Here is a 41,681-nt window from a genome sequence, read left to right on the forward strand (position 1 = left end):
CCGAATTCGGAAGCCTTGGCCGACGTCACTTCGACGATCAGCGCCTCGATGTAGACCTGGGCGCGGCGCACGTCGAGCTGGTCGATCACGGCGCGCAGGTTGCGGTAAACGGCTTCGTTACAGGTCAAAATCAGGGTATTGGTCGAAGCGTCCGCCTGGATGAAGCCCGCCGCGCCGCCCGAGGACAGCTGCTGCGGCCCGTTGCTCAGCGCCGCCCCGCCCGTGGTGCCGCTCTGGGTATTGCCGCCCAGGCCCGTGCTGTTCATGCCGCTGTTGCTCTGGCTGATCTGGTTGTTCGTATTCTGGTTGCCGACGCCCTGCTGCGCCGTGGCGGCCGTGCCGTCCGACGTCACCACCGAGCGCAGGGTCTGCGCCAGCTTGGTGGCGTCCGCGTTCTTCAGGTACACCACGTGCACATTGCCCAGCTGCGTGGTGGGCTGGTCCAGCTTGGAAATGAGCGACTTGGCCAGGTTGGCGCGCGCCGCCGACGGCGCGCGCAGCACCAGCGAATTGGTGCGCGGGTCGGCCAGCACCGAGACCTTGCCCGCGTCGGCCGCCGCGCCGGCGCCGCCGCTGCCGCCTTCCATCAGTTTATTCACCATCGAGGCCAGGTCGGAAGCGATGGCATAGCGCACGGGGATCACATCCAGGTCCGTCGAGGCGGGCACGTCGAGCGCGGCGATGATTTTCGCCAGGCGCTTGAGGTTATCCGCGTAATCGGTGATCACCAGCGAGTTGTTGCCCGGGTTGGCGTTGATCGTGTTATTCGGCGAAATCAGCGGCCGCAGCACGGCCAGCAGGTTGGCCGAGGACTCGTAATTCAGGTAAAACACCTGGGTGGCGATCTGGTCGCCCTTCACCTGGCTGCTGCCGTTGCCCACCTGGGTCGGCACGGACTGCAGCTTGGCGTCCGCTTCCGGCACCACCTTCGCGTAGCCGTCGCCGGACACCACCGCGTAGCCCTGCAGGCGCAAGGCCGAGGCCAGCAGCCCGAAGGCCTGCGTCTTGCTGATCGATTTTTCCGACACCAGGGTGATCGTGCCCTTGACGCGGGGATCGATGACGAAATTGATGTTGGTGTAATGGCCCACCGCCTTGATCACCGATTCGATGTCGGCGCCGACGAAATTGAGCGCCGCCTCATCGCCGGGCGCGGCCCAGACGGGCGCCGGCATGCCGGCCACGGAACAGCACAGCAAGGCGGCGGCCGACAGGCGGCGCAGCGAGAAGGGGGAGGTATTTGGGCTCACGGATGGTTTTTTCATTGTCTAAACTCTAAGGCGATGATGTTCTTTTCGCTATTGCTACGGCGCTGTCCCAGCAAATTCAACAAACTCGCCAAGGTCTCTTCATATCCTGCTGCGGCCTGGGCCTGGCCGGAAAACTGCATGCGCCCCTGATTCAGGCTGCCGCTGCCGTCGAGCAGCAGCGGTCCTTTGATCGAGCGCAAGGCCAATGTCGCCTGCTGCCCCTGCCAATCGAAATCGAGTTCATAACTGCCCAGCGGACGCAGCGACGACAGGCGCGAGGCCATGTCCGTCATCTGCAAGGTGGTGCGGCCGACGGCGGAAAACTGCCGCTGCTCCAGGGCCAGCTCCAGCGTGCTCCACGACAGGCGCATGCTGCCCGTCGGCGCCACGGTATTTAACGGCGCACCAAGGCCGCCGAGGCCATCGGCCGGCAGCAGCAGGGCCGCCGGGCTGACCTGCCAGTGCGACCACGAGCCGCGCAGGTTCACCGGCTGCGACAACGCCTGCGGATTCTGCACTTCCACGTCCGCCGCCCCCCACAGCACCGAGGGCGAAATGCGCCAGCTGAAGCGCCCCGGCAGCAGCGGCGTCACGGCGCCGTTCGCGCTGGCCGCCCCGCCGATAAAGGCCGAGCCGCGCCACAGGGTACCCTGCGCGTCGCCCAAGGTCAAACGTCCGCCCGTCTGCTTTTCCACGATACTGGCCACCCAGCCGGCCGGGAAAAACACCAGCAGGGTGACGCAGACGCTGGCGACGATGGCCAGCAGCCATCCGAGCAGGCGCATCATCGCGTCGCGCCCGGGCTCTGGTGCAGGCTCAGGGTGGCGTCCACCTGGCCCGCCTTGTTCTGCGCCGTGATCTTGGCTTCCTGCACGGCGATGCGGCCTTCGCGGCGCAAGCCGTCCAGCCACAGCATGACGCTGGCGAACGGCACGCCGTTCAGCTGCACGCGCGCATACTCTCCCGTCAGCGACAGCGATTGCGGCGCCAGGCCGCGCGCTTTCAGCGACGCATCGAGGCTGTCACGGCTCATGGGCGCCACCTGCACGGGCGCCTGGCGCGCCAGCTCCCCCGCTTCGCGCGCCAGCCCCTGCAGCTGGGCCGCGTTCTGGCGCAGCTCGGGCAAGCTTTTTTGCAAGGCGATGCGGCCCGTCCACGCCGGCTCGAAAAACACGGCGTAGACGAGGGCCAGCCCCGCCACCACGCCGCCGATGGCCAGCAGCTTGCGCTCCTGCTGCGTACGCTCCGCCCAGAACGCCTGCACGGCCTGCTGCCGCCCCGTCCACGCTGCGCGCGCCTTGTTGACTGCTGCACTCATGCTTTTGCTCCCGTGGCCGGCGTGATCTTCCACACGCCCGGCTCCGTTTCATTCAAGGCCAGCTTGCGCGCGGCCAGGCCGTCGCGCACCTGCGCCTGGGCGCTGGCGGTGACCATGTCCGGCTTGAGCCGCACGATCAGGCTGCGTTCGCGGTATTCGAGCGACGCCACCACGCCGCGCCCGGCCAGGCCGCCCAGCGCCTCGCCCAGCGCCGCGCTCATGCTGGTGAAGTCATCCATGCTGGCCTGGCCGCCCTGCAGGCGGGCGGCAGCGATATTGCGGCGCATCTGCTCCGCTTCCAGTCCAGACACGGGCGCCTCGTTCGGATATGCGGCCTTGAAGGTCTGCTGCATCGAGGTGTGCACGGTGGCCGCCTCGCGCTTCAGGCGCATCCATTCGATATTCATGCCGGCCAGGTTGACGATCACCGTCAGCAGCGCCAGGCGCAACGGCCAGCGCCAGCGGCGCCAGTCGGCGGCCGCGCCCGTGGCCGTGCCCAGCGCGGGAGCCAGGTCCAGCGCCGCGCCCCTGGCGCCGGCGATCCAGTGCGCCCAGTGGTCGGGCGCCACCGTCACGCCGTCCATGCCGGCGGCCAGTTGTTGATATTGCGCAAGCTCGGCCTGCGCCACGTACACCGTCAGGGGCACGTCGCCGGCAAACGCGCGCGTCGTCAGCAGCGCCTGCTGCGGCTGGGCCGGCAGCACCAGGCCCAGGCCTTCCTGCGGCGCCTGGCGCAAGGCCAGCTCCAGGCCGTCACCGGCCGCTTGCAAGGACGCCGTCACGCTGCCCGGCTGCAGGGGCAGGCACAGCTGGGATGGCAGCAGCGCCACCTTGCGCGCGCCCTGCGCCAGCAAGGCTTTCACGAGTACCTCGGCCCAGGCGCGCTGCGCCACGGCCACCGTGCGCATGCCGGACGCATCGGCCGCGCCGGCGGCCAGCAGGCAATCCTGGGCGTCGCCGAGGATGTGTTCTTCCACCAGGCCCGGCAAGGCCGCGCGCAGGCGGGCACCGGCCAGCGGCGGGGTTGTCAGGCGCAGCAGGGTCACGTCGGCCGCCGCCAGCAGCAGCACCACCTGCTTCGCGCCGGCGATCAGCTGGCCCAGGCTGCCCACGGGCGAGCTGCCCTGCTGCAGCAGGGCGCCGCCGTCGCCGGCCAGCACGAAGGAGCAGGCGGGCGCGCTATCGGTGGACGCCTTGGCCGGGTGCCGGATATACAAAGTTGTCAAAATGACTCGCTTTCAGGGTTAATTTTCCCGCAGCCAGACCAGGCTGGTGGTGCGTTGCGGATCCGTTTTTCGGTTGACGAGCGCCACGGCATCGAGGGCGGCGCGGTCCAGCCGCACGCGGATAACGGTCAGAAAATACCGGCTCTTCACATCAAGCTCCACGCCTTCGATAATATTATTCTTTAAGTTTGCCAAATCGACAAATTTTTTGCGCGGATTGCTCAGGGTCAGGGCGCTGGCCTCGGACAAGGACATCGTCGTCACGGCCGCCAGCACCTCGGCCGGGGCCGTATTCACGTTGACCGGCGTGAGCTCCGGCAGGACGATGACGAAGTCGCGCAGCTGCTCGATCATCTGCGGCGTGTAGCCGGGCACGGCCAGCAAATCCTCGATCTGGGTGAAGGCCACCGGCTCGCTGCCGCCGCCCGCGGAGCTGGCGGCCGGGGCCTTGCCATCGCTGCCGCTGCTCACCGCGCGCGGTTTCGGCTTTGCCCGCAGCACGGCGTCGGCCGTGGCCTGCGCCAGGCCGCTGTCGAGCCGCAGGTTCGACAGCAAACGCTGGTAGGCCAGCACCTGCTGCGGATTGATGGGGCCCGTGGCGTCCACCAGGTTGGTAATATTGAAACGCGCCTGCGCGTCGAGGGCGCGGCCCGAGACGGTGGCGTCGAATTTTTCCGTGTCGACCTTTTCACGGTCGACGTAGTCATCGAGCCGCGCTTCCTCGATGGGCGTGGCCCACACGCCGTCGAGCGCCGTCAGCGAGGGATTGTCCTGGCGCAACCAGAAGCGGGCGAAATCGACCATGCCGCGCATGGCCCACTGCGTCTGCAGGCGCAGGCGCTGGTTTTCCATCGAGCGCACCTGCACCTGCTGCTGCCAGAACAGGCTGGCGACGACGGTGATGGCCAGCGCCGTCAGCAGCAAGGCCGTGATGACGGCCACGCCGCGCTGGCGCGCAGGGAGCGAAAAGCGCCTCATCCCGGCCCCAGCAAGAAGACTTTGGACAGGCCTGCGTCCTGGCCCGGCATCTGCAAGGTCACTTCCAGGCCCGGCACCTGGGTCGAGATGGTGGCGCCGGCCGTCAGCACGTTCCAGGCGCCGTTGCTCCAGCCGCGCATGACCATGCTGTCCACGCCGCGCATCAGGGCCACGTCGGCGCTGGAGGTATCGGTATCGTCGCGCGCCGCCTGCCACAGGGTGTCGAGCACGGCCAGGTCGCGCGTGCCGTTCGACTCGCGCCGCGTCAGCACGCCGCCACGCAGGCGGTAAGTGACCACTTGCAACTGCTGCGGCTCCTGCTCCGATGCGGCCAGGCGCACCAGGGTCAGGCGGTCATTCTCGGCCGTCAGGTTGACGCGGCCGTTGAGCAGCGTGTTTTTCAGCCCGGCGCCGGCCAGGTGGTCGCAATCGCTCTGCATCTGGGCAAACGCCAGCTGCATGCCGCGCGCCTGCTCCAGCTGGCTCGTCAGCACCTCGCGCGAACGCACGATGCTGTCCAGGCCGCGCCAGCCCAGCACGGCGACCATGGCCAGGATGCCGATCGCCACGAGCAGCTCGATCAGGGTGAAGCCGGCGGCGGAGAACGTGCGGCGCGCCATCAGTCGTTAAAGGAAAGCAAGACCAGGCGCACGATGCGCCGGGCCGGATATTGCACGTCGTACACGTTCACGCGCACTTGGCGGATGCGGGGATTCGGCGTGGCCACCACTTCCTCCTCGCAGATGAGTTTTAAATCGCCCTGCGGACAATCGACCGTGCGCTTGCCCGTCTGCGGAAACGTTTTCGCCAGGCGCAGGCGCACCAGGTGGTTTTCCGCCGACCAGGTGGCCATCATGGCGCTGCGCAAGCCGTCGCTGTTCTGCGTCAGGCTGCCCACGGCGCGCAGCGAGGCGCCCAGCGCCGTGCCGACGATGACGAGGGCGACCAGGACTTCCAGCAAAGTGAAGCCGCGCTGGCGAGGTTGTCGGGTAAAGGCCATCATTGTTCGACCGTGAAGTGGCCGATGCCGTCGGCGCGGATGGCCACGCTGCGCTCGCCGCTGGCCAGGGTCAGCACGAATGGCTTGTCGACCGGTTCGCGGCCGAAGATGATGCGCAGCGGCTGGGCCACGCTGTTCGACGGCTGCACGCTGAGCAGCATGGGCGTGTTGCTGAAGCTGCGTTCGCGCAGCAAATCGTCCTGCGTCACGGGCTGCCACAGCTTTTCATTAAGCACCAGGAAACGGTATTGATTTTCGTCCGCCTCGAACGCCACCTGGCGGCTGCGCACGATGGCTTCGTCGCGCGCCAGCTGCAGCAGCAGGGCGATGCGCTCGGCTTCCTTTTGCAAGGCTTGCTGGCCATTCGGCATGGCGTTGAGCGACACGAGCCCCAGGGTGACGCCGATGATGACCATCACCACCAGCAGCTCGATCAGCGTGAAGCCGCGGCTGTGGGAGGGACGCCCGTGTGTCATGGCGCGCATGAGCATGGCATGGAAAAGCGGAAGGGCTTACTGGTCCCAGGAGCCGATATCGGCATCGTCGCCGCTACCGCCGGGCTGGCCATCGGCGCCCAGCGAAATGATGTCGACTTCGCCTTTGATGCCCGGCGACAGGTACTGGTAAGGATTGCCCCAAGGATCTTTCGGCATCTTTTCCAGGTAGCCGCCCGCTTTCCAGCCATTCGCGGCCGGGCCCGTCGTCGGTTTTTCCACCAGGGCGCGCAAGCCCTGCTCGGTGGTCGGATAGCGCTGGTTGTCCAGGCGGTACAGTTTCAGCGCTTGCATCACGGTGGCGATATCGACTTTCGCCGCCGCCACTTTCGACTCGCCCGTGCGGGCGATCAGCTTGGGCACCACCAGCGACGCGAGGATACCCATGATCACCACCACGACCATGATTTCGATCAAAGTGAAGCCGCGCGCGCGGCGCTGGCGTATCGGACGGTTTGCTGCGTTTTGCATAAGAAAGTGAGAAGAAGGTGAGTAATGAAGGCAGAGTATAAAGCGGAAATATGACAAAGCCTGTCATATAGGGAAAAATTTGTGCGGCAGCTGTCAGGCCGGCAAGACCACTACGCCGCAGACGGCGCAGCCGGGGTCGCGCGCCACGCGCATGCTGCTCCATTCCATGTGCAGCCCGTCGAGCAGCAACAGGCGCCCGGCCAAGGATTCGCCCACGCCCATGATGAGTTTCAGGGCTTCGGCCGCCTGCATGGCGCCGACCACGCCCACCAGCGGCGCGAACACGCCCATGGTCGAGCACGCCTCGTCCGTGAACTGCTGTTCTTGAGGAAACAGGCAGGAATAACATGGCTGGGTGCCCGTGCGCGGGTCGAACACGCTCACCTGCCCGTCGAAGCGGATCACGGCGCCCGACACCAGCGGCACCTTGTGCGCCACGCAGGCGCGGTTGACGGCGTGGCGCGTGGCGAAGTTGTCGGTGCAGTCGAGCACCACCGTGGCTGACAAGACCAGTTCGGCCAGGCGCGCGCCGTCCAGGCGTTCCTGCAAGGCAATGATGGCTATCTCGGGATTGATGCCGGTCAAGGTTTCGCGCGCCGACAGCACTTTCGGCTGGCCCACGCGCTGCGTGGTGTGGGCGATCTGGCGCTGCAGATTGGTCAGATCGACCGTATCGTCATCGACCAGGGTCAGCCTGCCGACGCCGCTGGCGGCCAGGTACATGGCGGCCGGCGAACCGAGCCCGCCCGCGCCGATCACCAGCACGTGTGCGTCCAGCAGGGCTTGCTGGCCTTCGATGCCGATCTGGTCAAGCAGGATATGGCGCGAATAGCGCAGCAGTTGATGGTCGTTCATGGCGGCGACTACGGTTTTTGCACCGGAATCTTCTTGTCATCGGCCTTGATGTCGGAAGCAATTTCCGGCTTGGCGCCGATCTTCTCCACCTTCGGGTCCACCTTGGCCAGCTGCACCGGCAAGCCCTGGAAATGGTTCAAGGCTTGTTGCAGCTGGAAATCGTCCTTGGCGCCGTATTCGAGCGGCTTGCGTTTTTTCGCCGTGGCGATCAGGCGCTGCTCCGCTTCCAGCTGCTCGTGCATGCCTTCCATCGTCGGCTTGGCCGCTTCCGGCTTGCCGTCGTCGCTGCTCAGGTGTTTTTCCAGGTCCGCCTCGCGCACGCGCAGGCTGTTCCAGCCGTCGCCCTCGGCCGTTTCATCGACCAGCAGGTCGGGCACGATGCCGCGCGCCTGGATGGCGCGGCCTTTCGGCGTGTAATAGCGGGCCGTCGTCAGCTTGACGGCCGTGTCGGCCGTGATCTGGCGCAAAGTTTGCACGGAACCCTTGCCGAAGGTTTGCGTGCCGATGACGGTGGCGCGCTGGTAATCCTGCAGGGCGCCGGCGACGATTTCCGAGGCGGAGGCGGAGCCGGCATTGACCAGCACCACGAGCGGCACGGTTTTCAGGGCGGCCGGCAGCTTGGCCAGCGGGTCGGCCTTGGCGCCCGGCGGCGCATAGAATTCGCGGCGGCCATAGAACACCTGCTTCGACTCGGGCAGCTGGCCCTTGGTCGAGACGATGATGGAATTGCCTGGGAGAAATGCCGTCGCCACGCCAATGGCGCCCGGCACGACGCCGCCGGGGTCATTGCGCAAGTCCAGCACCAGGCCCTTGAGCTTGGGGTCCTGCGCATACAGCGCGTTGATCTTTTTGACCATGTCATCGACGGTCGGTTCCTGGAACTGGGCGATGCGCAGCCAGGCATAGCCGGGCGCGACCATCTTGGCCTTGACGCTCTGCACGCGGATTTCCTCGCGCACGATGGGGAAGACCAGCGGGCGGCTTTCGCCCTTGCGCGACATGGTCAGCACCAGCTTGCTGCCGGGCTGGCCGCGCATCTTCTTGATGACTTCTTCCAGCTGCATGCCCTTGAGCGGCAGATTGTCGAGGCGGGTGATGAAGTCGCCGGCCTGGATGCCGGCCTTGGCGGCGGGGCTGTCCTCGATGGGCGAAACGACTTTCACGTAGCCGTCTTCCATGCTCACTTCGATGCCGATGCCGACAAACTTGCCCTGCACGCTTTCGCGCATTTCCTTGAAGGCATTTTTATCGAGGTAGACGGAATGCGGGTCCAGCGAGGACACCATGCCGGATATGGCTTCCGTCAACAGTTTCTTGTCTTCCACCTTCTCGACGTAATCAGACTTGATCAGGCCAAACACGTCCGACAACTGGCGCAGCTCGTCGAGCGGCAGCGGGGCATTCGTGATTTTCTGCGCCACGGCCGGGAACTGCAGCGACATGCCGATGCCGGCCAGGACGCCCAGACCGATCAGGCCGATACTTTTGACTTTGATGCCCATGAGTTCTTCACAATCTACAAATACGCTGGGGAACTTAAAACTTCACCCAGGTGGCTGGATCGAAGGCGCGGCCCTGATGACGCAGTTCAAAGTATAGCCCTGATTCCTCGTTACCGCCGCTGTTGCCCGCGCTGGCGATGGTTTCGCCGCCCTTGACGGCGTCGCCGACCCGTTTCAGCAAGGACTGGTTATTGCCATAAATACTCATGTACTGGCCGCCATGGTCGACGATGATCAGGTTGCCGAAGCCGCGCAGCCAGTCGGAAAACACCACGCGGCCGCCGGCGATGGCGTGAATGTCGCTGCCTTCGCCCGTGCGGATGAACACGCCCTTCCAGCTGGGGCCGTCACCGCGCTTGCTGCCGAAGCGGGCGGCGATCTTGCCCGCCACGGGCGCGCGCAGCTGCCCTTTCAGGCTGGCAAAGGCGCCGGCCGGCGCGGCCGGGCCCAGGCTCGGACGTTCCGGATCCGGTTCCGGCTTGGGTTCGGGCTTGGGCGCCACCTTGGCCACCTGCGGCGGCTCGTCGTCATCGATCGGTTCCAGTTTCACGGGCGGCACCGGCGTCTGCGGCTTGATTTTGCCCGATTTATTCTGTTGCTCTTTGGCAATGCGTTCGCGTTCGGCCTGGGCCTTGGCGCGCGCCGCCAGCAGGCGTTCGCGCTTGTCCGCGGCGGCCTTGGCGTCGGCGGCCGCTTTCGCGGCGGCGCGCTGCTCGGCCAGCAACTGCTGGCGTTTCTTTTCGGCCGCGGCGGCGGCGGCCTGTTCCTCGATCAGTTTGGCCAGCTTGTCGACCAGGTTGCCCATGCGCTGTTCGTCGCGCTCGACATTGCCCGCTTCCTTGCGCTGCGCCACCAGGCGCTGCGACAACGTCGTCAGCAGGGCGGCGCGGCGCGCCTTTTCCTGCACCAGCAGGGCTTTCTGGTCGCGCTCCTCCTGCGCGATTTCTTCCAGCTCATCCTTGGCGTTCTGCACGTCCGCCTGGTTCTTTTCCACTGCCAGCAAGTTGGCGCGCAAGGCGGCGAGCAGGCGCGCCTGCGCCTGCGACACGTAGGCCATCAATTGCAGGTCGCGGTTGATGCGGTTCGGATTGTCGCCCGACAAGAGCAACTTGATGCGGTCTTCATTGCCGGCAACATATTGCTCACGCAGCAACTTTGACAGCTGCGCCTTCTGCTTGTCGACCGTGGCCGTCAGCTGCTGGTGCTCCTGCCCCAGCGCCGTCAGCTTGACGCCCGTCTCGTTCTGCTCCTGCGCCAGGTCGCGCAGGGCGCGGTTGGCGTTGGAAATGGCCTCTTCCGACTCGGCCAGGGTATCGGCCGCGTCGTCCTTGGCGCTTTCCGTGCGGCTGATGTCGCGCTTGAGCGCCGTCAGCTTTTGTTGCAATCCGGCACGTTGCGCTTCCGCGGCCGCCTTCTGCTTGCTGCGTTCGGTGGGTTTGGCGCCCTGGGCAAGGCCGCTGGACAACAGCAACGCCGCGCACAGCATGGCGCCGGCGCGCCACGCCGGCAGGGGTCGTTCAGCAGAGGGGGCGATGACTGTGCCGCGGAAGAAAGACAACAAGTTACTTGGCCTTCCCTTGGTTCGCCACGGCCGCTTGCGCTGCCGCAATTGCTGCCGGGTCGCCCAGGTAGTAGTGACGGATCGGTTTCAGGTCGGCATCCAGTTCATACACGAGCGGCTGGCCGTTCGGGATGTTCAGACCGACGATATCGCTGTCGCTGATGCCGTCAAGCATCTTGATCAGGGCGCGCAGGCTGTTGCCGTGGGCCGAGATGATGATTTTCTTGCCGGCGCGGATGGCCGGGGCGATTTCCTCGTCCCAGGCCGGCATCACGCGCGCCACGGTGTCCTTCAGGCATTCCGTCAGCGGAATCGAGGCTTTCGGCAAGCCGGCGTAGCGCGGATCGTTGTACGAAGCGCGGTCGTCGTTCGCTTCCAGCGGCGGCGGCGGCGTGTCGTAGCTGCGGCGCCACACCAATACTTGCTCGTCGCCATACTTGGCGGCCGTCTCGCCCTTGTCCAGGCCTTGCAGGGCGCCGTAGTGGCGCTCGTTCAGGCGCCAGTCGTTCTTGATCGGCAGATACATCATGTCCATCTCGTCAAGCGCCAGCCACAGGGTGCGAATGGCGCGCTTCAGGACGGAAGTGTAGGCCACGTCGAACGTAAAACCTTCCTGCTTGAGGATCTGGCCGGCGGCCCTGGCTTCATTGACGCCCTTTTCCGTCAGATCGACGTCGGTCCAGCCGGTGAAGCGGTTATCGAGGTTCCAGGTGGACTCGCCGTGACGCATGAAAACGATTTTGTACATAGTTCTATCTTCTCAAGGGGTTCAAATCAAAAAAGCAAAACGTAAAAAGACCTCGTCCAGCTTCTATTTTATAATGCGCGGATTGACTTAAACCATTGGACCCTACGTGAAATTCATTATCGACCACATTTTTCTGTTTGCCATCGTCATTATTTCCGGCGGCGCCCTCCTCTGGCCACTGCTGTCGATGCGCGGCAAGCGCGCGACCGTGCTGGAAGTCACGCAACTGATCAACCGTGGCAAGAGCACCATCGTCGACGTGCGTAGCCCGGAAGAATTCGCCAAGGGCCATTTGCCTGACGCCAAAAATATTCCGCTGCCGGAACTGGCAAAACGCATGGGCGAGCTGGAAAAATTCAAAACGCGCACCATTGTAGTGGTTTGCCAGAAAGGTTCGCGCTCGGCAACGGCCGTCGGCCTGCTGGCCAACGCAGGTTTCGCTGAAGCAACCAGCCTGGAAGGCGGCATCGACGAGTGGAACAAGCAGGGCTTGCCCCTGAAAACGCTGTCGCTGGCCAAGTAAGCGCCTGACCCATTTTAAGGAAAAATCATGACTGTCCCCGTAATTGTGTATAGCACCGCCGTGTGCCCGTATTGCGTGCGCGCCGAGCGCCTGCTGGAAGCGAAGGGCGTCGCCGTGCAAAAGATCCGCGTCGACCTCGACCCGGAAGAACGCGTCAAGATGATGGAGCGCACGGGCCGCCGCACGGTGCCGCAAATTTATGTGGGCGACACCCACGTGGGCGGTTTCGACGATTTGTATGCGCTCGATCAAGCCGGCAAGCTCGACCCCTTGTTAAATGGCACGGCAGCCTGATATAAAGCGGGTTCGAGAAATTGCTTGGTTTTTTGTCGTATTGTTTTGATACAATTGCCTCGCACCTGATCTGGCCGCGCCTATCCGGCGCGGTTTGAATACCGCAAGCACCATATTTGAACGGTGTGCCGTTCTTGTCCCTTACAACGAAAGCGTTCCATGTCTGACGAAAACCTGCAACCAGTCTTCCAAATCCAACGCGTCTACCTGAAAGACATGTCGCTGGAACAACCAAATTCCCCGGCTATTTTCCTGGAACAAGAAGCGCCAGCCATCGAAGTCGCTCTGGACGTGGGCGCAGCGCCTCTGGCCGACGGCATCTTTGAAGCCACCGTGACCATCACCGTCACCGCCAAAGTGGGCGACAAAGTCGCTTTCCTGGTGGAAGGCAAGCAAGCCGGTATCTTCGAAGCACGCAACATTCCTGCCGATCAGCTCGATCCGCTGCTGGGAATCGGCTGCCCGAACATCATCTACCCTTACCTGCGCGCCAACATCGCCGACGTGATCACCCGTGCCGGCTTCCCGCCAGTGCACCTGGCCGAGATCAACTTCGAAGTGTTCTACCAACAACGTCTGCAAGCCATCGCCGACGCTGCCGCCGCTGCTCCAGCCGGCGACGCGACGACGCACTAAGCTGCAGGCAAGACCCCGCCGGCCGTCAAGGCTGGCCTGACACGGCGGCCTGGCCGCCGTGTTTCGTTAAGGTTCAAAAATATCATGTTGAAAAGTCCGCTCTTGAGCAAGTTACGCTGGATGACAGGCGCCGTGCTGCTGCTGGCGACCGCCGCCAGCCACGCCGTCGATTTCAAGACGGTGGGCGCGGCGCCCGCCATTCTGTATGACGCGCCGTCCAGCAAGGGCGGCAAGCTGTACGTGGCGCCACGCGGCATGCCGCTGGAAGTCGTGCTCAGCTACGGCGAATGGGTCAAGGTGCGTGACGCCAGCGGCGAAATGGCCTGGACGGAAGCCAAGGGCCTGTCCGCCAAGCGCAATGTCGTCGCGCGCGCCGCCAACCTCAAGGTGCGCGCCAGCCCCGACGACAACGCCTCGCCCATCATCCTCGTCGACAAGGGCGTGCTGCTGGAATTGAGCGAACAGCCGAACTCCGGCTGGGTCAAGGTCCGCCACAAGGATGGCCAGGCCGGCTACGTCAAGACCAGCGAAGTGTGGGGCCTGTAGGCGCCGCCCTGCGCACCGGGCCCGCTGCCCGGGCGCAGTCCCCGTTTCTTCCGCTCCACTGAGGTCGCATGCAAGTTTCTCCAGATACATCTCCCGCCGCGCGGGCCCTGCCCCGCAAGATCACCATCCTGGGCGCCGGCGCCTGGGGCACGGCCGTCGCCATGGCGCTGGCCGCGCGCCACGACGTGCTGCTGTGGGGCCGCAACGCGGACGCCATGGCCGCCATGGCCGCCAGCGGCGAAAACAGTTATTTGCCGGGTTTTGCCCTGCCGCCGCAACTGCGCCTCAGCGCCGACTTCGACGCCGCCGTGGCGCATGCCAGCGGCGAACACGCGCTGCTGATCGCCGCCTGCCCCGTGGCGGGCCTGCGGCCCATGCTGCAGCAGCTGAAAGACCAGGCCATCCCCAACCTGGTGTGGCTGTGCAAGGGCTTTGAAGGCGGCACTGGCCTGCTGCCGCACCAGATCGTGCAGGAAGTGCTGGGCGACACGGTCGCCGGCGGCGCCCTGTCCGGCCCCTCGTTCGCGCAGGAAGTGGCGCGCGGCTTGCCGTGCGCGCTGACCATCGCCTCGCACAGCGCGCCTTTGCGCGCCGCCGTTGTCTCGGCATTGCATGGCGGCAATTTCCGCGTGTATGCGAGCGACGACCTGGTGGGCGTGGAAGTGGGCGGCGCCGTCAAGAACGTGCTGGCCATTGCCACCGGCGTGGCCGACGGCCTGGGCCTGGGCTTGAACGCGCGCGCCGCGCTGATCACGCGGGGCCTGGCGGAAATCACGCGCCTGGGCACGGCCCTCGGCGGCCAGACGGAAACGTTCATGGGCTTGACGGGCATGGGCGACTTGATACTCACCTGCACGGGCGACCTGTCGCGCAACCGCCGCGTCGGCCTGGGCCTGGCGCAAGGCAAGGCGCTGGCCGCCATCGTGGCCGAACTCGGTCACGTGGCCGAAGGCGTGCCCTGCGCCAAGGCCGTGCGCGAACTGGCGCGCCGCATGGGCGTCGAGATGCCGATCACCAATGCCGTCGCCGGCGTGCTGTTCGACGGCGACTTGCCGCAAGTCATGGTGCAGCAGCTGCTGGCACGCGATCCGCGCGCCGAGGCGGCCTGACGCGGCCAAGGGCGGGTTAGCGGCCCGCCTTGGCCATCAATATCGTCAGCAGCACCAGGCTGTCTTCGCGCGCGGCCAGCGCATGGGCCTGGCCGCCGTGCAGGTACAGCATCTGCCCCGGCCCCAGCACATGCTCCCCGCCATGCGCTTCCACCGCCACCCGGCCTTCCAGGCACAGCAGGGTAATTTCACCGAGGACATGATGCTCGGGCATGGTCTTGCCCTTGGGCATGCACATGCGGATCAATTCCAGTTCGTCCGTCCTGGCCAGCGCAATCGCGGAAAACTGCGACAGGTCGTCGCCCTCCCCGCGCCGCACGTCGATCACCTGCCCTGAACTTGCGTGCTGCAGTGCCATCATGTGCTCCTTTAGCAATTACTCGCCGTCTTCTTCCGGCTCCTTCGCGCCGCGCATCCACTCGACCAGCGGCCACGCATCGTGCAAGCCTTCCGCCAGGGTCGACAGCAGTTTTTCCGGCGCGTTGACGGGCAGCGGCACTTCGGTCCAGACAAAAAAGCTTTTCAGCTTGATGAATTCGATATGTTCGGCATCCGCCTCGAAACCCTTGGGCGGGCGCTGCAACTTGCCTTCGTTCTGGATGGTGCCATAGCGGGCCTTCAAGCGCTTATTTTTCAGCACTTTGGAAAAGCCCGGCGCATCGTTGACCATATGCTCGCGCAGCGCCTTCAGGCGGCCTGGCGGCGGCATGTATTCGCCGGCGCCGAACAGCAGATTGCCCTGGCCATCGATCTGCAGATAATACGTGGGGCCGCCCGCCTTGCTGGGACGGCGCATGTCGTTCGGCGCAATGGCGGCGGAAAAACGTGTTTTATATGGGCTCTTGTCGTGCGCAAAACGCACGTCGCGGTTGATGCGGAACAAGGCCTTCTTCGGATTGCAGTACTTCACGGCCGGGTCGAACTTGCCCAGTTCAGCAATGAGCGACGTCACCAGTGCGAGAAATTCCTCGCGCAGGATGTCGTAGCGGGGCTTGTTCATGACAAACCAGGGACGGTTGTTGTTCTCGCTCAGTTCACGTAAAAATTGGGTCAAATCACGCACATGCATGTGTCAGCTTCCGATCAGCAACTATTTGGAAAGCTCTTTCGGGATGGGGCGCTTGCCCACCACCACGTCGAGCGCCGCTTCGCGATTCTTGCGCAGCACCGTCATTCTAGCTTTTCCGCCGGGCGGCAGTTGGGCGATCAGGTTGAGCATTTCCGTCGTGTCGCCGACGGGCTTGCCTTCCACCGTCAAGAGGATGTCGCCGGGCACGATGCCCGCCTTGTCGGCCGGGCCGTTGCGCACCACGCCGGCGATCATGGCGCCGCTCGAGCGCTGCAGGCTGAAGCTGTCGGCCAGTTCCGGCGTGATGTCCTGCGTTTCCACGCCGATCCAGCCGCGCACCACGTGGCCATCCTTGATGATGGCTTCCATCACGGTTTTCGCCGTCGAGACGGGAATGGCGAAGCCGATGCCGACGGAGCCGCCGCTTTGCGAGTAGATCGCCGTATTGATGCCGATCAAATTGCCGCGCGTATCGACGAGGGCGCCGCCCGAATTGCCGAAATTGATGGCCGCGTCCGTCTGGATGAAATTTTCAAAGCTGTTGATGTGCAGGTTGTTGCGGCCCAAGGCGGAGATGATGCCCATGGTCACCGTCTGGCCCACGCCGAAAGGATTGCCGATGGCCAGCACCACGTCGCCCACGCGCGCCTGTTCCGACTGGCCCAGCACGATGGCGGGCAATTTGTCGAGCTTGATCTTGATCACGGCCAGGTCCGTCTCCGGGTCCAGGCCGACGATCCTGGCCGGCGCCTTGCGGCCATCGGTGAGCACGACTTCGATCTCGTCGGCCCCTTCGACGACGTGGTTGTTGGTCAGCACATAGCCTTCGTGGCTGACGATGACGCCCGAGCCGAGGCTGTTGCGCAAATCCTCGTCGTCATCGGGGCTGGGATCGCGGTCGCCGAAGAAACGCTTGAAAAAGGGATCGCGCGCCAGCGGATGGGCGCCGCGCTTGGGCATCTGCAGGGTGAGGATGTTGACGACGGCGGGCATGGCGCGCGCCGCCGCGTCGCGGTAGGAACCGGGCGCCAGGCTGCTCGACGCCGTTTCCACCACGGGCACCGGCTTGGCGGGAGAACCCAGCTGCTGCACCCGGCTGGCGGGGCGCAGCGCGCCGTACACAAAGTACAGCGCCAGCGCGATGGTCACGGTTTGCGCAAACAACAACCAGAATCGTCGCATGGGGTTCTCTGTCCAGGTCAGCCGGCCGGTGCCGGAACGGCTTATTTTGCCAGATCGCCGCCCTGGCGTGCGTTCTTCTGCAGGGAGTCGCGGATTTCACGCAGCAGCACGATGTCTTCCGGCGTGGCAGGCGCCGGCGCCGGCGCGGCCGGTTCGCTGCGGCGGGCCTTGTTCATCAGGCGCACCATCTGGAAGATGATGAAGGCAAGAATGATGAAGTTGAGCAAAATGGTCAAAAAATTACCATATGCCAACACGGCACCCGCCTTTTTCGCTTCCACCAAAGTCATGGTGGTGGCTTGCCCGTTCAGGGGCAGGTAGTAATTGGCGAAATCGAGGCCGCCGAAAATGCGGCCGATGGGCGGCATGATGACGTCTTGCACGAGGGAATCCACAATCTTGCCGAAGGCGCCACCGATAATGACACCAACCGCCAGATCGACGACGTTGCCCTTCATTGCAAATTCTTTAAATTCTTGCATCATTGCCATGAATTTCTCCTTCGGATAGGTATAAAAAACATGCCGATCATACTATTGATTCCCAGTGCCACCAACTTGTGGTTGTCGGCGCGACCAATTCGGGCACAGTACGACGCATCTAGTTCGAAAGAACTAGCCACCTCCTGCAAAAGTATATAAATTATGGTACAAGCAACGTTTTTGTTTTATTCGTTGTTTGCTTCACTTATAATTTGCGGTTGCCAGAAGTGGCTTTTTCACTTCCGGATAATCAACAAGAAACTGGCACGGGCTGCGCCATAGTCCGAAGTTCCGCAGGGATGTTGCCACTTTACCGTACAAAGATGCGGGTTGCGGCAAACGATGGAAAGAGCTTCGGCGACGGATTTTTCGCGGCTGCCACTCATAATAAAGATTCGCATTTTGACTGATTGGGGTTTGCATGAGTAACGAAAAGCAGGTCGATTCAGGCCGTCGCGGCTTGCTCGTCGCCACGTGCGCGGCGGGCAGTGTAGTTGGATTGGCAACCGCGGGAGCCTTGGTAAGCACCTTCCAGCCGTCGGAGCGCGCGAAAGCGGCTGGCGCGCCGGTCGAAGTAGACATCACCACCTTGCAACCCGGCGAAATGCGCACCGTCGAATGGCGCGGCAAGCCGGTCTGGATCCTGAAGCGCACGCCGGAAATGGTCGCCTCGCTCAAGAAAACCGACGGCAAGGTCGCCGATGCCGAGTCCAAACGCAATCCCGCCGAGTTCACGCCCGAATACTGCATGAACGAATGGCGCTCCATCAAGCCCGAGATTCTCGTCGCCGTCGGCATCTGCACCCACCTCGGCTGCTCCCCTTCCTCGAAATTTACCCCTGGTCCACAACCGTCCCTGCCCGATGACTGGGAAGGCGGTTTCCTGTGTCCTTGCCACGGCTCCACGTTCGACATGGCCGGCCGCGTGTTCAAGAACAAGCCGGCGCCGGACAACCTGCAAGTGCCGCGCCACATGTACGTGAGCGACACCAAACTGGTCATTGGTAAAGACGAGAAAGGCGAGGCTTGATCATGGCAGCGTTCAAAGAAACCAAATTTCCCGCCGACGCCCCCGTCGCCGAAAAAGCCCTGGGCTGGGTGGATGACCGCTTTCCCCTGACCAAGCTGTGGAACGATCAATGGGGCAAGTACTACGCTCCGAAAAACTTCAACTTCTGGTACATCTTCGGCTCGCTGGCCATGCTGGTGCTGGTGCTGCAGATCGTCACCGGCATCTTCCTGACCATGCACTACAAGCCGGATGCGGCCCTGGCCTTCAATTCCGTCGAGTACATCATGCGCGAAGTGCCGTGGGGCTGGCTGGTGCGCTACATGCACTCGACGGGCGCCTCGGCCTTCTTCATCATCGTCTATCTGCACATGACGCGCGGCCTGCTGTACGGCTCCTACCGCAAGCCACGTGAACTGATCTGGCTGTTCGGTTTCGCCATCTTCCTGTGCCTGATGGCCGAAGCGTTCTTCGGCTACCTGCTGCCATGGGGCCAGATGTCGTACTGGGGCGCGCAAGTGATCGTCAACCTGTTCGGCGCCATCCCCTTCATCGGCCCGGACCTGTCGCTGTGGATCCGCGGCGACTACGTCGTTTCCGACGCCACCCTGAACCGCTTCTTCGCCTTCCACGTGATCGCCATCCCGCTGGTACTGCTGGGCTTGGTTGCAGCGCACCTGATCGCCCTGCATGAAGTGGGTTCGAGCAACCCGGACGGCATCGAAGTGAAGGAAAACCTGGGCGCCGACGGCCACCCGGTCGATTCGATTCCTTCGCATCCGTACTACACCGTGCACGACCTGTTCGGCGTCTCGATCTTCCTCGTCATTTTCAGCGCCGTCGTCTTCTTCGCGCCGGAAATGGGCGGTTATTTCCTGGAATACAACAATTTCCTGCCAGGCGATTCCCTGAAGACCCCGCTGCACATCGCGCCAACCTGGTACTTCACGCCGTTCTACTCGGTGCTGCGCGCCACCACGGCCGACTTCATGTACGTGCTGATGGGCGCCGTGGCGGCCTACGTGGTGTTCATCTGGCTCAAGTCGCGCCTGTCGACGACCGTCAAGTCGGCCATCGCCGGCATCGCCCTGGTCGCCATCGTCGGCATGCTGCCGCAGGTGCTCGATGCGAAATTCTGGGGCGTCGTGTTCTTCGGCGGTTCCGTCGTGATCCTGGCCTTCCTGCCATGGCTCGACCATTCGCCCGTGAAATCGATACGCTACCGTCCGACCTGGCACAAATTTGTGTACGCCATCTTCGGCCTGTCGTTCCTGATCCTCGGCTACCTCGGTACCCAGCCGCCAACGGACTTCAGAACCATCGTGTCGCAAGTATGCACCCTGATTTACTTCAGCTTCTTCCTGTTGATGCCATGGTGGAGTGCAATGGGCAAGTTCAAGACCGTGCCGTCGCGTGTGACGTTTCACCCGCACTAAGCCGCTCTCACGCCACGCTCAAAGGACCTTACATGAAATTTTCAAAAAAACTGCTCGCCATCCTGGCCTTCGTGCCCGCCATGGCTCTCGCCAGCGAAGGCACCTTTCCGCTGGACAAGGCGCCTGACCGCCAGACCAACATGGCAGCGCTGCAACATGGCGCCAAATTGTTCGTCAATTATTGCTTGAATTGCCACGCCGCCGTGTCGATGCGCTACAACCGCCTGAAAGACCTGGGCTTGTCGGAAGACCAGATCAAGAAAAATCTGCTGTTCTCCGGCGATAAAGTGGGCGACCTGATGACGACTTCCCTGGCGCCGCAGGACGCCAAGGCCTTCTTCGGCGTCGTACCGCCCGATTTGTCGGTAATTTCGCGCGCAAAATCATCTTCCGCTGGCACAGGCGGCGACTACCTGTATACTTACCTGCGTACGTTCTATAAAGACGACACTCGTCCGACCGGCTGGAACAATATGGTCGTGCCGAATGTTGCCATGCCGCATGTGTTATGGGAATTGCAAGGTATCCAGACTGCCAAGTTCGTGGAAGAGAATGATCCGCACGAAGCGGGCAAGAAAATCCACAAATTTGTCGGCTTCGAGCAAGTCAAGCCAGGCACGCTGAACAAGATCGAGTATGACAATGCGGTAGCCGACCTGGTCGGTTACATGGAGTGGATGGCCGAACCGGCACAACAGACACGCAAGCGCCTGGGCGTTTGGGTGCTGCTGTTCCTGTCGGTATTTGCTCTGCTGGCATGGCGCCTTAACGCGTCGTTCTGGAAGGAAGTCAAATAAGTGAGGCGCCGGCCATAGGCCGGTTTATGCCTGTTTCTGCGTTGTCCGCATGAGTGGACAAGCGACCTGGGGTGAGCCGTTCGCGGCTTCACCCCCTTTGTTTCTAAGGAACTATAAAAAATGATGGTTCTCTATTCGGGTACAACCTGCCCATTTTCGCAACGCTGCCGCCTGGTCCTGTTTGAAAAAGGCATGGACTTCGAAGTGCGCGACGTCGACCTGTTCAACAAGCCGGAAGACATTTCGACCATGAACCCGTATGGCCAGGTGCCTATCCTGGTCGAGCGCGAACTGATCCTGTATGAATCGAACATCATCAACGAGTACATCGATGAGCGCTTCCCGCATCCGCAGCTGATGCCGGCCGATCCGCTGATGCGTGCCCGCGCGCGCCTGATGCTGTTCAATTTCGAAAAAGAACTGTTCGTGCACGTGCACGTGCTGGAAAGCGAACGCGCCAAGAGCAACGACAAGGCCCACGACAAGGCCCGCGCGGAAATCCGCGACCGCCTGACGACCCTGGCGCCGCTGTTCCTGAAAAACAAGTACATGCTGGGCGACGAATTCTCGATGCTCGACGTGGCTGTCGCGCCGCTGCTGTGGCGCCTGGACCACTACGGCATCGAACTGTCGAAGACGGCTGCACCGCTGATGAAATACGCCGAACGCATCTTCTCGCGTCCTGCCTACATCGAAGCGCTGACGCCATCCGAAAAAGTCATGCGCCGCTAAAAGATATCCCCATAAAGCTGCTGCGCAGCCCGCTCTCGACCTGGCGTTACTCGCCGTACTGAAGTACGGCTGCGTTACTCAAGCCGGTATCGGGCTCGCTCGCGACGCTTTCTGGGGCATCTTGGATTCTTTCCAGTTGCTCTGTTTCATTGAACTACCGGTGCGCCCGCCATTTGTTGCCGGCGGCGCTCCCGCCTCACAGTGCCTACCATGTCTGAAATCTCAACCAAACCTTATATGCTGCGCGCCATCTACGAGTGGTGCACCGACAGCGGCTACACGCCCTATCTCGCGGTCAAAGTCGATTCGCGCACCACGGTACCGATGGAATACGTGAAAAAGGGCGAAATCGTGCTCAACATCAGCTTCGGCGCCACCAGCGGCCTGAAGATGGACAACGACGCCATCCGCTTCCACGCCCGCTTTGGCGGCGTCTCGCGCGAAATCTACGTGCCGGTCGACAACGTGATGGCCATCTACGCCAATGAAAACGGCCAGGGCATGGCCTTCGAGCCCGTGCTCGGCAACGATGATCCCGACGCGCAACCGACGGACAGCCCCGCCTCCGCCGACGTTCCGCCGCCCGTGCCCGCCCCCGCCAGCAGCACTCCGACCCTGTCGTCCGTGCCGGCCAGCTCCCCCGAACAACGCGACAACGCCACGCCCGGCGACGACGAGCCGCCAAAAAAAGGCGGCCGCCCGACCCTGACACGCATTAAATAGCGTATAATTCGCAACGCGCAGTTTTTGCCGACTTAGCTCATTTGGTAGAGCAGTTGATTTGTAATCATCAGGTGGCCAGTTCGAAACCGGCAGTCGGCACCAAGAATATTCAGTAAAATCAAAGGGTTATAGATATCTTATCTATAGCCCTTTGCCGTTTCTGGGATATTTGCTGCATTTTTGCTGCAATCATGCCCCTCCGGCAAAGCTATACCCCTGCTCCAACCTCAACATAGGAGCAAGGCATGGCAAGTATTCTGAACCGCGGCCCCCATCAATGGCAAGTCACTATTCGTCGGAAGGGCTATCCGGGAGTAACAATGTTGCTCGACATCACAGAACGCCTGAATCAACTTCAGCAACATCATTCGGCGCTGTGCCTGTACGCACTGGTCGACGGTGTTCAATATGAGACACACCGCCAAGCACGCCTGATGCAGGATGCGAGGCGCCATTCGCTGTTCACCGGCACACCCGATGCTGCGCTCGCGCATGCGGGCCCGTGGTTGGTCGACGTGGCGAGATCGGGCCTTCCTTTGTTGAGGATCTGGCCGCACTGGAGCACGAGGCGCCTTCTGTTACCTGGCTGTTCGCCGTACAGGACCTCGGTGGCCTGGCGCAACTGCTGCAACTACACCTGGAAACACGGCTACCGGACGGCCGCGCAACGCTGCTGCGCTTTTGGGATCCGCGCGTGTTGGTGAAGCTAGCACAAATACTTGAGCCGGCACAGCGGGAGGCGATGTTTGGTCATATTCACGAATGGCACTTGCTGCTCGACGGCAAGCGGGCAATCATAGGGAGGCGCGATGCTGACGTTTAGCGAGGAGCAATGGCATGCCGTCCAGACGGGCGACCGTGATCGAGCGCATGCTGGCGGCGTACACCTACGCCATGCGAATCGGTTTCAGGTCCACGCCGCATATCGTACATCTGATGTACCTGTCAGCCGACGCGCCTGGGATCCATGACGACCCGCTGCTCGATACTTACCTGCGCAAGCCCGGCGCCACGCCGGAGCAGCGGTTCGACGAACTGATCGCGGTAATGGATAAAAAACTGGAAGGGGAGCAATAATGCCCGCGCTACCGATATTGGTGATACCAGCAGTCGTGGAGAAAATTTTGCTAGCCTTGGGTGTCGCCGCCGCAGCAGCCGTGATCACGGACGAGGCATTGCGCAAACGCAAAAAAGAGGCAGAAGAGGCAAAAGACGCCCGCGTCACCCCCCTCGCGCGTGCCGAGACGCGAAGCGATACCAAAGAAAGATGTCGGTGCCCGCCAGACAAGGGTACGCTTATGGCTGTTCCACACAGCATGTCGCCCGCGCGCGCGATTATCAAGCCCGTATCACCGGTTTTCTGATTGGCATGGAATGGGTGTTTGAAGGAAAGGACTTTGACGGCTTCCAATCCCGCTTATGCTTGTTGCAGGAAGCAAAAGCGGATTATGACCAGTTTTTTAAGTCAAACGGCGAATTCAAATACGATTTTCAGAAAAACATCTTCCAGAACATGGTATTGAAACAGGCCACCGCTCAGTCCAACATCGTCAAGGATAACCCGCCAGCCTCCCTGAAATGGTACTTGCAAACGCCACTCGCCTATGAACACATGCTGCCCAGTTTAAGTGCATTGGGCATTACCACTTATTACATTAAATAGAATTATGATAATAAGATCCTTGTTCAAACGCGATGCAGCGAACACATCCATTGCGTTCCGACCTTCCGTCCAAAAAATCGCGACGATTGTCCGCTTCTTGCAAAAAACTGAGGCGTTTGGAAAGAACTGGTTTCTGTCGAAGGAGACAGAAGCAGAATCGTTTCTGTATCCGGTTTTCGATGCCTCGGGAGAACTCACCACAGCGGCCGAAGCCGTACTCGAGGCCGAGTTCAAGGGTGAGAGATTTCGATATCTCAGCGCCTGGAATGGCGAACTCGGAGACGGCGAGGGCGCGAGTATTGCGCTTGGGTTCAGCGACAGTGACTGGCCCGCTTGGTCGTTTAAGATCAGCTACAAAGGCGTCGGGGCGAAACGGCTCGGTATTGATGGCGTGAAAGAGCTACTGTCCATTATTGCGGGTTCCCTGCGGCCGGTATTGATCACAGTTGCACGTAACGATTATTTTGAAAAACAAGTCTTCAAGGACCGTCCAGGTGTTGGCTGGATGTTGTACCTGCCGCGCATACTCACGGTCCAACAGGTGCCCGAGGCACGTGCTTTAGTGCCCGTGATGGCGATGGACGAGCAAGGTAAAGACAGGCAGATCGGCACCATCATCGTCAGCGTCACCGACGAGCCGTTCTCTGATGAGAATCCCGAGCACGTCAAGATCGCCAATGCCATTGAAATACGCCTGGTCGATCAGGACTTGCTGCCTCGCTATGTCGATATTTGATGAAGGATAGCTCGTCCCGCTTGGCTTGCGCGACGCATTGCTGCACCGCGCAATGACTATCAGCACGTTTAAGCGCAAGATGAGCACGTGCCTGCGCAAAGCAGGCTCCCGATGTCTGGCTTGCCTACCTGGGGAAATATCATGTCCGCACACACTTACAAGCTGATCGAACTGGTCGGTACGTCCACCGAGAGCAGCGATCAGGCGATACGCGATGCCATTGCCAAGGCGGCGCTGACGGTCAAGCACATGGACTGGTATGAGGTGACGGAATCGCGCGGCCATATCGTCGATGGCAAGGTGGCGCACTTCCAGGTCACGCTCAAGGTCGGCTTCCGGCTCGAATAGCGTACTGCGGCGCAGTCACCGCCGCCCAACCGTTCCCCGGCTCTCCAGCCACTCCCGGCCGCCGGCCTCCAGCGCGGCCTCGATCACCTTTTCCGGCAAGCTATATACCGTTGCCCAGCTGGCGCGGCCGTCCTGCGTGTTGGCGGGAAAGCTGTGCGTCTCGATGGGCCAATGGTATTTGCGTTTCAGCGCTTTCACGATGGCGGTCAGCGAGACGCGGCCTTGCAGCGGTTCGGCGCCGGACTGGTCGCGGTTCGACAGCAGCACGGCCAGGACCTGGCCGCGGCCCGTGCGCGCGCCGGGGAAGGTGGGGGTTTTGTTTGCCATCGCCTATTTTAACGGGCAATTGTCGGGCGAGAGGCGATGTGCCGCACCTTTGATCTGGCGCAAGCAGCGCAGCGGCGTTGCGGCCAGGATGGGCATTCGCCAGGCGTGCCGGCGCCCCTCCGGCAGCCTGGGCTTGATACCAGGGGCACAGGAGAACATCATGCACAGCCTGAACATCCAAGCCATGCAATGGCAGCCCGTTGCCGATATTTCCGCCGTCCAATCCCTGCAAGCCGATGACCTGGCCTGCTTCCGCGAGCTGCGCGACGTGCTGCTGCGCTATGGCGCGCTCGAACGCTTCGGCATTTCCCTGATCCACCGCCATTTCGATATCGACGACGACGAGGAATTGATGGAGTACACGGACGCGGCAGCCCGCACGCTGACCGTGAAACCTGTCAAGAAAAGCGACATCGACTGGAATCACACGACGATTACCAGCTGGAAACTGACCGAAGACGAGGAAGTGGCGCGCATCGGCTGCGGCTGCGCGCGCAATTCGGGTGGCCACCTGGGCTACCATCGCGGCACCTGAGGCCGGCAAAGGCCGGCCGCAGCGCCCGGCAAGCGGCGTCGGCCTTTCTTACACTTACCCCCGTCCTGCTCAGTTCGTCTTTCGCAAGTGCTTGATTCGCTGTGATTTTTTTGTATGGCACGCAAGCTGCTTATCCCAGTCTACGAGATGAATCCAGGCAAGCTGTCCTGGATCGCTCCCCCGGATTTCACCCCCGACAATGACCACGATAATGAGGCCGCGATGAACGTCAATCACACACGAAGCAAGACCCTGGGCTGGCTGGGCGCACTGGCGGCGGCAAGCCTGCTGGCCAGCGGCCAGGCGCAGGCCGGGGCCTACGGCCTGGCCGTCAATGAATTGAACAATTTCCGCATCACCACCAGTGCCGGCGCGCTGTCGCTGGCCGGCGCCAACCGCAACGCCAGCGACAGCGCCTTTTTCCAGGGCGGTGCGGCCGTCAATCCGCGCGCCGTCAATACGGGCCCGGCCGCCAACGCCGACGTGCTGCAAGTGTGTTCGGGCGGCGGCTGCAACGGCTTGCCGCAAAACCATTACGCACCTAGCCCCAGTTCCACCCTGGAATTCGCGCGCGGCGATGCGCATGCCTTCGGCAACATGCTCACGGCCGCCGGCTCCACCGTGAGCGCCGTGGCGGAAGCACAGCGCAACACGGTCGGCGCGGCCACGGCCACGGCCGGCGACACGCTGACCGGCTCCGTCAACCTGACCCTGTCGAGCGCCGGCTTCATCACCTTCAGCTTCATGGGACGGCGCGACCTGCGCACCAGCGTGACGACCATGGGCGACAAGTCGAACGTGTCGATCATGGACATCTTCAATATCTCGTGCAATACCGCCAGCCCCGCCGGCTGCCTGTCGCATGCGAATGCCGACGGCGTGATCTTCCAGTTTGCCCCCGATGGCGACGCCAACAATGGCAGCGACGTGAACGGCAACCACGGGGTCGGCAGCCTCGACCCGTTCAGCCTGAACATGACGGCCGGCACCAACGATCCCGCCACCGGACGCGCCTTCACGAACGGCTTCGCCATGTTTTCCCTGACGTCGAATTTCGCCCTGCCGGCCGGCAGCTACACGCTGAATTTTTCCAAGTCCACGCGCACCGACATCGTCGTCATCGACCCTGCCATGGTGCCGGCGCCGGCCACCTTGCTGCTGCTGGGCACGGGACTGGCCGGTCTCGCCTTTGCGCGCCGCCGTCCGCGGCAATAGCCACCGGCACGGCGATACAAAAAACGCGGCGCCTTGGCGGGCGCCGCGTTTTTTTATGCCGGCAGATGCGTGTCAGCCGAGCCGCGCCAGCGCCTGGCGCGCCAGCTGCAGCTGCTGCAGATAATAGCGGTGCAGCGTGGCCGGGTCGCCGAGGTCGCGACCAAGGATCAGGCGCAGGTCGCTGGCAGGGCAATCGGCGGCCCGGGTCTGCACCTGCATGCCCAGCTGGCGGGCCAGCCGGCGCGCCGCCTGCTCCTGCGCGGGCCGGTATTCGACGCGCGTGCGCGCCACCTGGAAGCTGGTTTCATTGGCCAGGCGCACCACCTGCACGGGCCCGCCGGCCAGGCTGCGCGCCAGCGCGGCGGCCAGGCCGGGCACGCCGTTGCCATTCAAAATTTCCAGGCGCGGACGCGACGCGCCAGCCATCGCCAGGGCCCGCTCGGGCGCGGCGACGGGCAAGCTGCGCACGGCTGCCGGCACGCGCTGCAGGCGGGCCATGCCCTCGCCTTGCGTGATCTCGATGCGCGCCATGGCGGGCGCCTCCGGCATCGGCACCGGCACCGGCGCGGGCGACGGCGCCGCGCCGCGCAAGAGAGCCAGGTCGCGCCGCAGGTCGTGCTCCTGCAGGCTCTGCGCCTGGCGCCGCATCACGGCCGCGCGCTCATGCTGCCCCAGGCGTTCGAGCACCTGCGCCAGGTGCTGCCAGGCCAGTGCATTGAGCGGATCGAGCAGGCAGGCCTGTTCCAGCGCCGGCAGGGCCAGCGCATCGCGGCCGCTTAAAGAATAGGCGTGACCGAGATTGCTGAACAAATACGCGTGCCGCGGCTGCGGCGGACCCGCCTCCTGCGTCAGGGCCAGCCAATGGGCGATCGCCGCGCCATGCTCGCCGCGCCGCGCGTGCAGCACGGCCAGGCCGTTGCGCGCATCCACGTGGCGCGGCGCATGGCGCAGCGCCTGTTCATAGGAAGCCTGCGCGGCGGGCAGGTCGCCCCGCTCGAAATGCTCGCGCCCCGCCACGTAGGCGCTATCGGCGTCCAATGAGGGCGGCAGCGGCGGCGCGTGCGCCGTATGGCTGGCGCAGGCGCCCAGGCCGAGGCAGGCGCAGGCGGCGGCCAGGCGGGAAATCGTCAAGCGCATGACAGCTCCTTTCAGCGGCTGGCCATGGCCGGCACGAGCACGCGATAGACTTCGATCACGGCCGGCCCCATGAGTACCAGCATGAGGGTGGGAAAGACGCAAAAAATCAGCGGGAACAGCAGTTTTAGCGCGATCTTGGCCGCCGCTTCCTCGGCCAGCAGGCTGCGCTTGCCGCGCAGGTTTTCCGAATGCACGCGCAGCGAGTCGCCCATGCTGGTGCCGAAGCGTTCCGACTGGATCAGCATGGCGACCAGGGTATCGACATCTTCCACGCCGCTGCGCAGGGCCAGGTTGCGCAGCGCCTTTTCCTTGGAAAAGCCGGCGCGCATTTCCATCAGCACCAGCTGCAGCTCCTGCGCCAGCACCACGCTCTTGATGTGGATTTCGCCCGACACCTTCACCAGCGCGCGCTCCAGGCTCAGGCCCGCTTCCACGCACACCGTCAATAAATCGAGCGCGTCGGGGATGTTTTCAAAGATGTCGCGCTGGCGCCGCTTCGCCGTGCTGGCCAGCACCAGGTTGGGCAGGTAGTAGCCGATGGTGGCGCTGACGCACAGCAGCAACAGCAGCACGCTGCGCAGCTGCGCCGCCATGGCGCTGGCCGCGTACAGGCCCAGCACGGTGGGAAACAACAGGGCCAGCACGGTTTTCGCCGCGAAGTACAGGGCCGGCGCGCTGGCTTGCCGCCAGCCCGCATTCATGAAACGCGTGCGCAGCGGCGAGCGCTCCCAGCCCTCTTCCGGCAGCGACAGCTTGCTGAACGGCTGCGCCACGCGCGCCACCCGTTCTACCCAGCCGTTTTCCGCCACCGCGTCGCCGGCGGCCGGCGCCATGGAGCCGAACAGGCGCTGGCGCAGGGCGCCGGGAAAGAAGATCAGCCACGCCAGCAGGGCCAGCGCCACCACCACGGCGAAGACGATCAACAGGAACAGCAGTTGCGGGCCAGTCATGGCATTTCCTCCGATTGATCGACTGACAAAACGTTCAGGGCTAGGCGTGTCGCCGAAGGCAGTACGACAGTACGACAAGGCGACGCAACAACGCCATGGACTTTTTTTCAGGCGATCTCTTAGATGCGGATGCGGATGACCTTGCGCATCCACACGACGCCCAGCGCCACCATGCCAGCCGCGTACCACAGCAGTTTGATGCCGCTGGGGTCCGTCCACAGCAGGCGGATGTATTGCGGGTTGACGAGCGCCATGACGCCGATCATCACCACCGGCATCAGCCCCAGCACCCAGGCCGACATGCGGCCCTCGGCCGACAGCACGCGCACCTGCCCCAGCAGCTTCAAGCGGGCGCGGATGATGCGCGCGATGCTGACCAGCACCTCGGCCAGGTTGCCGCCCGATTCGCGCTGCACCAGCACGGCGATGACGAGGTAGCGCAAGTCCGTCAGCGGGATGCGCGCGGCCAGGTTCTGCAGCGCCTCGTTCATCGGCACGCCGTAATTGATCTCTTCGTGCGCCGTCTTGAATTCGCCGCTGATCGGCTCATTGAGTTCATCGCCCACCATCTGCAGCACGTTGGAAAACGAGTGCCCGGCGCGCAGCGCGCGGGCCAGGAAATCGGCCGCCTCCGGCAACTGGGCCTCGATCTTCTGCAGCCGCGCCGTACGCGCGCGCAGCACCACCATGCACGGCCCGCCGCCGGCCACGCCCAGCAACAGCAAGGCGCCCGGCAGCGGCATGGGCCAGGCCGCCAGCAGCAGCAAGGCAGCCAGCAGCAGGCCGCCCGCGCCGCCGAGGAATTGCGCCACCGACCAGGGCAGGCCCGATTGCAGCAGCAGGCGGTCGAGCCGCGCCGCGTGCGGCACGCGCCGCAGCTGCCGGTCCAGGCCAGGCGCGCGCGCGTAGCGGCGCTGCTTGAGGATGGAGACCCGCTCGCCGCCCGCCTCGCCGCGCGCCGCCATCAGCCGCAGGCGCCGGTTGATGCGCCGCGCCGCGCCGCCGTGCGTGCCCGACCACCACAGCCAGGCCCCTTCCACCATCAGGATGCAGGCGGCGAACAGCAGCACGGCAAAGCCGTAGAACACCAGGTCCATGCTGTCTCCTATTCGTAGATGCGGTCGGGGTCGAACACCGTGTCGGGCACGGGCGCGCCGAACATGCGCAGGCGCTCCGTGAAGCGCGGCCGCACGCCCGTGGCGCAGAAGTGGCCCAGCACCTTGCCGGCGGCATCGACGCCCGTCTGCTCGAAACGAAAAATTTCATGCATGGCGATGATGTCGCCCTCCATGCCCGTCACCTCCTGCAGGCTGACCAGCTTGCGCGCGCCGTCCGTCAGGCGCGACACCTGCATCACCACCGTCACGGCCGAGCAGATCTGCTGGCGCGTGGCGCGCGGCGTCAGGTTCACGTTGGCCATGCCGACCATGTTTTCCAGCCGCGCCAGCGCGTCGCGCGCCGTATTCGAGTGGATGGTCGCCAGCGAACCCTCATGGCCCGTGTTCATCGCCTGCAGCATGTCGAGCGCCTCGGCGCCGCGCACCTCGCCCAGGATGATGCGGTCGGGCCGCATGCGCAGCGCGTTGCGCACCAGCGCGCGCTGGCTCACCTCGCCCTTGCCTTCGATATTGGGCGGCCGCGTTTCCAGGCGCACCACGTGCGGCTGGCGCAGCGCCAGTTCGGCCGCATCCTCGATGGTGACGATGCGCTCGCTGCCGGGAATGAAGCCGGACAGCACGTTGAGCAGGGTCGTCTTGCCGCTGCCCGTGCCGCCCGAGATCAGGATGTTGACCTTCGCCTGCCCCAGCGCCTGCAGCACCTGCACCATGGGCGGCGTCAGGCTTTTGTAGTCGAGCAGGTTGGCAATCGTCAGCGGCTGCACGGCAAAGCGCCGGATCGACAGGATCGGGCCGTCGACGGCCAGCGGCGGGATGATGGCATTGACGCGCGAACCGTCAGGCAGGCGCGCGTCGACCATCGGACTCGATTCATCGACCCTGCGCCCCACGCGCGAGACGATCTTTTCGATGATCTTCATCAGGTGCGCATTGTCGTGGAAGGTCACGTCCGTCAGCTGCAGCCGCCCGCCCCGCTCCACGTACACCTTGTCGCAGGTGTTGACGAGGATGTCGGACACGCTGGCGTCGGCCAGCAAGGGTTCGAGCGGGCCAAAGCCCAGCATCTCGTGCTGGATGTCGAGCACCAGGCTATGCCGCTCGTGCTGGTTCAGCACGATGCGCTCCTCCTCGATCACGCGCTGCACCAGCAGCGCCAGCTCGTGCTTGAACTGCTCGGCCGTCAGGCGCTTCAGCCGTTCCAGGTCGATACGGTCGAGTATCGTCTGGTGCATGGTTTTCTTCAGTTCCTGGTAGGCGTGCAGCGCCAGCGCGCCTTGCCCGTTGCTGGCGGGGCGCACCGTTTCATTCGCTGCCAGACGTTCGCGTAAAGTCATCTCGGCTCCCATGATGGCTCCCGGCGGGAGCCTTGTCGTACTCCACCTGCCGCCCGTCACGCCTCGCTGCGGCTGAACAGGCGGTCGAACAGGCCGCGGCTTTCCATCACGCGGCGCGCCGTCACCAGTTCCACCAGTTCGGTCAGGCTGCGCGCCACGGCGCTGGTGCGCGACAGCTGCAGCAGCGGGATGCCCTGGTTGACGGAGTCGGTGGCGGCGATGTAATCGTTGGGCACCGTGTGCACCACTTCCGCGCCCAGCGCCTGCTCCAGGTCCGCCAGGCGCAGGCGCCCGCCCTTTTCATAGCGGTTGACGATCAGGCGCAGGCGCTCGCCCGGATAGCCGAGCGAGCGGAAAATGTCGAGCAGGCGGCGCCCGTCGCGGATGTCGGGCAAGGCCAGCTGCAGCACCGGATAGATGGCGTCGGCGTTGTCGAGCGCGCGCAGCGACAGCGCATCGATCTGGCGCCCCACGTCGAGCACGATGTAGTCGTAGTGCTGGCGCGCCACGGCCAGGATGCGGTCCATGTGCTCGGGCTGCATGTCGACCTTGTGCGCGGGGTCGTCGGCCGCCGCCAGCACGCCGAAGTTTGGCGTCACGTGCACCAGGCACGAGGCGAGAAAGGCGCCGTCCATGCGCGCGATCTGCGCGCAGATGTCGGACAGGGTCATGGCCGGCTTCTGGTCCGAGACATACAGGGTGGCGTCGCCGAACTGGCCGTGCAGGTCGATCAGCAGCACCTTGCAGCCGGCCAGGCTGGCCAGCGCGTAGGAAAAATTCGTCGACAAAAAGGTGGCGCCGCTGCCGCCCTTGCACGAGATGAAGGCGAGCACTTTGCCGTCGCGCATCTGCGTCACGCCGGCCTGGATATCGACCCGGTCCATCGCCTCGTGAAAGGCCTTGTGCACCAGCGGCAGCTGCAGCACTTCGCGCATGCCGGCGCGCATGGCGCGGATCAGCACATCCTGCTGCTGGCCGCGCGTGAGCAGCATCAGCACGGCCAGCGGATACTGGCGCGCCAGGCGTTCGAGCAGGTCGGCTTCATCGGCGTCGATGCCGCTGGCGTCGACGATCACCAGCTCGGGCGCCTCGGGCAGCATGCGCTCGACGGCGTCGCGCAGGCCGCTGCGCCGTTCCAGCAGGCGCAGCACGGGCATGCGCGCCGCGCCCTGCGCCGCGATTTCATCGTGCAAGCTGGCGTCGCGGCTAATCATCAAGGCTTTCATCGCACTTCCTCGCTTCTTTCAGGTCTACACAGTCGGCTGCGCCGCCACGCGGCGCTCAGGGACAGGAATTCGGATTGCCCGGATAGCCCAGCGACTCGGCCGCCACCATGGTGGCGCCGTCGGGCAGGCGCACGGCTCCCGCACCGGAGGGAAACATCACCTCCAGCAGCGGCAGGATGGGCCGGTACGGCACGCTTTCGCAGCGCGCGCCAACGCCGGGCACGCACAGGCGCGCGCGCACGAAACGGATGCAGCTGGCGCCATGCGGATTGTCGATGCAATTGATGCGGTTGCGCTGCGGACAGCCTGGCATCACGCCGACCGGCAGCGCCGCCAGCGCCGCGCCGCTGTCGGCCAGCGACAGATAATCGATGCGCACATACGCGTCGCTGATGCCGCCGCCGAGCGGCAGCGCGCCCGGCGCGGCGCGCAGCACGGCTTGCGCGCGCACGGCCTGCAGCGCGCCGGCATTGGTGAAATCGGTGACGGCCGCGCCGCGCGCGGCGCGCCGGGTGATCTCGTGCACCATATTCCACAGATACACGGCGCGCGCCACTTCCAGCATGGCGAACAGGAACAGGAAGAACAGCAGCGCCAGCATGGCGAACTCGACGGCAAAAACGCCGCCCTGGCGCTGCCGCTGGAGAGGCCGGTTAATTAACATAGCGCAAGGTCGCATTCGCACGCAAGGGGATAGGCGCCAGCTGCGGCAGCCACGCGCGCGCCAGGTCGGGCAGGAAGGTGACAGGCATGTCCACGGCAACCTTGATGCGCACCTGCAGCGGCGCCGTCGGGTAGTTGCCGCAGCTATAAAAGTCATCGTTGTAAATGCAATCCACATTGACTTTTTCGCTGCTCATGCCGGGCCAGGATTCCGCCATCGCCTCGACCACCATGTGCCGCGCAAACACGGTGTTTTTCGCCGCCGCATCGGTACTGACCATCTGCGACAGCGGCAAGGTGGCCAGATAGCGCGCCGCATCATGCGTGCTTTTCTGCAAGACCGTGTACGCCAGGAACGCGCGGCCGAACAGCAGCACGACGGGCAGCAGTCCCATGAAGAACACCATGATCAGCGCCAGCTCGATGGCGGCCACGCCGTCCTGGCGACGGGGCCTGCGGCAAGGCGGCCTCATTGCAGCAGCTCCGCGGGACTGCCCAGCGCCTGCTCGGGCACGATGCCGGCAAATTCAGCGCTCAGCATGCCATTGCTGGCCGGCGCCGTCATGAAGAAGCGGCCGATGCCGCGTACCTGGGCCAGCACGTCGCTGCCGGCCGGCACAGGACAGGCCAGCAAGGCGATATGCAGCAGGCGCCGCTGCGCCACGCCCGTGTTGCCGCTCGGCGCAGTCTGGAAACCCAGCGTCAGGTAGGGAGTGCTGCTGGCGGGATAGACGGACTTGGCGGCGGGCGCGGCCGGGGTGGCCGGATACAGCCTGGGCCAGTCGCTGGTGGCAAACGGCAGATAGCCGCCGGGCGGCTTGACGCTGCTGTACTTCGCCGCCCGGACAAACGACCACAGCGGCCCGTAACTGCCGACGGCGGGCGGCGTCGCATTCGATTCCGGGTCGGCCACGGACAGCAGCGGGTTGCCGGTGCTCAGCGCGCTGGGAGCGTCGGGCGTATTCGTCATCCACCAGTTCGCTGCTGCGTTCGGAAACGGGCGGATGCTCGCGTCGGGCGGTGCCGTGACGGCATCGCAGCCGCTGCCCAGCTGGTTGAAGCGCGCATTGAAGGCTGGCCACAGCGCCGCGGGAAAGGGCCGGTGCACGTGCACTTGCGCGCTGCCGATGCGCGGGAACAGCACGCTGCCCGAGCAGACGAAGGGCAGGATGGCGGCATCGCTGACCTGCGCCGACGCGCCCACCGTCCCCGGCTGGCCCAGCGGATTGAGCACGAAATGCTCGGCCGTGGCGCCCTGCGGGTTGAGCTTCAACAGGTTATACGCCACGCCGCGGCGAAAGCCATATTCGAGCAGTTCGACGGCCGGCAGCAGCGCCGCATTCGCGCGCGGACTGGCCGCGCTGGACGACAGCGCGCAAATGGCCAGCGGCGTCAGGGTCAGGCCGGTACGCCCGGCGACGGCGCGCGCCCCCGTGTCAAGCGTGCGCAGGGCCGGCGACCAGGCGCCCAGGAACGCCGTCGCCACCCGGCCCAGCGCCGGTTCGTTGGCCTGCGTATCGACGCGCACGAACAGCGCCCTGGCGGGATCGGGCACGGCGCCGGCCACATGCCACTCGCTGGCGGACGCGTCGGGCGCTGCCGCGAAACGGATGCTGGCGTCCGACAGGATGGCGCCCTCCATGCGGCGCCGGTACGCGCTGCGGTCGGCCGCGCTGCTCTTGGCCTTCGCCACGGCGTTGGCCAGCCCCTCGGACGTGCCCGCCAGTTCCGCCGCGGCCGCCAGCGCCGCGTTGTCGGCCAGGTTCTGCAGCTCCGTCCTGCGGCCGATGACCTGCCCCACGTCGAGCGCCAGGCCGATAAAGCCCAGCACGACGATGAGCAGGATGGAAAAGGCGATCAGCATCGCCCCGCGCTGGCCCTGGCGTCTATTTGCCATTGCCGCCTCCCAGCATGAATTGCACCGGCTGCGGCGCCTGGCCGTTCGGTTCGACGAACGAGGCGCGGTAGCGCTGCATGACGGCCTGCGCGCTGGGCCCGTCGAGCCCGTCGGCGGGCTGGCGCGTGCCTGCGCTGGCCGGATAGCGCACCTGCTGCGCCATGGCCACGCGCACGGCGTCGCCAAAGCGCCCGTCCAGCTGCGGCGTGCTGCTGTGCGCGCAAGCGGCCAGCAGCACGGCCAGCGGCAGCGCCGCCAGGCGCCGCAGCGATATCAGGAGCGAGTTCGGCATGGCGTATCTCCCCGTCTCATTTCAGCTCGAAACCATTGGCCGCGCGCAATGGCGGCACGGGCGGCGGCAAGGATGCGGGCAGCGCCCCTTCCATCTTGCCGCGCAACATCAAATCCGTGCGCGAGGGCGGCGCCAGCTGCGCCGTCGGCAGCACGACGTCCGCCGGCAAGGGTTTTACCAGGTGCGCGGTAATGACAAACAGCAATTCCGTGCGGTCATGCTGGAAGTCCGTGCTGCGGAACAGCGCGCCGAGAATCGGCACTTCGCTGAGCCAGGGCAAGCCCGTAATGTTGCTCACCTGGTTATTCTTGATCAAGCCGCCGATGGCGTAGCTCTGGCCGTCATACAGCTGCACCGTGGTCGACGCGCGCCGCGTGGTAATGACGGGCAAAATCGAGCGCCCGCTGACGCCGGCGGCGGAAATGCCCACCCCTTCGCGCGACAGTTCCGACACTTCCGGCGCCACCTTCAGATTGATGCGCCCGCCCGCCAGCACGGTCGGCGTAAAGCGCAGGCCGACGCCATATTCGCGCTCTTCCAGCGTGATCTTGTTGTTGTCCTGGCCGACGGGGATGAAGATCTTGCCGCCGGCCAGAAAACTCCCCTCCTGCCCGCTGATCGCCATCACCGTCGGCTCGGCCAGGATGCGCACCAGGCCATCCTGCTTCTGCGCCTCGATGGTCAGCTGCTGGCCATTCGACTTGCGCACGTCGAGCAAGCCGTTGGCCGTGCCGCTGAGGAAGTTCGACAGCAGGGTGGTGGCCCAGCTGCCGGAGGCCAGGCGCAGGGTGGCGCCCACTTCCAGCCGCTCCAGCAGGGACTTCGACACTTCGGCGATCTGCACGGCCAGCATCACCTGCTGCGGCGCGCTGACGTCGAGCATGTTGATGATGCGGCTGCCCGCGCCGCCCGTGCCGGCGCCGGGCGCGGCGGCGGCCAGCGCCGGCTGGGCGCCGCCATCGGCGGGCTTGGGCAGCGCCAGCGGCACGCTGGCGCGGCGCACGTAAGCGTGCGCCAGCTCGGTGGCGCGCAGCACGGCGCCCGCATCCTGCACCGTGCCCGACAGCACCAGGGTATCGGCCACGGCCGTCACGCGGATGGCTTTTTCTTCCGGCATCAGGGCCGCCAGGGTCGCCTGCAGGCCGGCCGGGTCCATGCTGACGCCGACGTTGACGACGCTGCACACGCCGCTCTTGCCCTGGATGATCATGTTGGTGCTGCCCACGTCGACACCGACCACATATAAAGTGTCGGGCGCCACCAGCATGGCTTGCACGACGGCCGGATTGCCGACGCTGCGCGCCAGCACCGCCTCGGGCAGGCGCAACATGCTCGACTTGCCCACCTGCAGCTGCAAGTTGCCGGGCGTGGCCGCTTCGCCGCCGCAGCGCGGGCCAGGTTCAGCCGCTGCCGGCAGGCACGACAGCAGGCAGCAGAGTGTCAGCAGGGCGCGGTTCATGAGCGTGTCCATGGTTGAACAGGGCAACTAAAAACATTCGCGCGACTGGCGCGTCCCATCGATGACGGTGCTGCACTGGCGCACGGGTTCCGGCCGCGCCTTCGCCACGCGCGCCGGACGCGGCGCCACGGCGGCGACAGGCACAAGCGCGGGAGCAGGCTCGGCTTCGTGCGGACCGCCCAGCAGGGTCAGCTTGGTGGCGCCTTCCGTCACGCCCGGCCGCGGGTCGACCTGGTTGCGCAGCACCAGCGACAGGCTGCCCACGCTGCGCGCCAGGTCCAGGTTTTCCGCCTGTTCCGGCGTCACTTCCAGGGTCACCGCATTGACCACGCGCGGCTTGGTCTCGTCGCGCCCCACCTCCTGCGCCACGGCCAGCACGAGGATGCGTTCGAGCACGATCTTGGAAATATTGCGGCTTTGCGGAAACGCGCGGTCGCCCGCATCCTGCTGGGTGCTGACGATGATGTCGACATAGTTGCCCGGCAAGGCGAAGCCGGCCACGCCGATCACGTCGTTGACGCGCACGGTGATGGCGCGCCGCCCTTCCGTGATCAGGGCCGACAGGCCGCCCAGGGTGCCCGCCGGGGCCAGCTTGGCTTCGCTCAGCGGCTCGCCGCGCAGCACGCTGGTCTTCAGCACCCGCCCCGCCAGTTTTGCCGGGTCTTGCAGCGCCCCTTGCGGCAGGCTTTCCGCCGGCCACTCGACCAGGCGCAGCATGTCCGGCGTCAGGCGCTGGCCCAGGTTGACGTCGCTGGCGGCGACGACGATCTTGCCCTTGCCGGCCGGCGTCTGGCGCAGCAGCCAATGCGACGCCAGCAGCACCGCCAGCAAGCCCAGCACGACTGCCAGGCCCATCATCAGGATGGCGCGCCGGTTCTTCATGCGATACGCTCGCACAGGCTGGCGGACGGCATGTCGCAGCTGGCAAACAGGCTGCTCCAGGCCTGCTCCAGGGCGGCGACCGTCAGACGCGCTTCGCAGCCGGCAAAGCCCGCGAAGTCGGTGATGCGCGCCAGCAATTCGCCGGGATAGCTGGCCAGCAGGGGCCGTCCCTGCGCGCCATGCAGCTGCTGCAGCAGGTAAGTCAATACCTGCTCGTCAAACGCGATGCCCGCCACCCGGCATTGCTGGCGGAACAGGGCGCGGTAGGCGCTGTCGGCCAGCGGTCCCACCTGCACCTTGTAGCCGATGCGGCGCAGCAAGGCTGGATCGAACAGCTCGCCCGGCGGCACATTCGTGGCCAGCACGAGCGCATTGTCGAAAGGCATGCTCAGCTTCACGCCACCAGGCAGGCCCAGCTGGTCGCTGCCCCGCGCCAGCGGCTGCATCAGCCGCGTCAGCAGTTCTTGCGCACCCAGGCGCTGGCGCCCCAGGTCGTCGATGATCAGCATGCCGTTGTTGGCCCGCACATGGGGCGGCGCCTGGTAGCAGCCGCCGCTGGCGTCATGGCGCAGCTCCAGCATGTCGGCGTCGAGCTCGGCGCCCACGTGGATCACGGGGCGCTGGCACAGCACCCAGCGGATGTCCGTGCTGCGCCGCTCCAGCGCCTGGCGCGCATGGCTGACATGCTGCGGCGCGGGCGGCTGGTGCTGCGCCGGATCGTACAGCTGGATGATGTCGTGGCCGACGACGATGGCGTAGGGCACGGCCACCAGGCCGTGCAGCAATTGTCCCAGCTGCAGCGCCAGGGTCGACTTGCCGCTGCCGGGCGGACCGTACAGCAGCAGCGAGCGGCCCGAATACAGGGCCGCACCCACCATGTCGAGCATGCCCGGCCCCGCATGCGCGCCGCCGAGCACGACCGCCAGGTCGTCGCTGGCCACGCGCTGCTCCTGCGCCTGCCACGACTGGCGCGCCACCATGGCGCGGTAGGCGTCGAGCGTGACGGGCGCCGCGCCGATGTAGGCGCAGCGCTCGAGAAAAGCGCAGGCGCGCTGCTTGCCGGCCCCAGTCAGCTGGTACTGCACGTCGATCTCGGACTCGCCGCGCCAGGCCACTTCCGCCATCTGCTCCGTCACCATGAAGTCGAGCACTTCGCGCAGGACATTGATCGACAGGCGCAAACGCGTGGTCAGCACGGACAGGTGCGTCTTGCCGCTCACAAACATCAGCTTGGCGATCAGTTCGACCACCAGCTGGCGCTCCAGCCCCGTTTCACGCAGGCTTTTCGGCTGCGGCGGCAAGGGCGGCATCAGGTTCGCGTCGGCGGGACGCGGCACACTGTCGGTGGTGGAATAGTCGACCTCGGTCATGCTGCGTCTCCTAGCCGGTTAAGACTGCATTGAACAGATTTCATTCTAGCGAGCAGGGGCGCACGCCCATTGATCAAGAGCAATGAATGCGACTCAGAAATACTGGCGTCCCTGCACGGCCAGGCAGCCCAGGGCGATGGCCAGGCCGTAAGGCATATTGCCCACGCTGGCATGGCTGTCAAGCTGCGTGGGAGCCAGCGCAATGCCGGCCGTGCGCGCGATCATCGGCCACAGCAGCTGGCGCAGATTGCGCAGGCAGGCGCGCCATTTGCCCTGCCAGGTAATCATCAGCACGGCCATCAGGCCGCCCAATAGAAAGGTGGCAAAACAGATCTGCAGCACGGGCCAGGGGCCGGCAAAAGCGCCCGCCATGGCGATCAGCTTGACGTCGCCGGCGGCCATGCCGCGCAGCACGTACAGCGGCAAGAACAGGAAGAATCCCGTGGCCATGCCGCCCAGCCACAGCGGCGCCAGTTGTTGCGGCCACAGCCACAAATGCAGGGCCAGCGCGGTGACGATGCCGGACAACACCAAGGCATTCGGAATCTTGCGGCGGATCAAATCACTGACGGCGGCGGCCGTCACAAAAAACAACAACAGCAGGTCGCACAAGGCAGTTGCAGGCATGGCATACCTCCCGAAGAAAAACCCGCTGCCGGCCGGCCGGCAGCGGGCACCCGCTTAGGGCGTCAGCACCAGGTTCGACGAAATGTCGGTGAGAACGGCCAGCAAGTTGGTCTTGATCAGCAAGAAACCGGCCGTGATGGCGGTTGCCATCAATGCCGCGATCAGGCCGTATTCGATTGCCGTAATGCCATCCTCATCCTTGATAAACTGCTGTGCTGCCGACAGGAAGGTATGCATGACAAGCTCCCAAAAAGTGAATCACAAGTCCCTGGCGCAATCGGGTGTGAAACATTGCCCTTTCCTGCTAATATGTTTCCTGCCGTAAATTTCTGCGCCATTGCATTGACTATAAAGCGTCCACGTTTCGGCAAATTGACGCGCCACAAGTTTCCATATGGAAATTATCAAACCTTGTGAAAATGACGGCTGGCGCAGACAAATGTTGCGCTGAGGATTGAAAGCCTGCGTCAGGGCACTTTTTGCAACGCGCTGCATCAATATCATGTATTTACATGAAATATTGCATACGTTAATTGCCTATTAGGCAAAAAGACATTATCCTGCTTAGCTCTTCTTTGGAAAGGCCTCTCGCCCGGCGGTACAGAGCGTCATGCCACCAAATAAATCTTGGCTTCTTGTAGACGGACGCGAACATGCTCTTGCTTGATGCAATGCTGGTATGACGACACTTGTGTGACTACTTTCCAGAGAACGACAATGGATTCCCTACTGAAACACATGGTGGATATGACAGGGCACCGCGATCACACGATGCTCGACATCTCCGTGATCTCGGCCGTCCAGGAACTCGCTTCCGCGTCGCAGACCCGTGTGCTGGCCCTGACCACCGTGCGTGGCCAGGTGTTCGTGCGGTCGCGGGCCATCATCGTGGCGGGCAACGTTGCCCGCATGGAAGACAATGCCGATCCGGCGCTGCCGGGCGAACCGCTGTCCGACTACCCGGCGCTGGCCGCCTGCATCCATCGCCATGAAGCGAGCGCCGATACCCTGTGCGCCGACGGCCGCCACCTGCTGTGGCTGCCCATCTGGATCGGCGACCAGGTCACCACCTGCCTGGAAATCACCAACCCCACGCCGTACACGGGCGCCACCATCCAGGTGATCGGCGGCATTGTCAGCGTCTACCGCAATTTCCAGAACCTGCTCGACTACAGCGAACGCGATTCGCTGACCGGCTTATTGAATCGCAAGACCTTCGACGACCAGCTGGCGAAAATCCTGCAAAACCGCGGCGAGCCGGAAGCGGACAAGCCGCGTCCCGTCGAGGAAGAGCGGCGCCACCATTCCGATACGGAACGGCAGTGGCTGGCCGTGATCGACGTCGACCATTTTAAATTGGTCAACGATAAGTTCGGCCACCTGTACGGCGATGAAGTGCTGATCCTGATCGCCAACCAGCTGCAATCGTCGTTCCGCTCGCAAGACCGCATCTTCCGCTTCGGCGGCGAGGAATTCGTCGTGCTGCTGCGCTCGATCACCCTGGAAAATGCGCAGAAAATCATCGACCGCTTCCGCACCAACGTCGAGGCGCACGACTTCCCGCAAGTGGGCAAAGTCACCGTCAGCGTGGGCTTCGTCAGCATCAACGCCTACGAGGCGCCCGTCATCATCCTCGGCCGCGCCGACCAGGCGCTGTACTACGCGAAAAGCCACGGCCGCAACCTGGCTTGCCACTACGACGAGCTGGTCGCCAAGGGCTTGCTCACCACCATCGCCTCGAACGATACGGCGGAATTTTTCTGATCACCTGAAGATGCGCGCCTGAGCGTCCATGGCGGCGTTGCCGTTGCTTGCCGTACCAGTCGTCCTGTCTTCGCGCCAGCGCCTCGCCCTGACGTTTTTCAGGCGCTCTTTTTCAAAGAGCTGACCCGTCCTGGAATAAGTTGACACTTTTTCGTTACAGAGAAGGAGTGTCCGATGGAACAAGGGTTTCGACGCAG

51 protein-coding genes and 1 tRNA gene (1 of these 52 only partly in view) are annotated in these 41,681 nt (G+C 64.3%); 19 read left to right on the forward strand and 33 right to left on the reverse strand.

What is annotated here, in order from left to right; all coding sequences use genetic code 11:
- The 13 genes from gspD to gpmA form a co-directional block, all read right to left on the reverse strand.
- A protein-coding gene (gene gspD, locus AC07VI_RS24640) for a type II secretion system secretin GspD (RefSeq protein ID WP_086147905.1) crosses the window boundary here: on the reverse strand, nucleotides 1-1,265 show its 5' portion. Its footprint begins 970 nt before the window's first position; the window shows 1,265 of its 2,235 coding nt (coding positions 1-1,265); the start codon lies at nucleotides 1,263-1,265; its stop codon lies off the left edge, out of view.
- Complete coding sequence (locus AC07VI_RS24645; RefSeq protein WP_492992197.1) at nucleotides 1,262-2,038, reverse strand: type II secretion system protein N; 777 nt, start codon at nucleotides 2,036-2,038, stop codon at nucleotides 1,262-1,264. Before AC07VI_RS24645 ends, gspD begins: the two co-directional genes overlap by 4 nt.
- Nucleotides 2,035-2,568 carry a type II secretion system protein M gene (locus AC07VI_RS24650; protein ID WP_086147903.1) on the reverse strand — a complete coding sequence of 178 codons (534 nt, stop codon included), beginning with the start codon at nucleotides 2,566-2,568 and terminating at the stop codon, nucleotides 2,035-2,037. Before AC07VI_RS24650 ends, AC07VI_RS24645 begins: the two co-directional genes overlap by 4 nt.
- Nucleotides 2,565-3,794 carry a type II secretion system protein GspL gene (gene gspL / locus AC07VI_RS24655; protein WP_492992194.1) on the reverse strand — a complete coding sequence of 410 codons (1,230 nt, stop codon included), beginning with the start codon at nucleotides 3,792-3,794 and terminating at the stop codon, nucleotides 2,565-2,567. The genes AC07VI_RS24650 and gspL overlap by 4 nt, the downstream gene beginning before the upstream one ends.
- Nucleotides 3,795-3,812: 18 nt before the next feature.
- On the reverse strand, nucleotides 3,813-4,772 hold the full coding sequence (gene gspK / locus AC07VI_RS24660) for a type II secretion system minor pseudopilin GspK (protein ID WP_086147901.1): 960 nt from the start codon (nucleotides 4,770-4,772) through the stop codon (nucleotides 3,813-3,815).
- Entirely contained in the window at nucleotides 4,769-5,392 is a 624-nt protein-coding gene (locus AC07VI_RS24665) for a PulJ/GspJ family protein (protein ID WP_086147900.1), read from the reverse strand. Before AC07VI_RS24665 ends, gspK begins: the two co-directional genes overlap by 4 nt.
- The gene (gspI, locus tag AC07VI_RS24670; protein WP_492996240.1) at nucleotides 5,392-5,772 is read right to left on the reverse strand and encodes a type II secretion system minor pseudopilin GspI; all 381 of its coding nucleotides are present in this window, start codon (nucleotides 5,770-5,772) and stop codon (nucleotides 5,392-5,394) included. The genes AC07VI_RS24665 and gspI overlap by 1 nt, the downstream gene beginning before the upstream one ends.
- Nucleotides 5,772-6,257, reverse strand: coding sequence for a type II secretion system minor pseudopilin GspH (gene gspH / locus AC07VI_RS24675; RefSeq protein ID WP_492992191.1), 486 nt, complete (start codon nucleotides 6,255-6,257; stop codon nucleotides 5,772-5,774). The genes gspI and gspH overlap by 1 nt, the downstream gene beginning before the upstream one ends.
- Nucleotides 6,258-6,284: 27 nt before the next feature.
- Complete coding sequence (gene gspG / locus AC07VI_RS24680) at nucleotides 6,285-6,737, reverse strand: type II secretion system major pseudopilin GspG (RefSeq protein WP_076565043.1); 453 nt, start codon at nucleotides 6,735-6,737, stop codon at nucleotides 6,285-6,287.
- A gap of 93 nt (nucleotides 6,738-6,830) precedes the next feature.
- Nucleotides 6,831-7,592: a HesA/MoeB/ThiF family protein gene (locus AC07VI_RS24685; protein ID WP_492992189.1), complete on the reverse strand. Its 762-nt coding sequence runs from the start codon at nucleotides 7,590-7,592 to the stop codon at nucleotides 6,831-6,833.
- A gap of 8 nt (nucleotides 7,593-7,600) precedes the next feature.
- Nucleotides 7,601-9,094, reverse strand: a complete 1,494-nt coding sequence (locus tag AC07VI_RS24690) for a S41 family peptidase (protein ID WP_099374874.1) — start codon at nucleotides 9,092-9,094, stop codon at nucleotides 7,601-7,603.
- 34 nt (nucleotides 9,095-9,128) lie between these two features.
- Nucleotides 9,129-10,580: a murein hydrolase activator EnvC family protein gene (locus AC07VI_RS24695; RefSeq protein WP_492996238.1), complete on the reverse strand. Its 1,452-nt coding sequence runs from the start codon at nucleotides 10,578-10,580 to the stop codon at nucleotides 9,129-9,131.
- 76 nt (nucleotides 10,581-10,656) lie between these two features.
- Complete coding sequence (gene gpmA, locus AC07VI_RS24700) at nucleotides 10,657-11,403, reverse strand: 2,3-diphosphoglycerate-dependent phosphoglycerate mutase (RefSeq protein ID WP_076565037.1); 747 nt, start codon at nucleotides 11,401-11,403, stop codon at nucleotides 10,657-10,659.
- A 106-nt stretch (nucleotides 11,404-11,509) separates the two neighbouring features.
- Here gpmA and AC07VI_RS24705 point away from each other — a divergent pair, with 106 nt between their 5' ends.
- The 5 genes from AC07VI_RS24705 to AC07VI_RS24725 all read left to right on the forward strand — a co-directional run bounded on the left by AC07VI_RS24705 (nucleotide 11,510) and on the right by AC07VI_RS24725 (nucleotide 14,511).
- Nucleotides 11,510-11,926: a rhodanese-like domain-containing protein gene (locus AC07VI_RS24705; RefSeq protein ID WP_086147895.1), complete on the forward strand. Its 417-nt coding sequence runs from the start codon at nucleotides 11,510-11,512 to the stop codon at nucleotides 11,924-11,926.
- A 27-nt stretch (nucleotides 11,927-11,953) separates the two neighbouring features.
- Complete coding sequence (gene grxC, locus AC07VI_RS24710; RefSeq protein WP_086147894.1) at nucleotides 11,954-12,220, forward strand: glutaredoxin 3; 267 nt, start codon at nucleotides 11,954-11,956, stop codon at nucleotides 12,218-12,220.
- 159 nt (nucleotides 12,221-12,379) lie between these two features.
- Nucleotides 12,380-12,856, forward strand: coding sequence for a protein-export chaperone SecB (gene secB, locus AC07VI_RS24715; protein ID WP_086139933.1), 477 nt, complete (start codon nucleotides 12,380-12,382; stop codon nucleotides 12,854-12,856).
- 84 nt (nucleotides 12,857-12,940) lie between these two features.
- A complete protein-coding gene (locus tag AC07VI_RS24720; protein ID WP_086147893.1) occupies nucleotides 12,941-13,402 on the forward strand; it encodes an SH3 domain-containing protein in 462 nt (153 codons plus the stop codon).
- Nucleotides 13,403-13,470: 68 nt separating this feature from the next.
- A complete protein-coding gene (locus tag AC07VI_RS24725) occupies nucleotides 13,471-14,511 on the forward strand; it encodes an NAD(P)H-dependent glycerol-3-phosphate dehydrogenase (RefSeq protein ID WP_099374873.1) in 1,041 nt (346 codons plus the stop codon).
- A 16-nt stretch (nucleotides 14,512-14,527) separates the two neighbouring features.
- Here the strand turns inward: AC07VI_RS24725 and AC07VI_RS24730 are convergent, their stop codons facing one another.
- The 4 genes from AC07VI_RS24730 to mscL are packed head-to-tail and all read right to left on the reverse strand — an operon-like array spanning nucleotide 14,528 to nucleotide 17,253.
- Nucleotides 14,528-14,872, reverse strand: a complete 345-nt coding sequence (locus AC07VI_RS24730) for a cupin domain-containing protein (protein WP_492992185.1) — start codon at nucleotides 14,870-14,872, stop codon at nucleotides 14,528-14,530.
- Between the two features lie 15 nt (nucleotides 14,873-14,887).
- Nucleotides 14,888-15,580 carry a DUF2461 domain-containing protein gene (locus tag AC07VI_RS24735; protein WP_086147891.1) on the reverse strand — a complete coding sequence of 231 codons (693 nt, stop codon included), beginning with the start codon at nucleotides 15,578-15,580 and terminating at the stop codon, nucleotides 14,888-14,890.
- 21 nt (nucleotides 15,581-15,601) lie between these two features.
- Nucleotides 15,602-16,762, reverse strand: a complete 1,161-nt coding sequence (locus AC07VI_RS24740) for a Do family serine endopeptidase (protein WP_492992183.1) — start codon at nucleotides 16,760-16,762, stop codon at nucleotides 15,602-15,604.
- Between the two features lie 41 nt (nucleotides 16,763-16,803).
- The gene (mscL, locus tag AC07VI_RS24745) at nucleotides 16,804-17,253 is read right to left on the reverse strand and encodes a large conductance mechanosensitive channel protein MscL (protein ID WP_086147890.1); all 450 of its coding nucleotides are present in this window, start codon (nucleotides 17,251-17,253) and stop codon (nucleotides 16,804-16,806) included.
- Between the two features lie 412 nt (nucleotides 17,254-17,665).
- On the opposite strand from mscL, the gene petA reads away from it, so the two are divergent.
- The 11 genes from petA (at nucleotide 17,666) to AC07VI_RS24800 (ending at nucleotide 24,688) form a co-directional block, all read left to right on the forward strand.
- The gene (petA, locus tag AC07VI_RS24750; protein WP_086147889.1) at nucleotides 17,666-18,274 is read left to right on the forward strand and encodes a ubiquinol-cytochrome c reductase iron-sulfur subunit; all 609 of its coding nucleotides are present in this window, start codon (nucleotides 17,666-17,668) and stop codon (nucleotides 18,272-18,274) included.
- 2 nt (nucleotides 18,275-18,276) lie between these two features.
- The gene (locus tag AC07VI_RS24755) at nucleotides 18,277-19,689 is read left to right on the forward strand and encodes a cytochrome b (protein WP_086147909.1); all 1,413 of its coding nucleotides are present in this window, start codon (nucleotides 18,277-18,279) and stop codon (nucleotides 19,687-19,689) included.
- Nucleotides 19,690-19,721: 32 nt separating this feature from the next.
- On the forward strand, nucleotides 19,722-20,486 hold the full coding sequence (locus tag AC07VI_RS24760) for a cytochrome c1 (protein ID WP_086147888.1): 765 nt from the start codon (nucleotides 19,722-19,724) through the stop codon (nucleotides 20,484-20,486).
- A gap of 120 nt (nucleotides 20,487-20,606) precedes the next feature.
- Nucleotides 20,607-21,218 carry a glutathione S-transferase N-terminal domain-containing protein gene (locus AC07VI_RS24765; protein WP_010394154.1) on the forward strand — a complete coding sequence of 204 codons (612 nt, stop codon included), beginning with the start codon at nucleotides 20,607-20,609 and terminating at the stop codon, nucleotides 21,216-21,218.
- 210 nt (nucleotides 21,219-21,428) lie between these two features.
- Complete coding sequence (locus AC07VI_RS24770) at nucleotides 21,429-21,941, forward strand: ClpXP protease specificity-enhancing factor (RefSeq protein WP_492992179.1); 513 nt, start codon at nucleotides 21,429-21,431, stop codon at nucleotides 21,939-21,941.
- Nucleotides 21,942-21,967: 26 nt separating this feature from the next.
- Nucleotides 21,968-22,043, forward strand: a tRNA-Thr gene (locus tag AC07VI_RS24775).
- Nucleotides 22,044-22,443: 400 nt separating this feature from the next.
- On the forward strand, nucleotides 22,444-22,764 hold the full coding sequence (locus tag AC07VI_RS24780) for a DUF4123 domain-containing protein (protein WP_253251985.1): 321 nt from the start codon (nucleotides 22,444-22,446) through the stop codon (nucleotides 22,762-22,764).
- Between the two features lie 14 nt (nucleotides 22,765-22,778).
- Nucleotides 22,779-23,018, forward strand: coding sequence for a hypothetical protein (locus tag AC07VI_RS24785; RefSeq protein WP_492992177.1), 240 nt, complete (start codon nucleotides 22,779-22,781; stop codon nucleotides 23,016-23,018).
- A 190-nt stretch (nucleotides 23,019-23,208) separates the two neighbouring features.
- Nucleotides 23,209-23,604 (forward strand): Tox-REase-5 domain-containing protein, encoded by a 396-nt coding sequence (locus AC07VI_RS24790; RefSeq protein WP_492992175.1) that lies wholly within the window; start codon nucleotides 23,209-23,211, stop codon nucleotides 23,602-23,604.
- A 19-nt stretch (nucleotides 23,605-23,623) separates the two neighbouring features.
- Nucleotides 23,624-24,340, forward strand: a complete 717-nt coding sequence (locus AC07VI_RS24795) for an immunity 52 family protein (protein ID WP_492992173.1) — start codon at nucleotides 23,624-23,626, stop codon at nucleotides 24,338-24,340.
- Nucleotides 24,341-24,481: 141 nt separating this feature from the next.
- Entirely contained in the window at nucleotides 24,482-24,688 is a 207-nt protein-coding gene (locus AC07VI_RS24800) for a dodecin (RefSeq protein ID WP_034753599.1), read from the forward strand.
- Nucleotides 24,689-24,703: 15 nt separating this feature from the next.
- Here AC07VI_RS24800 and AC07VI_RS24805 read toward each other — a convergent pair whose 3' ends face one another.
- Nucleotides 24,704-25,015 carry a hypothetical protein gene (locus tag AC07VI_RS24805; RefSeq protein WP_492992171.1) on the reverse strand — a complete coding sequence of 104 codons (312 nt, stop codon included), beginning with the start codon at nucleotides 25,013-25,015 and terminating at the stop codon, nucleotides 24,704-24,706.
- A 160-nt stretch (nucleotides 25,016-25,175) separates the two neighbouring features.
- On the opposite strand from AC07VI_RS24805, the gene AC07VI_RS24810 reads away from it, so the two are divergent.
- Together AC07VI_RS24810 and AC07VI_RS24815 are read left to right on the forward strand one after the other, a co-directional pair.
- Nucleotides 25,176-25,550 carry a hypothetical protein gene (locus AC07VI_RS24810; RefSeq protein WP_492992169.1) on the forward strand — a complete coding sequence of 125 codons (375 nt, stop codon included), beginning with the start codon at nucleotides 25,176-25,178 and terminating at the stop codon, nucleotides 25,548-25,550.
- A 222-nt stretch (nucleotides 25,551-25,772) separates the two neighbouring features.
- Nucleotides 25,773-26,765 (forward strand): EDSAP-1 family PEP-CTERM protein, encoded by a 993-nt coding sequence (locus AC07VI_RS24815; protein WP_492992168.1) that lies wholly within the window; start codon nucleotides 25,773-25,775, stop codon nucleotides 26,763-26,765.
- Nucleotides 26,766-26,837: 72 nt separating this feature from the next.
- On the opposite strand, the gene AC07VI_RS24820 is transcribed toward AC07VI_RS24815, so the two are convergent.
- The 14 genes from AC07VI_RS24820 to AC07VI_RS24885 form a co-directional block, all read right to left on the reverse strand.
- A complete protein-coding gene (locus tag AC07VI_RS24820; RefSeq protein ID WP_099420350.1) occupies nucleotides 26,838-27,902 on the reverse strand; it encodes a LytR C-terminal domain-containing protein in 1,065 nt (354 codons plus the stop codon).
- Nucleotides 27,903-27,913: 11 nt separating this feature from the next.
- A complete protein-coding gene (locus AC07VI_RS24825; RefSeq protein ID WP_086148555.1) occupies nucleotides 27,914-28,852 on the reverse strand; it encodes a type II secretion system F family protein in 939 nt (312 codons plus the stop codon).
- Between the two features lie 119 nt (nucleotides 28,853-28,971).
- On the reverse strand, nucleotides 28,972-29,949 hold the full coding sequence (locus AC07VI_RS24830; RefSeq protein ID WP_492992167.1) for a type II secretion system F family protein: 978 nt from the start codon (nucleotides 29,947-29,949) through the stop codon (nucleotides 28,972-28,974).
- A gap of 8 nt (nucleotides 29,950-29,957) precedes the next feature.
- Nucleotides 29,958-31,304 (reverse strand): TadA family conjugal transfer-associated ATPase, encoded by a 1,347-nt coding sequence (locus AC07VI_RS24835; protein ID WP_086148489.1) that lies wholly within the window; start codon nucleotides 31,302-31,304, stop codon nucleotides 29,958-29,960.
- Between the two features lie 56 nt (nucleotides 31,305-31,360).
- Nucleotides 31,361-32,530: a CpaE/TadZ family protein gene (locus AC07VI_RS24840; protein WP_086148490.1), complete on the reverse strand. Its 1,170-nt coding sequence runs from the start codon at nucleotides 32,528-32,530 to the stop codon at nucleotides 31,361-31,363.
- Nucleotides 32,531-32,585: 55 nt separating this feature from the next.
- Nucleotides 32,586-33,194 (reverse strand): TadE/TadG family type IV pilus assembly protein, encoded by a 609-nt coding sequence (locus AC07VI_RS24845; RefSeq protein WP_157792487.1) that lies wholly within the window; start codon nucleotides 33,192-33,194, stop codon nucleotides 32,586-32,588.
- On the reverse strand, nucleotides 33,184-33,666 hold the full coding sequence (locus AC07VI_RS24850) for a TadE/TadG family type IV pilus assembly protein (protein ID WP_492992163.1): 483 nt from the start codon (nucleotides 33,664-33,666) through the stop codon (nucleotides 33,184-33,186). The genes AC07VI_RS24845 and AC07VI_RS24850 overlap by 11 nt, the downstream gene beginning before the upstream one ends.
- A complete protein-coding gene (locus AC07VI_RS24855) occupies nucleotides 33,663-35,090 on the reverse strand; it encodes a pilus assembly protein TadG-related protein (RefSeq protein ID WP_492992161.1) in 1,428 nt (475 codons plus the stop codon). Before AC07VI_RS24855 ends, AC07VI_RS24850 begins: the two co-directional genes overlap by 4 nt.
- Nucleotides 35,080-35,382, reverse strand: coding sequence for a hypothetical protein (locus tag AC07VI_RS24860; protein WP_099374863.1), 303 nt, complete (start codon nucleotides 35,380-35,382; stop codon nucleotides 35,080-35,082). The genes AC07VI_RS24855 and AC07VI_RS24860 overlap by 11 nt, the downstream gene beginning before the upstream one ends.
- Nucleotides 35,383-35,398: 16 nt before the next feature.
- A complete protein-coding gene (locus AC07VI_RS24865) occupies nucleotides 35,399-36,841 on the reverse strand; it encodes a type II and III secretion system protein family protein (RefSeq protein WP_492992159.1) in 1,443 nt (480 codons plus the stop codon).
- A 27-nt stretch (nucleotides 36,842-36,868) separates the two neighbouring features.
- On the reverse strand, nucleotides 36,869-37,723 hold the full coding sequence (cpaB, locus tag AC07VI_RS24870; RefSeq protein ID WP_492992157.1) for a Flp pilus assembly protein CpaB: 855 nt from the start codon (nucleotides 37,721-37,723) through the stop codon (nucleotides 36,869-36,871).
- Nucleotides 37,720-39,093 carry an ATP-binding protein gene (locus tag AC07VI_RS24875; protein ID WP_492992156.1) on the reverse strand — a complete coding sequence of 458 codons (1,374 nt, stop codon included), beginning with the start codon at nucleotides 39,091-39,093 and terminating at the stop codon, nucleotides 37,720-37,722. Before AC07VI_RS24875 ends, cpaB begins: the two co-directional genes overlap by 4 nt.
- Nucleotides 39,094-39,186: 93 nt before the next feature.
- Nucleotides 39,187-39,720, reverse strand: coding sequence for an A24 family peptidase (locus AC07VI_RS24880; RefSeq protein WP_099420352.1), 534 nt, complete (start codon nucleotides 39,718-39,720; stop codon nucleotides 39,187-39,189).
- A 54-nt stretch (nucleotides 39,721-39,774) separates the two neighbouring features.
- Nucleotides 39,775-39,957 carry a Flp family type IVb pilin gene (locus AC07VI_RS24885; RefSeq protein WP_076564995.1) on the reverse strand — a complete coding sequence of 61 codons (183 nt, stop codon included), beginning with the start codon at nucleotides 39,955-39,957 and terminating at the stop codon, nucleotides 39,775-39,777.
- 480 nt (nucleotides 39,958-40,437) lie between these two features.
- Here AC07VI_RS24885 and AC07VI_RS24890 point away from each other — a divergent pair, with 480 nt between their 5' ends.
- Entirely contained in the window at nucleotides 40,438-41,484 is a 1,047-nt protein-coding gene (locus AC07VI_RS24890) for a GGDEF domain-containing protein (RefSeq protein ID WP_086147876.1), read from the forward strand.
- Here the strand turns inward: AC07VI_RS24890 and AC07VI_RS24895 are convergent.
- Nucleotides 41,485-41,681 (reverse strand): hypothetical protein (locus AC07VI_RS24895; protein ID WP_494808826.1); only part of this gene is annotated, 197 nt, incomplete at its 5' end.

The sequence above is a fragment of the Janthinobacterium sp. GW821-FHT03A03 genome (assembly GCF_059421435.1).

Excerpts from the sequence above, each read along its gene's own strand:
- AC07VI_RS24845 (WP_157792487.1), bottom strand. The coding sequence starts at position 33,194 with ATGTTAATTAACCGGCCTCTCCAGCGGCAGCGCCAGGGCGGCGTTTTT.
- AC07VI_RS24760 (WP_086147888.1), top strand. The coding sequence starts at position 19,722 with ATGAAATTTTCAAAAAAACTGCTCGCCATCCTGGCCTTCGTGCCCGCC.
- grxC (WP_086147894.1), top strand. The coding sequence starts at position 11,954 with ATGACTGTCCCCGTAATTGTGTATAGCACCGCCGTGTGCCCGTATTGC.
- AC07VI_RS24720 (WP_086147893.1), top strand. The coding sequence starts at position 12,941 with ATGTTGAAAAGTCCGCTCTTGAGCAAGTTACGCTGGATGACAGGCGCC.
- mscL (WP_086147890.1), bottom strand. The coding sequence starts at position 17,253 with ATGGCAATGATGCAAGAATTTAAAGAATTTGCAATGAAGGGCAACGTC.
- AC07VI_RS24810 (WP_492992169.1), top strand. The coding sequence starts at position 25,176 with ATGCACAGCCTGAACATCCAAGCCATGCAATGGCAGCCCGTTGCCGAT.
- secB (WP_086139933.1), top strand. The coding sequence starts at position 12,380 with ATGTCTGACGAAAACCTGCAACCAGTCTTCCAAATCCAACGCGTCTAC.
- gspH (WP_492992191.1), bottom strand. The coding sequence starts at position 6,257 with ATGCGCGCCATGACACACGGGCGTCCCTCCCACAGCCGCGGCTTCACG.
- AC07VI_RS24735 (WP_086147891.1), bottom strand. The coding sequence starts at position 15,580 with ATGCATGTGCGTGATTTGACCCAATTTTTACGTGAACTGAGCGAGAAC.
- AC07VI_RS24815 (WP_492992168.1), top strand. The coding sequence starts at position 25,773 with ATGAACGTCAATCACACACGAAGCAAGACCCTGGGCTGGCTGGGCGCA.
- AC07VI_RS24805 (WP_492992171.1), bottom strand. The coding sequence starts at position 25,015 with ATGGCAAACAAAACCCCCACCTTCCCCGGCGCGCGCACGGGCCGCGGC.
- AC07VI_RS24850 (WP_492992163.1), bottom strand. The coding sequence starts at position 33,666 with ATGAGGCCGCCTTGCCGCAGGCCCCGTCGCCAGGACGGCGTGGCCGCC.
- AC07VI_RS24875 (WP_492992156.1), bottom strand. The coding sequence starts at position 39,093 with ATGACCGAGGTCGACTATTCCACCACCGACAGTGTGCCGCGTCCCGCC.
- gspK (WP_086147901.1), bottom strand. The coding sequence starts at position 4,772 with ATGAGGCGCTTTTCGCTCCCTGCGCGCCAGCGCGGCGTGGCCGTCATC.
- AC07VI_RS24885 (WP_076564995.1), bottom strand. The coding sequence starts at position 39,957 with ATGCATACCTTCCTGTCGGCAGCACAGCAGTTTATCAAGGATGAGGAT.
- AC07VI_RS24770 (WP_492992179.1), top strand. The coding sequence starts at position 21,429 with ATGTCTGAAATCTCAACCAAACCTTATATGCTGCGCGCCATCTACGAG.
- AC07VI_RS24825 (WP_086148555.1), bottom strand. The coding sequence starts at position 28,852 with ATGACTGGCCCGCAACTGCTGTTCCTGTTGATCGTCTTCGCCGTGGTG.
- petA (WP_086147889.1), top strand. The coding sequence starts at position 17,666 with ATGAGTAACGAAAAGCAGGTCGATTCAGGCCGTCGCGGCTTGCTCGTC.
- AC07VI_RS24645 (WP_492992197.1), bottom strand. The coding sequence starts at position 2,038 with ATGATGCGCCTGCTCGGATGGCTGCTGGCCATCGTCGCCAGCGTCTGC.
- AC07VI_RS24695 (WP_492996238.1), bottom strand. The coding sequence starts at position 10,580 with ATGCTGTGCGCGGCGTTGCTGTTGTCCAGCGGCCTTGCCCAGGGCGCC.
- AC07VI_RS24685 (WP_492992189.1), bottom strand. The coding sequence starts at position 7,592 with ATGAACGACCATCAACTGCTGCGCTATTCGCGCCATATCCTGCTTGAC.
- AC07VI_RS24880 (WP_099420352.1), bottom strand. The coding sequence starts at position 39,720 with ATGCCTGCAACTGCCTTGTGCGACCTGCTGTTGTTGTTTTTTGTGACG.
- AC07VI_RS24785 (WP_492992177.1), top strand. The coding sequence starts at position 22,779 with ATGCCGTCCAGACGGGCGACCGTGATCGAGCGCATGCTGGCGGCGTAC.
- AC07VI_RS24820 (WP_099420350.1), bottom strand. The coding sequence starts at position 27,902 with ATGCGCTTGACGATTTCCCGCCTGGCCGCCGCCTGCGCCTGCCTCGGC.
- AC07VI_RS24835 (WP_086148489.1), bottom strand. The coding sequence starts at position 31,304 with ATGACTTTACGCGAACGTCTGGCAGCGAATGAAACGGTGCGCCCCGCC.
- AC07VI_RS24690 (WP_099374874.1), bottom strand. The coding sequence starts at position 9,094 with ATGGGCATCAAAGTCAAAAGTATCGGCCTGATCGGTCTGGGCGTCCTG.
- cpaB (WP_492992157.1), bottom strand. The coding sequence starts at position 37,723 with ATGAAGAACCGGCGCGCCATCCTGATGATGGGCCTGGCAGTCGTGCTG.
- gspG (WP_076565043.1), bottom strand. The coding sequence starts at position 6,737 with ATGCAAAACGCAGCAAACCGTCCGATACGCCAGCGCCGCGCGCGCGGC.
- gspI (WP_492996240.1), bottom strand. The coding sequence starts at position 5,772 with ATGGCCTTTACCCGACAACCTCGCCAGCGCGGCTTCACTTTGCTGGAA.
- AC07VI_RS24890 (WP_086147876.1), top strand. The coding sequence starts at position 40,438 with ATGGATTCCCTACTGAAACACATGGTGGATATGACAGGGCACCGCGAT.
- AC07VI_RS24755 (WP_086147909.1), top strand. The coding sequence starts at position 18,277 with ATGGCAGCGTTCAAAGAAACCAAATTTCCCGCCGACGCCCCCGTCGCC.
- AC07VI_RS24860 (WP_099374863.1), bottom strand. The coding sequence starts at position 35,382 with ATGCCGAACTCGCTCCTGATATCGCTGCGGCGCCTGGCGGCGCTGCCG.
- AC07VI_RS24800 (WP_034753599.1), top strand. The coding sequence starts at position 24,482 with ATGTCCGCACACACTTACAAGCTGATCGAACTGGTCGGTACGTCCACC.
- gpmA (WP_076565037.1), bottom strand. The coding sequence starts at position 11,403 with ATGTACAAAATCGTTTTCATGCGTCACGGCGAGTCCACCTGGAACCTC.
- AC07VI_RS24730 (WP_492992185.1), bottom strand. The coding sequence starts at position 14,872 with ATGATGGCACTGCAGCACGCAAGTTCAGGGCAGGTGATCGACGTGCGG.
- AC07VI_RS24830 (WP_492992167.1), bottom strand. The coding sequence starts at position 29,949 with ATGGACCTGGTGTTCTACGGCTTTGCCGTGCTGCTGTTCGCCGCCTGC.
- AC07VI_RS24740 (WP_492992183.1), bottom strand. The coding sequence starts at position 16,762 with ATGCGACGATTCTGGTTGTTGTTTGCGCAAACCGTGACCATCGCGCTG.
- AC07VI_RS24865 (WP_492992159.1), bottom strand. The coding sequence starts at position 36,841 with ATGAACCGCGCCCTGCTGACACTCTGCTGCCTGCTGTCGTGCCTGCCG.
- AC07VI_RS24725 (WP_099374873.1), top strand. The coding sequence starts at position 13,471 with ATGCAAGTTTCTCCAGATACATCTCCCGCCGCGCGGGCCCTGCCCCGC.
- AC07VI_RS24840 (WP_086148490.1), bottom strand. The coding sequence starts at position 32,530 with ATGAAAGCCTTGATGATTAGCCGCGACGCCAGCTTGCACGATGAAATC.
- AC07VI_RS24650 (WP_086147903.1), bottom strand. The coding sequence starts at position 2,568 with ATGAGTGCAGCAGTCAACAAGGCGCGCGCAGCGTGGACGGGGCGGCAG.
- AC07VI_RS24765 (WP_010394154.1), top strand. The coding sequence starts at position 20,607 with ATGATGGTTCTCTATTCGGGTACAACCTGCCCATTTTCGCAACGCTGC.
- AC07VI_RS24855 (WP_492992161.1), bottom strand. The coding sequence starts at position 35,090 with ATGGCAAATAGACGCCAGGGCCAGCGCGGGGCGATGCTGATCGCCTTT.
- AC07VI_RS24790 (WP_492992175.1), top strand. The coding sequence starts at position 23,209 with ATGTCGGTGCCCGCCAGACAAGGGTACGCTTATGGCTGTTCCACACAG.
- AC07VI_RS24665 (WP_086147900.1), bottom strand. The coding sequence starts at position 5,392 with ATGGCGCGCCGCACGTTCTCCGCCGCCGGCTTCACCCTGATCGAGCTG.